The organism is Bacillus sp. MBGLi79 (genome assembly GCF_002953915.1).
Window position 1 is genome coordinate 3273001 of sequence record NZ_CP026521.1, and the last position, 57671, is coordinate 3330671.

At 44.7% G+C, this 57671-nt stretch carries 55 protein-coding genes, 1 pseudogene and 1 other annotated feature (1 of these 57 running past the window's edge); of the genes and pseudogenes, 16 read left to right on the top strand and 40 right to left on the bottom strand.

All coding sequences use genetic code 11. From position 1 onward, the window contains the following. Window positions 1–367, top strand: partial view of an NAD kinase gene (locus tag C1T29_RS16660; RefSeq protein WP_040082141.1) — the end only. The gene continues 437 nt to the left of window position 1, outside the view; the window shows 367 of its 804 coding nt (coding positions 438–804); the start codon falls outside the window, past its left edge; its stop codon occupies window positions 365–367. A gap of 31 nt (window positions 368–398) precedes the next feature. Here C1T29_RS16660 and C1T29_RS16665 read toward each other — a convergent pair whose 3' ends face one another. The 5 genes from C1T29_RS16665 to C1T29_RS16685 form a co-directional block, all read right to left on the bottom strand. Beyond that, window positions 399–1988 (bottom strand): amidohydrolase, encoded by a 1590-nt coding sequence (locus C1T29_RS16665; protein WP_103749902.1) that lies wholly within the window; start codon window positions 1986–1988, stop codon window positions 399–401. A 19-nt stretch (window positions 1989–2007) separates the two neighbouring features. Continuing rightward, window positions 2008–3597 (bottom strand): acyl-CoA synthetase MbcS, encoded by a 1590-nt coding sequence (locus C1T29_RS16670; protein ID WP_095432429.1) that lies wholly within the window; start codon window positions 3595–3597, stop codon window positions 2008–2010. 178 nt (window positions 3598–3775) lie between these two features. Then, a complete protein-coding gene (gene sspA, locus C1T29_RS16675) occupies window positions 3776–3985 on the bottom strand; it encodes an alpha type acid-soluble spore protein SspA (RefSeq protein WP_003223491.1) in 210 nt (69 codons plus the stop codon). A gap of 93 nt (window positions 3986–4078) precedes the next feature. Next, entirely contained in the window at window positions 4079–5284 is a 1206-nt protein-coding gene (gene thiI, locus C1T29_RS16680; protein ID WP_014664989.1) for a tRNA uracil 4-sulfurtransferase ThiI, read from the bottom strand. Window positions 5285–5287: 3 nt separating this feature from the next. After that, window positions 5288–6433, bottom strand: coding sequence for a cysteine desulfurase family protein (locus C1T29_RS16685; RefSeq protein WP_095432430.1), 1146 nt, complete (start codon window positions 6431–6433; stop codon window positions 5288–5290). 201 nt (window positions 6434–6634) lie between these two features. Here C1T29_RS16685 and brnQ point away from each other — a divergent pair, with 201 nt between their 5' ends. Beyond that, window positions 6635–7972, top strand: coding sequence for a branched-chain amino acid transport system II carrier protein (gene brnQ, locus C1T29_RS16690; RefSeq protein ID WP_103749901.1), 1338 nt, complete (start codon window positions 6635–6637; stop codon window positions 7970–7972). Window positions 7973–8076: 104 nt separating this feature from the next. On the opposite strand, the gene ezrA is transcribed toward brnQ, so the two are convergent. After that, window positions 8077–9780: a septation ring formation regulator EzrA gene (gene ezrA, locus C1T29_RS16695; RefSeq protein WP_069150076.1), complete on the bottom strand. Its 1704-nt coding sequence runs from the start codon at window positions 9778–9780 to the stop codon at window positions 8077–8079. Between the two features lie 196 nt (window positions 9781–9976). Here ezrA and hisJ point away from each other — a divergent pair, with 196 nt between their 5' ends. Further along, window positions 9977–10783, top strand: a complete 807-nt coding sequence (gene hisJ / locus C1T29_RS16700; RefSeq protein ID WP_103749900.1) for a histidinol-phosphatase HisJ — start codon at window positions 9977–9979, stop codon at window positions 10781–10783. Here the strand turns inward: hisJ and refZ are convergent. Then, on the bottom strand, window positions 10780–11403 hold the full coding sequence (gene refZ, locus C1T29_RS16705) for a transcriptional regulator RefZ (protein ID WP_095432433.1): 624 nt from the start codon (window positions 11401–11403) through the stop codon (window positions 10780–10782). The two genes, hisJ and refZ, sit on opposite strands and share 4 nt — an antisense overlap. 126 nt (window positions 11404–11529) lie before the next feature. Here refZ and C1T29_RS16710 point away from each other — a divergent pair, with 126 nt between their 5' ends. Continuing rightward, window positions 11530–12021, top strand: coding sequence for a GAF domain-containing protein (locus C1T29_RS16710; protein WP_095432434.1), 492 nt, complete (start codon window positions 11530–11532; stop codon window positions 12019–12021). A gap of 37 nt (window positions 12022–12058) precedes the next feature. On the opposite strand, the gene C1T29_RS16715 is transcribed toward C1T29_RS16710, so the two are convergent. Beyond that, window positions 12059–13798 carry a diguanylate cyclase domain-containing protein gene (locus tag C1T29_RS16715; protein ID WP_095432435.1) on the bottom strand — a complete coding sequence of 580 codons (1740 nt, stop codon included), beginning with the start codon at window positions 13796–13798 and terminating at the stop codon, window positions 12059–12061. Between the two features lie 294 nt (window positions 13799–14092). Between C1T29_RS16715 and rpsD the strand changes: the two genes are divergently transcribed. Next, window positions 14093–14695, top strand: coding sequence for a 30S ribosomal protein S4 (rpsD, locus tag C1T29_RS16720; RefSeq protein WP_014664997.1), 603 nt, complete (start codon window positions 14093–14095; stop codon window positions 14693–14695). 21 nt (window positions 14696–14716) lie between these two features. On the opposite strand, the gene C1T29_RS24995 is transcribed toward rpsD, so the two are convergent. The 3 genes from C1T29_RS24995 to acsA form a co-directional block, all read right to left on the bottom strand. Beyond that, the gene (locus tag C1T29_RS24995) at window positions 14717–14845 is read right to left on the bottom strand and encodes a small protein SR7P (RefSeq protein ID WP_041521401.1); all 129 of its coding nucleotides are present in this window, start codon (window positions 14843–14845) and stop codon (window positions 14717–14719) included. A gap of 131 nt (window positions 14846–14976) precedes the next feature. After that, window positions 14977–16245 carry a tyrosine--tRNA ligase gene (gene tyrS, locus C1T29_RS16725; protein ID WP_095432436.1) on the bottom strand — a complete coding sequence of 423 codons (1269 nt, stop codon included), beginning with the start codon at window positions 16243–16245 and terminating at the stop codon, window positions 14977–14979. Between the two features lie 50 nt (window positions 16246–16295). Then, window positions 16296–16533: a binding site (T-box leader), on the bottom strand. A 54-nt stretch (window positions 16534–16587) separates the two neighbouring features. Beyond that, the gene (gene acsA, locus C1T29_RS16730; protein ID WP_095432437.1) at window positions 16588–18306 is read right to left on the bottom strand and encodes an acetate--CoA ligase; all 1719 of its coding nucleotides are present in this window, start codon (window positions 18304–18306) and stop codon (window positions 16588–16590) included. Between the two features lie 159 nt (window positions 18307–18465). On the opposite strand from acsA, the gene acuA reads away from it, so the two are divergent. The 3 genes from acuA to C1T29_RS16745 are packed head-to-tail and all read left to right on the top strand — an operon-like array spanning window position 18466 to window position 20929. Continuing rightward, window positions 18466–19098, top strand: a complete 633-nt coding sequence (acuA, locus tag C1T29_RS16735; protein WP_095432438.1) for an acetoin utilization protein acetyltransferase AcuA — start codon at window positions 18466–18468, stop codon at window positions 19096–19098. A gap of 26 nt (window positions 19099–19124) precedes the next feature. Further along, window positions 19125–19769 (top strand): acetoin utilization AcuB family protein, encoded by a 645-nt coding sequence (locus C1T29_RS16740; RefSeq protein WP_014665003.1) that lies wholly within the window; start codon window positions 19125–19127, stop codon window positions 19767–19769. Then, a complete protein-coding gene (locus tag C1T29_RS16745) occupies window positions 19766–20929 on the top strand; it encodes an acetoin utilization protein AcuC (RefSeq protein WP_069150083.1) in 1164 nt (387 codons plus the stop codon). The genes C1T29_RS16740 and C1T29_RS16745 overlap by 4 nt, the downstream gene beginning before the upstream one ends. 10 nt (window positions 20930–20939) lie before the next feature. Here C1T29_RS16745 and motS read toward each other — a convergent pair whose 3' ends face one another. The 13 genes from motS to C1T29_RS16810 all read right to left on the bottom strand — a co-directional run bounded on the left by motS (window position 20940) and on the right by C1T29_RS16810 (window position 33021). Next, window positions 20940–21668: a flagellar motor protein MotS gene (gene motS, locus C1T29_RS16750; protein WP_014665005.1), complete on the bottom strand. Its 729-nt coding sequence runs from the start codon at window positions 21666–21668 to the stop codon at window positions 20940–20942. Next, window positions 21658–22476 carry a flagellar motor protein MotP gene (gene motP, locus C1T29_RS16755; RefSeq protein WP_040082125.1) on the bottom strand — a complete coding sequence of 273 codons (819 nt, stop codon included), beginning with the start codon at window positions 22474–22476 and terminating at the stop codon, window positions 21658–21660. The genes motS and motP overlap by 11 nt, the downstream gene beginning before the upstream one ends. A gap of 62 nt (window positions 22477–22538) precedes the next feature. Then, complete coding sequence (ccpA, locus tag C1T29_RS16760; protein WP_095432439.1) at window positions 22539–23543, bottom strand: catabolite control protein A; 1005 nt, start codon at window positions 23541–23543, stop codon at window positions 22539–22541. Window positions 23544–23818: 275 nt separating this feature from the next. Next, entirely contained in the window at window positions 23819–24895 is a 1077-nt protein-coding gene (locus C1T29_RS16765; RefSeq protein ID WP_040082124.1) for a bifunctional 3-deoxy-7-phosphoheptulonate synthase/chorismate mutase, read from the bottom strand. Window positions 24896–25132: 237 nt separating this feature from the next. Further along, window positions 25133–25459, bottom strand: coding sequence for a bacillithiol system redox-active protein YtxJ (gene ytxJ / locus C1T29_RS16770; RefSeq protein WP_095432440.1), 327 nt, complete (start codon window positions 25457–25459; stop codon window positions 25133–25135). Between the two features lie 23 nt (window positions 25460–25482). Further along, window positions 25483–25935 (bottom strand): YtxH domain-containing protein, encoded by a 453-nt coding sequence (locus C1T29_RS16775; RefSeq protein ID WP_040082123.1) that lies wholly within the window; start codon window positions 25933–25935, stop codon window positions 25483–25485. A 29-nt stretch (window positions 25936–25964) separates the two neighbouring features. Next, a complete protein-coding gene (locus C1T29_RS16780; protein ID WP_014665011.1) occupies window positions 25965–26387 on the bottom strand; it encodes a DUF948 domain-containing protein in 423 nt (140 codons plus the stop codon). A gap of 161 nt (window positions 26388–26548) precedes the next feature. Then, entirely contained in the window at window positions 26549–27847 is a 1299-nt protein-coding gene (gene murC, locus C1T29_RS16785) for a UDP-N-acetylmuramate--L-alanine ligase (RefSeq protein ID WP_014665012.1), read from the bottom strand. Between the two features lie 249 nt (window positions 27848–28096). Continuing rightward, window positions 28097–30937: a DNA translocase FtsK gene (locus C1T29_RS16790; RefSeq protein WP_103749899.1), complete on the bottom strand. Its 2841-nt coding sequence runs from the start codon at window positions 30935–30937 to the stop codon at window positions 28097–28099. Window positions 30938–31096: 159 nt separating this feature from the next. Beyond that, complete coding sequence (gene ytpR, locus C1T29_RS16795; protein WP_069840134.1) at window positions 31097–31702, bottom strand: YtpR family tRNA-binding protein; 606 nt, start codon at window positions 31700–31702, stop codon at window positions 31097–31099. A 15-nt stretch (window positions 31703–31717) separates the two neighbouring features. Further along, window positions 31718–32527: a DUF1444 domain-containing protein gene (locus C1T29_RS16800; RefSeq protein ID WP_080478262.1), complete on the bottom strand. Its 810-nt coding sequence runs from the start codon at window positions 32525–32527 to the stop codon at window positions 31718–31720. Window positions 32528–32541: 14 nt separating this feature from the next. Then, on the bottom strand, window positions 32542–32865 hold the full coding sequence (locus C1T29_RS16805; protein ID WP_014665016.1) for a thioredoxin family protein: 324 nt from the start codon (window positions 32863–32865) through the stop codon (window positions 32542–32544). 39 nt (window positions 32866–32904) lie between these two features. Beyond that, window positions 32905–33021 (bottom strand): hypothetical protein, encoded by a 117-nt coding sequence (locus C1T29_RS16810; protein WP_004399150.1) that lies wholly within the window; start codon window positions 33019–33021, stop codon window positions 32905–32907. A gap of 78 nt (window positions 33022–33099) precedes the next feature. Between C1T29_RS16810 and C1T29_RS16815 the strand changes: the two genes are divergently transcribed. Continuing rightward, complete coding sequence (locus tag C1T29_RS16815; protein WP_014665018.1) at window positions 33100–33546, top strand: YtoQ family protein; 447 nt, start codon at window positions 33100–33102, stop codon at window positions 33544–33546. Window positions 33547–33602: 56 nt separating this feature from the next. On the opposite strand, the gene C1T29_RS16820 is transcribed toward C1T29_RS16815, so the two are convergent. Then, a complete protein-coding gene (locus C1T29_RS16820; protein WP_014665019.1) occupies window positions 33603–34676 on the bottom strand; it encodes a M42 family metallopeptidase in 1074 nt (357 codons plus the stop codon). Between the two features lie 158 nt (window positions 34677–34834). Here C1T29_RS16820 and C1T29_RS16825 point away from each other — a divergent pair, with 158 nt between their 5' ends. Further along, a complete protein-coding gene (locus C1T29_RS16825; protein WP_014477682.1) occupies window positions 34835–35152 on the top strand; it encodes a PepSY domain-containing protein in 318 nt (105 codons plus the stop codon). A 52-nt stretch (window positions 35153–35204) separates the two neighbouring features. On the opposite strand, the gene C1T29_RS16830 is transcribed toward C1T29_RS16825, so the two are convergent. The 3 genes from C1T29_RS16830 to trmB form a co-directional block, all read right to left on the bottom strand. Next, a complete protein-coding gene (locus C1T29_RS16830) occupies window positions 35205–36905 on the bottom strand; it encodes an NAD-dependent malic enzyme (RefSeq protein ID WP_095432443.1) in 1701 nt (566 codons plus the stop codon). Between the two features lie 82 nt (window positions 36906–36987). After that, on the bottom strand, window positions 36988–37833 hold the full coding sequence (locus tag C1T29_RS16835) for a YtnP family quorum-quenching lactonase (protein WP_168781205.1): 846 nt from the start codon (window positions 37831–37833) through the stop codon (window positions 36988–36990). 69 nt (window positions 37834–37902) lie between these two features. Then, window positions 37903–38544 carry a tRNA (guanosine(46)-N7)-methyltransferase TrmB gene (gene trmB, locus C1T29_RS16840; RefSeq protein WP_103749898.1) on the bottom strand — a complete coding sequence of 214 codons (642 nt, stop codon included), beginning with the start codon at window positions 38542–38544 and terminating at the stop codon, window positions 37903–37905. Between the two features lie 206 nt (window positions 38545–38750). Here trmB and C1T29_RS16845 point away from each other — a divergent pair, with 206 nt between their 5' ends. Further along, a complete protein-coding gene (locus C1T29_RS16845) occupies window positions 38751–39029 on the top strand; it encodes a YtzH-like family protein (protein WP_003237926.1) in 279 nt (92 codons plus the stop codon). Here C1T29_RS16845 and C1T29_RS16850 read toward each other — a convergent pair whose 3' ends face one another. The 5 genes from C1T29_RS16850 to thpR all read right to left on the bottom strand — a co-directional run bounded on the left by C1T29_RS16850 (window position 39030) and on the right by thpR (window position 44658). Then, entirely contained in the window at window positions 39030–39827 is a 798-nt protein-coding gene (locus C1T29_RS16850) for a phosphotransferase family protein (RefSeq protein WP_009967993.1), read from the bottom strand. A gap of 179 nt (window positions 39828–40006) precedes the next feature. Continuing rightward, window positions 40007–42163 (bottom strand): type I pullulanase, encoded by a 2157-nt coding sequence (gene pulA / locus C1T29_RS16855; protein ID WP_103749897.1) that lies wholly within the window; start codon window positions 42161–42163, stop codon window positions 40007–40009. Window positions 42164–42188: 25 nt separating this feature from the next. After that, window positions 42189–43118 (bottom strand): YegS/Rv2252/BmrU family lipid kinase, encoded by a 930-nt coding sequence (locus tag C1T29_RS16860; protein ID WP_095432445.1) that lies wholly within the window; start codon window positions 43116–43118, stop codon window positions 42189–42191. Between the two features lie 48 nt (window positions 43119–43166). Next, window positions 43167–44081 carry a hypothetical protein gene (locus tag C1T29_RS16865; RefSeq protein ID WP_103749896.1) on the bottom strand — a complete coding sequence of 305 codons (915 nt, stop codon included), beginning with the start codon at window positions 44079–44081 and terminating at the stop codon, window positions 43167–43169. A 25-nt stretch (window positions 44082–44106) separates the two neighbouring features. Next, window positions 44107–44658 carry an RNA 2',3'-cyclic phosphodiesterase gene (thpR, locus tag C1T29_RS16870; RefSeq protein WP_103749895.1) on the bottom strand — a complete coding sequence of 184 codons (552 nt, stop codon included), beginning with the start codon at window positions 44656–44658 and terminating at the stop codon, window positions 44107–44109. 148 nt (window positions 44659–44806) lie between these two features. On the opposite strand from thpR, the gene cysK reads away from it, so the two are divergent. Beyond that, the gene (gene cysK, locus C1T29_RS16875) at window positions 44807–45742 is read left to right on the top strand and encodes a cysteine synthase A (protein ID WP_069150091.1); all 936 of its coding nucleotides are present in this window, start codon (window positions 44807–44809) and stop codon (window positions 45740–45742) included. Window positions 45743–45775: 33 nt separating this feature from the next. On the opposite strand, the gene pepV is transcribed toward cysK, so the two are convergent. Then, complete coding sequence (gene pepV / locus C1T29_RS16880; protein ID WP_069150092.1) at window positions 45776–47167, bottom strand: dipeptidase PepV; 1392 nt, start codon at window positions 47165–47167, stop codon at window positions 45776–45778. A 96-nt stretch (window positions 47168–47263) separates the two neighbouring features. On the opposite strand from pepV, the gene pbuO reads away from it, so the two are divergent. After that, the gene (gene pbuO, locus C1T29_RS16885) at window positions 47264–48562 is read left to right on the top strand and encodes a hypoxanthine/guanine permease PbuO (protein WP_095432449.1); all 1299 of its coding nucleotides are present in this window, start codon (window positions 47264–47266) and stop codon (window positions 48560–48562) included. Window positions 48563–48601: 39 nt separating this feature from the next. On the opposite strand, the pseudogene C1T29_RS16890 reads toward pbuO, so the two are convergent. Then, a pseudogene (locus tag C1T29_RS16890) lies at window positions 48602–49746 on the bottom strand (ABC transporter permease). Next, window positions 49743–50453, bottom strand: coding sequence for an ABC transporter ATP-binding protein (locus tag C1T29_RS16895; protein WP_071581130.1), 711 nt, complete (start codon window positions 50451–50453; stop codon window positions 49743–49745). Before C1T29_RS16895 ends, C1T29_RS16890 begins: the two are co-directional and overlap by 4 nt. Window positions 50454–50741: 288 nt before the next feature. Here C1T29_RS16895 and C1T29_RS16900 point away from each other — a divergent pair, with 288 nt between their 5' ends. Beyond that, on the top strand, window positions 50742–50963 hold the full coding sequence (locus C1T29_RS16900; protein WP_003152337.1) for a DeoR family transcriptional regulator: 222 nt from the start codon (window positions 50742–50744) through the stop codon (window positions 50961–50963). Between the two features lie 118 nt (window positions 50964–51081). Here the strand turns inward: C1T29_RS16900 and C1T29_RS16905 are convergent, their stop codons facing one another. After that, window positions 51082–51801: a pseudouridine synthase gene (locus C1T29_RS16905; protein ID WP_103749894.1), complete on the bottom strand. Its 720-nt coding sequence runs from the start codon at window positions 51799–51801 to the stop codon at window positions 51082–51084. A gap of 68 nt (window positions 51802–51869) precedes the next feature. Then, the gene (gene murJ / locus C1T29_RS16910) at window positions 51870–53504 is read right to left on the bottom strand and encodes a lipid II flippase MurJ (protein WP_040082102.1); all 1635 of its coding nucleotides are present in this window, start codon (window positions 53502–53504) and stop codon (window positions 51870–51872) included. A 202-nt stretch (window positions 53505–53706) separates the two neighbouring features. Here murJ and C1T29_RS16915 point away from each other — a divergent pair, with 202 nt between their 5' ends. Together C1T29_RS16915 and C1T29_RS16920 are read left to right on the top strand one after the other, a co-directional pair. After that, complete coding sequence (locus C1T29_RS16915; RefSeq protein ID WP_071581177.1) at window positions 53707–54969, top strand: BaiN/RdsA family NAD(P)/FAD-dependent oxidoreductase; 1263 nt, start codon at window positions 53707–53709, stop codon at window positions 54967–54969. Between the two features lie 189 nt (window positions 54970–55158). After that, complete coding sequence (locus C1T29_RS16920) at window positions 55159–56694, top strand: glycine betaine transporter OpuD (protein WP_014665036.1); 1536 nt, start codon at window positions 55159–55161, stop codon at window positions 56692–56694. A gap of 38 nt (window positions 56695–56732) precedes the next feature. On the opposite strand, the gene C1T29_RS16925 is transcribed toward C1T29_RS16920, so the two are convergent. Beyond that, on the bottom strand, window positions 56733–56915 hold the full coding sequence (locus C1T29_RS16925) for a sporulation protein Cse60 (protein ID WP_003223398.1): 183 nt from the start codon (window positions 56913–56915) through the stop codon (window positions 56733–56735). A 67-nt stretch (window positions 56916–56982) separates the two neighbouring features. Beyond that, on the bottom strand, window positions 56983–57651 hold the full coding sequence (locus tag C1T29_RS16930; RefSeq protein WP_071581128.1) for a YesL family protein: 669 nt from the start codon (window positions 57649–57651) through the stop codon (window positions 56983–56985). Between the last annotated feature and the right edge of the window lie 20 nt (window positions 57652–57671).

Sequence of the window (57671 nt, forward strand, 5' to 3'; positions counted from 1 at the left end):
CTTTGAAACGTTTAGAGGTGACGGGATGATTATCTCAACGCCTACAGGCAGCACCGCCTATAACAAGTCTGTTGCAGGAGCGGTTGTTGATCCGCTGCTTCCATGCATGCAGGTATCAGAGCTTGCATCCCTTAACAATAACACCTACCGGACACTCGGCTCGCCATTTGTCCTCAGCTCTGACCGAAAGCTGACCCTTCGTGTGGTGCAAGACGGCAACGAACACCCAATCATCGGCTTGGACAATGAAGCACTCAGCACGAGAAATGTGAAAACGATCGAAATCAAACTGTCTAATAAAAAAATAAAAACAGTCAAACTAAAGGACAATTCATTTTGGGAAAAAGTGAAGCGTACTTTTTTATAGAAAATAAAAGGACAGGCTGCTGCCTGTCCTTTTATGATTTCTCATATACAATCTGGCCGTTAATCACGGTTTTTTTAATATCTAAAAGATGAAGCTGTGCGGGGTCAATGGCAAACGGATCACCACTGAGAACGGTAAAATCCGCGTCATAGCCTTCCGCAATTTTTCCGCGTGACTTCTCTTTATAAATGATTCCGGCGCTTCCTTCTGTATAAAGCTTTATCGCTTGATATACAGATAAACATTCACTTTCATTATAGCTTGGCCCGTTATGCTCATGACTGCTCTTGCGAAGCACCGCCGACTGGATCCCAAGAAGCGGGTCAACAGGCTCAATCGGAGCGTCTGAACCGCCCGCGCATAAAATGCCTTTAGACATCAAGGTTTTCCAAGCAAATGATGTCTTCATCCGGTCTTTTCCGAGAAGGTCAATGACCCACGGAAAATCGCTTGCAACGAAATGCGGCTGAAGATCAAGCGCGATTGGCATGTTTGCTGCTCTCTCGATTAATTCCTTATCAAGCACTTGGGCATGGATAAGTCGATCATGCCGGCCGTTTTGGGGCGGATGCTTTTCTATTGCGTTGAGCACTTTTTCAAAAGCAAGATCGCCGATTGCATGAACAGCAACCTCCATCCCTTTTTCTCTTGCTTTTCGAATGAGGCGGCCAAGGGTTTCGTCATCATGAACCTGAACGCCATGAGTTGATGGATCATCCTGATATGGTTCTTTCAATAAAGCCGTTCTCCCGCCAAGCGCCCCATCCGCAAAGATTTTCATCGCTCCGAACTCTACATACGGGCCGAGCGGCTTCTCCAGCTGCTCCCATCGATCGACAGCCTCATGATGAACGAGCAGATGGCAGCGGAACGGATACTTTCCGCTAGCGGCAGCTTTCTCATAAGCTTTCATCGGCACCGAAACATCACCATAATAGGACAAGTCTTCCGAATGTCCGCCTGTCAGGCCTTTTGTCCAGCAGTCCTCTATTGCAGCCGTTAATGCCTCATCAACATAGTGCTGGGAGACCGGCGGGACAGCCTTTAGAATCAAATCCTGCGCCTTATCAAAAAGGAGGCCCGTCGGCTCTCCATTTGCATCTTTTACGATGACGCCGCCGTCAGGATCAGGAGTGTTTCTTGAAATTCCCGCCGCTAGAAGAGCCGCAGAATTAACGGCTATTGCATGCCTGCATACTCGCTTGAGCAAGACGGGCCTGTCTGGAAACAGGCGGTCTAGATCATGCTTATTTAAATAGTCCGGTGTCTCAAACTGATTTTCATTCCAGCCCTCTCCAATGAGCCACTCGTCTTCAGGAAGCTGCCGCTCTCTTTCCTTTGCAGCCTGTACAATCGCTTCTTTAGACGTCAGTGCGGACAGATCAAGCTGAAGCTGTTTTTCGCCGTGGCCGATCAAATGTAGATGGCTGTCAACAAAACCGGGGAACATCACTGCTCCATTCAGGCTGATTTCTTCTGTTTCCGGGGAGCCGTACTTTTCCTTCAGATGTTCATAGCTGCCGGTGCCTTTTATGACACCATCCTCAACATAAACTGCCTCTGTCCGATCGCCTTCTTCGAGCATCGTATAAATGAAACCGTCGTGCCATATCGCCTTCATTCACGTTCACTCTCTTTCTTTACGCCTTTTTATTGGCTTTGAGCTGTTCTTCACGTTTTCTTAATTCCACTCGTCTGATTTTTGCAGAAGCCGTTTTCGGCAGGCTTTCCACAAATTCAATTTCTCTTGGGTATTTGTATGGAGCGGTAATCGTCTTCACATGATTCTGCAGTATTTTGACAAGCTCATCACTTCGTTTTTCATGATTTTGCAGGACAACGTATGCCTTAACGATGGAGCCTCTGATTTCATCAGGGCTTGCGACAACAGCACACTCTTTTACTTCAGGGTGCTTAACAAGCGCGTCTTCCACCTCGAATGGCCCGATCGTGTAGCCGGAGCTGATAATGATATCGTCATTTCGGCTTTCAAACCAGAAGTAACCTTCCTCATCTTTTCTCGCTCTGTCTCCAGTTAGGAAATAATCGCCGCGAATTTGTGTTTTCATTCTTTCCGGATCTTTAAAATATTCCTTAAAGAGCGCAGGCGTGCTGAGGTGAACAGCGATATCGCCAACCTCACCAGGTTTGCAGACTTCACCGTCTTCATTAATGATTTCCACCTGATTTCCCGGTGTTGGTTTTCCCATGCTTCCCGGTTTAATAGCCGTATCTTTCAAAACACCGACTAAAAGCGTGCTTTCTGTTTGGCCGTATCCGTCCCGTACCTTAATGCCGAAATGCTTTTGGAAAACATCAATGACTTCACGGTTGAGCGGCTCGCCTGCTGAAACAGCGCTGTGAAGGGCAGAAAGATCAAAGCGGTCCAAGCCTTCGACCTTCGCCATTAAGCGGTATTCTGTCGGCGTACAGCAGAAAACATTGATTTTGTAGCGGTTTAAAAGCTCTAAATATTTTTCTGCTTTGAATCTGCCGTGGTACACAAAACCCGTTGCTCCGCTGCCTAGCACCGCTAAAAATGGACTCCACACCCACTTTTGCCAGCCAGGGGCAGCAGTCGCCCAGACGACATCCTTTTCAGAAATATCAAGCCAAGCGCCGGCAGAAGTTTTTAAATGAGCAAATGCCCATCCGTGTGTATGTACAACACCTTTCGGCTGACCTGTTGTCCCGGAAGTATAAGATAAGAAAGCCATATCATCTCTTGTTGTGTCAGCTGTTTTAAATTGGCTTCCGTCCGCTTCAATTGATAAGAGATTTTTCCAGCCGGCATCATTCTCACCAATAGACAGTGTAATCAGTTTGTCAGCCGTACTGACATCACGGAAAGCGCCGATAAATTCGGAATAGACGATGGCGCCTTTTACCTCTGCATGTTCAATTCGGTATTCAAGATCCTTCGCACGAAGCATTTCAGAGCACGGAATGACAACCATTCCAGATTTCAGGATAGCCAAATAAACTGCATAGGCTTCTAGCACCCGCGGAACCATTACAATCATCTTGTCTCCCTTTTTAAATCCAAGATCAGCTAAGACCGCTCCGATTTTATTTGTTTCTTCCATCAGCTTTTCATAAGACCATGATTCTTGCTTGCCCGACTCGTCCTCCCATAGAAGAGCGGTTTTTTGTCCAGCGGCACTGAACTTTTCCATTTCATTCACTAAATTATATTGCATAGGGGCAATTAAATCTTCACGTTTTAACACGAACAACTCCTCACTTTCTCCACCCATTATACATAAATACAGGCTCTTTCCGTAAGGATATGCCTAAAAACAACCTCTGTAAACATAGATTTTATAGGCCGCTGGTCCTTTTTTATATGTAAAAAATGAAAAGGAGTGGGGATTCCCCCACTCCAAAGCCATTATGTGAAATTGTAAATTAGAATTGTCCTCCGCCCATGTTTTGTTGAGCAAAAGATACAAGACGTTTTGTGATCTCTCCTCCAACAGAACCGTTAGCGCGAGAAGTTGTGTCTGCTCCAAGGTTTACACCGAATTCAGAAGCGATTTCTAATTTCATTTGGTCGATCGCTTGAGCAGCTCCTGGTACTAAAAGGTTGTTGCTGTTACCTGAGTTATTGTTAGCCATGTGTCTCACCTCCTTGTGAGTATAGAATGTGTTAAAACACATGGCTTCATTCACAAAAACTTTGGTAATTGTATACAGGAGCTAGAAATGGCTTTAAAAGAGTTCAGCGAATTTATCGTTAGCCTCTTGTTCGCTATACAGGGTCATTGTCTCAATGTTATCAACCGCTTCTTGAATATACGGCTCGAAATCAACAAAGCTTTCAAAGTGTTCAATTTTCTCTTTTTTAGGGCGTGTTTTCGGGCTTGGCGGCGTAAAGATCGTGCAGCAATCTTCAAACGGCTGAATACTTGTCTCATAAGTGCCGATTTCCCGTGATTTTTCGATGATTTCTGTTTTATCCATGGCGATTAACGGGCGCAAAATCGGTGTTGACGTCACCGCATTAATCGCATACATGCTTTCAAGCGTTTGGCTCGCTACCTGACCGAGGCTTTCTCCCGTAATGATGGCAAGCCCGTTTCTCTTTTCTCTGATTCTGTCGGCGATCTGGAGCATAAGGCGGCGGGTTGCCGTCATCGTGTAATTTTCAGGAATTTGTTTTTGGATGAGCTCTTGCGTTTTTGTAAATGGAACGATATGAAGCGTCATGCTTCCCCCAAAACGGGACAGGCATTTTGCCAGATCCATTACCTTTTGCTTTGCGCGCTCACTCGTGTATGGCGGGCTGAAGAAATGAACAGCTTCTACCGACAGCCCCCGTTTCATCGCATAAAAACCGGCTACAGGACTGTCAAAACCGCCTGAAAGCATGAGCATCGCTTTTCCTGCTGAACCAACCGGCAGCCCGCCTGCACCTTTTTCATCACGAATTGTCAAAAATGTTGCTTCTTCCCTGATTTCGATTCTGAGCGGGATGTCTGGGTTGCGGACATCGACCGTCAAGCCTTCTGTATTTCGCAAAATATGACCGCCGATTTCAGCGTTCATCTGGTTTGTATCTAATTCAAATTGTTTATACGCTCTCTTTGTCGCAACTTTAAACGTATCACCTGGTTTATACTGATCCTTGATAGCCTGCAAAGCAGTTGCCTTAATATCATCAAGGCGGCTGTCACACTTAATCGCCAGGCTGAAGCTTTGAATCCCAAACACCTGCTTTAAATGAGGAAAAAGAGCCTCAGGGTCCTCACCATTTAATGTAATCGTCATGCGATCCCTATTGGAAAAGTATTTCAAATTCGGATAGTCTTTCAAAACGAGTCTCACGTTTTGTTTTAAGCGCTCAATAAAGCTTTTTCTGTTTTTGCCTTTGGTCGAAATTTCCCCAAAACGAATTAATATATGATCGTAATTCATGTTCTACCTCATCATTTCCCTTAATTTTTTGATGCCAGGACGAAGCGCGTTTATAAACGGTTCTGCCACATCGCTTGTCTGGCTGTAATTTAAACTGATTCTGATGCTGCTTCCGGCAATCTGCTCTCCTTTGCCCATCTCTAAAAGAACTTTACTGGGCTTATGTTCTTTTGCTGAGCAAGCAGACGTTGTGGAGACGAATATATCTTGTTCTTCAAGCATGTGTAAAAGCACTTCTGCTTTCATCCCCGGAACAGAGAAATTAATAATGTGCGGTGCGCTATTCATTTGAGGCGTGTTGATAACGACGCCCTCAATTTCACTCAGCCTTTTCATAAACAATTCCTTTGCGGCAGTCATCGTATCAATCCGTGCAGCAAAATCAGCAGCGGCAAGATTAATGGCCTTGGCAAGCGAAACCGCACCCGCAGTATGTTCCGTTCCGGCCCGTATGCCTTTTTGCTGAGAACCTCCCGTTATGAGCGGAATAAGGCGTGTTCCTTCTTTTACAATAAGTGCGCCTGTCCCCTTTAGACCGTGAAATTTATGCCCTGATATTGAACATAGATCAATGCCGGCCTTTTCAATTGCCAAGGGCACTTTATAGATGCCCTGCACATAATCAACGTGAAACAAAATGTTCGAGTGCTCTTTCAGCACTTCTCCTGCCTCTTCAATCGGCTGCACGGAACCGACTTCATTGTTCACATGCATCATGCTGACTAGGACGGTATCGGGACGGATGGCTTTTTTTAGTTCTTCAATAGAAACAAATCCGTCTTCATTCACTGAAAGATAAGTAACATCAAACCCGAACAACTCTTTCAACTGTTCTAACGATTCCGTAACGGATGGATGTTCAATAGAAGTGGTAATGATATGTTTGCCTGTTTTTATTTTTGACAAAGCGGCTCCTTTTAAAGCTGCATTATTGGCTTCTGTGGCGCCTGACGTAAATACAATATCATATTTTTTTAGGCCTAAGGACCTTTTGATTTGATTTTTGGCTGCCTGAAGCAGCTGTTCCGTTTCGGCTCCATATCGGTGCAAAGATGAAGGATTGCCAAAATATCGGCTGCTTGTCTGTTCATACACGTTCAAGACTTCATCATAAGGCTTCGTTGTTGAACTATTGTCTAAATATAACATCATTTTACTCCTTTAATATGAAAGCGATACAAAACTAATTTTATATGTTACCATAACAAATTACTGCTGAAAAAGTAAATAAAATTACTATTGACTTCTTCATGCATTCACCTATAATTAGATTTGTTACTTTCGTCATATTATCTGACAATTAATTGACAGAATATTCTACCATAGTAAAATTAGGAGGACTTATACATTATGAAATCATCACTATCAGCCAAGGAAACGATCGCGATTGGGCTTATGCTCTTTGCACTGTTCTTTGGTGCAGGAAATATGATATTTCCGCCGGAACTTGGACAAGCAGCCGGGGAAAATGTTTGGAAAGCGATGGCTGGCTTTCTCGTGACGGGTGTCGGCCTGCCGCTTTTAGGTGTTGTAGCTGTCGCTTTAACAGGGACGGATGCCAAAGGCCTTGCTGATAAAGCACATCCGGTCTTCGGAACAATTTTTACTGTCGTTCTTTATTTAACAATCGGACCGCTGTTCGCGATTCCGCGGACAGGCACAGTCTCTTATGAGATTGCCGCTGTACCGTTTGTAAGCGGGATACCTTCTTGGGTCGCGCTGCTTGTTTTCACATTTATTTTTTTCGCTATTACGTACTATGTGGCTTTAAATCCTACAAAGCTTGTTGACCGTATTGGAAAAGTTTTAACACCTATTTTGCTTGCTGTTATTGCTATATTAGTCATCAAAAGCATCGTAACGCCGATGGGGGACATTCGGTCACCGCTTGAAGCGTATGCTTCCGGATCATTGTTTAAAGGATTTTTAGAAGGCTATAAAACAATGGATGCACTTGCTTCTATTGTGTTCGGAATTGTCGTTGTCAATGCTGTTAAGGACAGAGGCATCACCAGCCGTAAATCAGTTGCTTCTGTATGTATTAAAGCGGGACTTGTTGCAGCAGCGGGACTCGGTCTGGTTTACGTTTCACTCGCCTATTTAGGAGCAACAAGCACAGATTCTGTAGGACTCCTCGGTTCAGGAAGCAAAATTTTATCTGAATCTTCACAGCACCTGTTCGGATCATTAGGAAATATCATTTTAGGCGTCGCTATCCTATTCGCGTGCTTGACTACAAGCATTGGCCTTGTCTCTTCATGCGGAAATTATTTCTCAAAGCTGATTCCTTTTTTATCTTATAAAGCCGTTGTAACGATTGTCACTGTGTTCAGCTTTATTATTTCTAACTTTGGGCTGTCAAATATCATTTTGTTCTCAGTTCCTATTTTATCAGCTATTTATCCGTTAGCAATTGTTATCATTCTGCTTTCATTTATTGAAAAATCATTTAAAGGCAGACGTGAAGTATATATTCTTTGTTTGATCGCAACTGGTATTTTTAGCATTATCGATGGCCTGAATGCCGCAAGCATTCCGCTCGGTTCTTTAAATAAAGTTCTCAGTCAATCGCTGCCGCTTTACAGCTTAGGATTTGGTTGGGTCCTACCTGCAATCATTGGAGGCGTTGCCGGTTATCTGATTTCTCTTGTTACAGGTTCGAATAAAAAACCAGCTAATATCAACTAGCGAAAACCAAAAAGCCTTATTGGATACACATCCAATAAGGCTTTTTTATATTCTGAATACATATAAAAGGCCGAGCATGTATGCGCCGGCCTTTTATATACTCTTTATTGGTATTGATGCTCTTTTGTCTTTTGCGATTCTATTTTTCGGACAGCACCCGGTGCGGCTTTTTCAACTGCGGCTGCTGCTATTTCATACGCTTCACTGTAATCATATTCATAAAAACGTCTTTCCGCTTCTTTCAGCTGTTCAGATAAAATATGATTCTGGCTTCTGAACCGGTTTCCGAACTGAATGATTTTTTCAATGAGGATGACCTGCTCGACAAGTTCTTCTGATTCCCGGCTTGCCCTGTTGACGATATCTTCTGCTTGCTTCAAATGGGCTCCGGCTTCTTCCATATTTAATGGAAGTTCGTTTAGTTGATTGACTGTCTCTTGAATGTGATGATGCGCGTTCTCCAGCATCTCTTGAATATGGCCCGGAATGCCTGGAATGTTGCTAGTCTTCAGCAGTCTTGCTGTCTCAGAAATTGTTTTTTTCAAATTGCTGAGCGTCTCCCTCGCCTGAAGCTCTTCTTTTCTGAGCGCTTGCAGATTTTCACGATACTCGGCATGCTCTTTTTTCACTTCTTCAAGCTGCTTCTCTATTGAAGTAACTTCATCTACTAAAAGTGAGTAGGCGACATGCTCTGCATCGAGCTTATCTTTAACAGATGACAGCAGCTTGCCAATTTCATCAAGGCGCTTTTCAAAAGCCTGCTGTTTGCCGAGCTCGCCGGCTGTCAGCCTGTAGCTTTCCTTCACCAGCTCAGTTTCCGCCCTCGTATGCTCTTTCTCTTCTTTAAGCTTGTCATAAGCAATAATCAATTCAGGCATTTTGCTTAGTACAGATTGACCGGCTTCAACTTCGCCCTCCAGCTGCTGATAAACAGATTGAATATTTTCGTCAATAAGCTGCAGAATTGCGGACGCTTCATCAATATCCAGCTCAGTCATCAGGACATGCTCCGCCCGTTTTAACTGATTTGACAGATTTTCTAATTCCTTATCAAGCTGGATATGTTCAAGCTTGTACCCTTTTTCTTTCATCTCGGCATAGCCGTCCTTGAGCTTTGCAATCTGGCCTGGCACCGTCTGCTTACAATCAGCTAACAGCTTCGGCACGTCATCTATGTATGACTGAAGCCGGTCAAGATTCCGGTCCTGCTCAAGCAATACTTTTCGTGCAGTAATATAGTTTCCGCCTTCTGTTTCTTCTTCAAATTGTTTGATGCCGCTCCAAATTTCGTCCAGATCCTTTTCAAGACTGTCATAAAGGTCCCCGTAAAGGTGGCTGTATGCCAGCAGGTTTTTTCGAGATTTCGAATAGCGCTCCCTCACCTGTTCAATCTCTTCACGGCTCTTTTCCTCACTTGTGACAAGGTCGCTGATTTCCCGAAGAATCTTTTCAATGCTTGATTCCGCCGCTGTCAGCAAGTCGTCGATATGAACGAGCACTTGATTGGCCTTTTTAAACCGGTATTTGTCTGCATTTTCCTCGGCATCATAAAGGAGCTCTTCAACTTTCGGCATGTGGGCTGTGACAATCTCATCCCATTCTTCACGCCACTTCTCAAAGAACTCTTCTGTCTGACCCGTCATTTTTAAATGTTTAATTTTGGACATTTCTTCCACAATCGACCGATTCAGAATTTCAATCTTCCACGATTCCAGCCGGTCGATTTCGGCGTAGATTTTTTTCCTGAAAAAGTAGCCTGCCGCAAACAGCGCAAGCAGTACAATTAATAATCCAATGACAAACTCCATAATGAGCCCCCTTGCTGTTTACCTTAATCTGTCAGGGTGTTTTATTTATTCAGAAAGATTTCAGGATATGTATTGAGAAAAACTGTCGTTTTCATTGTTATTATGATACCATGTAACAAACATTTTTTGACCAGAAATCAAAAACTTTTTGTGCAAAATCGGCAGGATTTGACTATTTTTTCATGGGGTGACATCAATGCAAAAGCGAGACGGACATATTCACACACCATTTTGCCCTCACGGCTCCAATGACACACTCAGACAATATGCAGAAGAAGCCTTAAAAAAAGGGTTCGAATCGATTACTTTTACCGAACACGCCCCATTGCCGCCCTCTTTCACCGATCCCACCCCGCTGAAGGACAGCGCGATGGCGCAAGCTTCTTTGGAACGCTATATTCATGAAATTTCCGGATTAAAAAAAGAATACGGCGGACAGCTTTCTATCCGGACGGGGCTTGAAGTCGATTATATTGCTGGATTTGAAGATGAAATTACATTATTCCTGGATACATACGGGCCATATTTAGATGACAGCATCTTATCCGTTCATTTTTTGCGCACAGGCTCTTCCTATCTGTGCCTTGATTATGACGAGCATACCTTTAAAGAGCTGATTTCAGCCTGCGGGAGCATTGAAGCTGTATATGAACAATATTACCGGAGTATCTATTCTTCCATTGTAGCATCTCTCGGCGTCTATAAGCCAAAAAGAGTCGGTCACATCACACTCGTCCAAAAATTCATCAAGCTGTTTCCGTACAGCATGTCAGAGCATATTCGCGGTCTCGTTTCTGAGTGTCTGGATGCCATAAAAAAAAATGGAATGGAGCTCGACTTTAATACTTCCGGCTTAAGAAAAATGTACGCTGGCGGTATTTATATCGAGGATTGGATGCTGAATGAAGCGAAGCAAAAGAAGATCCCGCTTGTGTTTGGGTCTGATGCCCATCAAGCGAGAGATGTCGGATATGCGTATGAGGCGTTTTTGGAACGATGCTAATTGGTGAGCGCCACGTCTCCTGTCCGGAAGACGCTTTTGATCCAAATCTTGATCTCTTCAAAATACATTTTATAAAAATACGGCTCGTGCGGCTGCATGTAGAGCACTTCTGAAATATATTGAGGCTGGAGATAGGGCATCATCAAGAGAGATTTTAATTGGAGAATAAAATGAGGCAGCGGCAGTGTTAAATGTTCACGCTGTTTTTCTCCTTTCTCAATGATCAGCTGGAAGATATACTTTTCCTTCATTAAATATGTCGACATAATTTCCCTGATTAACGTGGAGTCAATTGTGACTTCCCGGTAGACAAAACGAGTTAATTGACGATGGTTATGCTGATAGGATAAAATATCGAAAACCAATTGGAGAAGCTGTTCCTGCGTGCTTTGAGAAGAGATATTGCTTGCCGCTGTTTCAAGCGTTTTGCTGTAGCCTTCGTAAAACTCTGAAACTAAGTGTTCCATCAAGCCTCCTTTGCCTTTAAAATAGTAGGAGATGTGCGCAACATTTACATCAGCTGACTTTGCGATTTCACGGACAGATGTGCCAGAAAATCCTTTTTGGTTAAAAAGCATGACAGCAGATTCAATAATTTTGTCTTTGGTGCTTACTTTCATACGGCTCACTCCTTCCTCTTGATATTATTCAAGCAGGAAGCTGCTGTTCCTGTAAGAACTTATCGACAAATGCCGGCAGAAAAGCCGGAACTTTGTTTTATATTATAGAATAAGTGAGGGTTTTCCATGTTCCATGTCGAAAAACAATCTGGAGATAAAGAAAAAGACTATCAGCTTCTGCTAAAACAGCTCGAAGCCATGACCGAAGACGAAACAGATCCAATAGCTAACTATGCAAATGCCTCAGCATTGCTGTATCATTCGCTCCCTGAAGTCAACTGGGCGGGTTTCTATTTTGCCAAAGAAGAGGATGGACAGCTTGTATTAGGTCCGTTCCAAGGCCTGCCGGCATGTGTTCGGATTCCTTTCGGCAGAGGGGTTTGCGGCACAGCGTACACAAACGGAAAAGTGGAGCGTGTGGAGGATGTAAACGCGTTTCCGGGACATATCGCCTGCGATGCAGCGTCTCAATCAGAAATTGTGCTTCCGATTCGTGTAGACGGCAAAATTGTCGGCGTCTTGGATATCGACAGCCCCGTGAAAAACCGTTTCGACGAAATTGATGAAAAATACTTAACTCAATTTGCCGAAAAGCTAGAAAAAGCATTAGAGCAGTAATATTAAAGCCCAAAACTGATATCGTTTTGGGCTTTTTTCATTTTATTGAGTCATGAATCATCAAGCGGTTTTTCCCGTTCCGTTTCGCGCTATAGAGCGCTTCATCAGCCTCATGCACAAGCTCTTTCAGCGACTTTCTTGTTTCTGTCGTCCAGCAGGAGATACCGCAGGAAATGGTTACCTTGGGTTTCGTATTTTTTCTGACCGCATAAACCAGCCGCTCGGTAATCCGTTTCCCCACCGCAACCGGCACATTTGGCAAATAAACCGCCAGCTCCTCGCCTCCCCAGCGGGCACCGACATCATGCTTTCGAATGTTGCTTTTAATCACTGAAGCAACTTGAATTAAAATCTCGTCCCCAGTCTGATGGCCGTACGTATCATTTACATTCTTGAAATTATCAATATCAACAAGAATAAAAACACCCTTTTGGTGGATTTTCATGCTGTATTGAATTTTTTCGTCTAAATACGCCCGTGAATACAGTTCAGTCAGCTGATCTGTTTTTACGAGATGCTCCAAACGGTCGCGAAGCATTGAATTGGTTACAGCGAGTGTCGCGTGATGAATCAGTGCCTGAAACAGCTTGTACATTTCAAATGTAAAAGCGTACAGCTCTTGTTTCAATAAAACCGCAAAGCCTAAAAGACGGTCGTTTTGAATCATCGGGGCAGCCATCAGCGAGCCGTACCCCGCCTGCCCAAAAACAGACTGGCCATTCCCGATGAAAACCCCTTTTTCACCTTCATACAGCTTTTCTTTCAGCTCATTATAAAAGTCTGATGGCTTCTGTTCTTTAAAAAATGCTGTGCTTCCTGGGAGCAATGCTAGATTTTCAAAATGGTCGATATGAAAAAATCCCACTTCTTCTGCCTGAAACGATTCTGCCATTCTCACAGCCAGATCATTCATTGTATCAGTCAGTGTCAGCCGCTGATTCAAGCGGCGTGATGTTTCATTGATCAATTCCAAATTTGCGATGCTTGCTTTGGATTGTTCGTAGAGCTGGGCATTTTCAAACGCTTTTCCCGCCGCGTTTGCTAACAGCGACATTTCATCAAGGCAGGCATCAGTAAGAAAGCTGTCACCCGTTCCCTCAGCCTTCAACACCCCGTATGTGCCCTGCTGTCCTTTGATCGGAATATAGGCGACAGATTCATTTTTCCGCAAAATGTCTCCGGACAAATACACTTTGAGCGCAAAGGAATCGGATTTTTCCCCTTCCATATACAGCTCTTTTGCAGGAACCCCTAAACATTGGTCTTGATCGTGCGATATAAATAAAGAAAACTCAAAAAGAGAAAATGTGCTTGTCAAGCTTTCTAAAAGCTGCTTCAGCACATCTGTCTGATCAAGCAGTGAATGGAACAGCTCTGTCATTTTGTATATTTTTTTTTGGTAGATCGTTTTGTTATAGAGTGTTTCTTGTTTCATCGACTGGTTTAAAAATGAAGCAACTACATCCGGAAGCCCTTCAGGAATCTCTTCATCCTGCCTGCATGCAAGATGGAAACGCCTGCCGGAGCCGTCCTCAATCAGATAAGATGAAGCGTTTATTTTTGAAACGGAAAAACGGACTTCACCATCTGCCAGTTTTGTCACAAAGTCTGATGATGACGGTGTAAGCGAAACACAAAAGGTTGAAAAATAGGTTTGAATAGCCGAAGTCAGCCATATGAAAGAGTCGGTGAATGTGACTTTTTCCGATTTGGTTAATAAAAAATCGAGCATATGATAATGAAAGGCGGATAATTGATCTTTAGTTTGTTCTACCATGTTTTTATCACCTAAAAGTTTACCACTAATTTTTGTTTATTATATCATAAACGGTGAAGCAATAATGGAGGAATGGTTGACTTCAAAACAAATAAATTATATAATGACCTTTGTGTGAAATATTGCAGCCTTTTTGTTCAGCTTCTATGTTTTCATTTTGTTCCTTATCCATAAGGTGTATCGTGTAACTCTCTGCTGCTGGAGCGAGGATACATGAAAACAAAATGTGCATGGTCGAATAGAGCAGACGGTTTTTATTTTCCACAAAAATAAAACCAAAGGAGGAGTCACATTATGGCTCGCTATACAGGTCCATCTTGGAAACTGTCCCGCCGTCTAGGAATCTCTCTTAGCGGTACAGGAAAAGAATTAGAAAAACGCCCTTACGCTCCAGGTCCACACGGCCCAGGACAACGTAAAAAATTATCAGAATACGGTTTGCAATTGCAAGAAAAGCAAAAGCTTCGTCACATGTACGGTGTAAACGAACGCCAATTCCGCACTTTGTTTGACAAAGCTGGCAAACTAGCTGGTAAACACGGTGAAAACTTCATGGTTCTTTTAGATTCTCGTCTTGATAACGTTGTGTACAAGCTAGGTTTAGCACGTACTCGCCGTCAAGCTCGCCAATTGGTTAACCACGGTCACATTCTTGTAGACGGAAGCCGCGTTGACATCCCGTCTTACCAAGTAAAGCCTGGTCAAACAATCGGTGTTCGCGAAAAATCAAGAAACCTTTCTATCATCAAAGAATCTGTTGAAGTGAACAACTTCGTTCCTGAATACCTTACTTTCGACGCTGAAAAGCTTGAAGGTACTTTCACTCGTCTTCCTGAGCGTTCTGAACTTGCTCCGGAAATTAACGAAGCGCTTATCGTTGAGTTCTACTCTCGTTAATCGTTTTAAAAACCCCTGCCGCTATGCGGTTGGGGTTTTTTTATCGTCTGTTTCGTCTTTCGCCTCTTGCTGGCCAACACTATCTTGCGCCTGCCGCTCCCAATAATCCCGCTGTATCCGTTCTTTAGCAATCGTGCACATGAGATTCACGCTTTAGCGCTCCTTTCTTTTAAAAGGTGATGTGGTTGATCGTGTTTGCCCTATCTAATATACTCTTTTCCTTTCATTCCTATGCGGTAAACAAAAAGATCCTTTGCCTTCAGTGGCAAAGGATCTTTTTCTTATTTATATGTCACAAGGAAGTATTTTTTCTTCCCGCGGCGCAGAACAGTAAATTGATTTTCGATGCGGTCTTCAGCCGATAGGGTATAATTTATTTCTGTCTGGCGTTCGCCGTTAATGTAAACAGCTCCGTTTTGGATGTCTTCACGCGCTTGACGTTTAGAAGGAGATAATTTAGATTGCACCAACACATCTACAAGTGAAAGCTCTTGGCTGCTGTCAACTTCCATAGAAGGAACATCTTTAAAGCCTACCTTTACGTCTTGAGCGGAAAGCTCTTTAATATTGCCGCTGAACAGCGCTTGGGAGATGTTGATGGCTTGCTCCAGCGCCTCGCGTCCGTGAACAAGCGATGTCACTTCTTCTGCCAGGCGTTTTTGCGCTTCACGTTTTTCCGGCGCTGTTTCTGTTTTTTCAGCGTATGCTTCAATTTCCTCTTTTGATAGGAACGTAAAGTATTTCAAGTATTTGATAACATCACGGTCATCTGTGTTGATCCAGAATTGATAGAATTCATATGGTGATGTTTTTTCCTTATCAAGCCAGATCGCGCCGCCTTCCGTTTTTCCGAACTTCGTGCCGTCTGCTTTTGTGACAAGCGGAATCGTAAGGCCGAACGCTTTTGCTCCTTCTTCTTCTGATTTTCTGATCAGTTCAAGACCCGCTGTGATGTTGCCCCACTGATCGCTACCGCCGATTTGCAGTTTACAGTTTTTGTCTCTGTAAAGATTTAAGAAATCATAAGATTGAAGAATCATGTAGCTGAATTCCGTATACGAGATGCCGGATTCGATTCTTGAGCTGACCGTGTCTTTTGCCAGCATGTAATTGATGCCGAAATTTTTACCGACATCACGAAGGAAATCGATCACATTCATTTTGCCGATCCAGTCAAAGTTGTTTGCGATGACAGCTGGGTTTTCTGCTGCGTCAAAATCTAGAAATCTGGACAGCTGGTTTTTGATTTTTTGGGACCATTCGGAAACGATGTCAGCAGTGTTTAAAGTACGCTCTGCTTTTTTTCCGCTTGGATCACCTATGAGGCCCGTAGCGCCGCCCACAAGTGCAATCGGATGATGCCCTGCAAGCTGAAAACGGCGAAGTGTTAAAATAGGCAGCAAGTGTCCGATATGCAAGCTGTCTGCTGTCGGATCAAAACCTGAGTACAAGCGGATCTTTTCTTCATTCAGCTGTTTATTTAATCCCTCTTCATCTGTCATTTGCTGAATCAATCCGCGGAAGGATAAATCTTCAAGTAAGTTTGTCATAAGATAAAGCTCCTTTTTTGATTAAAATAAAAAACGCCCCTTCGTTTACACGAAGGGACGATTGATTATCGCGGTACCACCCTACTAATAAGAGAATGCAAAACATTCGTCTTATCACTTTGCCTGATAACGGATCAGGTCCGTTCTTTCACTACTGAAAGCCTGGCCGGCTTTGTTTGCAAAAGCGGTTCATGAGTGTATTCGATATATCCGTCTGTGCTGATTTTCACCGGCCATCAGCTCTCTGGAACGTAAGGATATTCTACTTGTCTCAATCTTTACCTTTTCATATGAAGCTATATCATTTTTAACATAAATAAAATCCCGTGTCAACGCCGCCTTTTAATCCTCCATCGTTGACAGATCACCGGCTGGGAGATTAAGCTCCCATGCCTTCAGCACGCGTCTCATGATCTTTCCGCTTCGGGTTTTCGGAAGCTTATCTTTAAATTCAATCTCACGCGGAGCCGCATGGGCTGCAAGACCCTGCTTTACAAATAGGCGGATCTCTTCTTTCAGTTTGTCAGACGGCTCAAATCCTTCCCTGAGTGCAATAAAGGCTTTAATGATTTCTCCCCGTACCGGATCAGGCTTTCCGATTACACCTGCTTCTGCAATAGCCGGGTGTTCGACAAGCTTGCTCTCCACTTCAAATGGGCCTACGCGCTCACCGGAGGTCATGATGACGTCATCTACTCTGCCTTGGAACCAGAAGTATCCTTCTTCATCCATGTAAGCAGAATCACCAGACACATACCAGCCGCCCGGCATGAAATACGATTCATACTTTTCAGGGTTATTCCAAATGGTATGCATCATGGAAGGCCAGCCCTTTTTGATAGCGAGATTGCCCATTCGGTATGGCGGAAGCTCATTTCCTTGATTGTCAACGATCGCAGCCTCCACTCCCGGAATCGGCTTACCCATCGAACCGGGTTTAATATCCATGCAAGGATAATTGCAGATGAGCTGACTGCCCGTTTCGGTCATCCACCATGTATCATGGATTCGTTTGTTAAAAACTTTGTGTCCCCATCTGATGACCTCCGGATTTAGCGGCTCACCAACACTGAGTACATGCCGGAGTGAGGTTAGATCATATTTCGCAGCCATTTCATCTCCCGCTCCCATCAGCATCCGAAAAGCGGTCGGCGCGCTGTACCAGACATTGACGCCAAGCTGTTCAATCGTTCCATACCAGCTTTCCGGGCTGAAACGTCCGCCGACGATGACATTTGTCACCCCGTTCAGCCACGGTGCAAAAATGCCGTATACCGTACCTGTCACCCAGCCTGGATCAGCTGTGCACCAATAAATGTCTTCTTCCTTTAAATCAAGGACCCACTTTCCTGTTTGGTATTGCTGAATCATCGCTTCATGGACATGCAGTACGCCCTTTGGCGTTCCAGTGGAACCTGATGTATAGTGAAGCAGAAAACCATCTTTTTTATCCATCCATTCGATATCCAGTCTTGTGCTCTCCTGTTTCGCTGCTTCATCATAATTGATGAGGTTTGTGCCGTTCTCAGCCTCTCCGCCGACTACGAATATATGCTGCAAGTGAGGCAGTTTGTCTGCCGGTATCCTCTCCAGCAGCTCAGGCGTTGTGACAACAACCTTTGCCTCACTGTTTTCAAGCCGGTCCTTCACCGCTCCCTCCATAAATGCTTCGAACAGCGGCCCGGCGATGGCGCCAATTTTGATAGCGCCAAGCATAATAAAATAAAGCTCGGGTGATCTCGGCATAAAAATAAAAACGCGGTCCCCTTTTTCCACATTTCCATACCGTCTCAGCACATTCCCGGCTCTGTTTGATTCTTCCTTCATTTCTTTAAATGTGTATTTTTCATCCCGTTTTGCGTCTTTATAATAAAGTGCTACTTTGTTTTTTCGAAACGATTCGGCATGGCGGTCAATCGCTTCATACGCCGCATTCAGTTTCCCTGTCTCATGCCAAGAGAAATGTTTCTCTGCCTCGGCCCAATCAAAATGCCGGTACGTTTCTTCATAGTTTTTTAAGTTATGATCCCCCTCTATTGCTGGTAACGCTTTCAAATTCATGCCCAAACATCCCCCTTTGCTGAAGTTGTCACAATTATTATAGTATAAATTCATATTCTTCTCAATTTTTAAAATATAAACCATGTTGAAAACGCTTTATATTTTGGTATTCTTAAAGAAGGCATGTATTTTTATAAGAATTGATGGGACGGTGAATTAGTGGAACATCATAAAACATACCATTCAGCAAACATCAAAACAGCAACCGGCTCTTTACAGATAGAAGGGCCTGTCTCTCCAGAGGATTTGGCAGGTTATGAGTTTCATAAAGATTTAACCGCATTTCGCCCGCCTCGCGAGCAGCATGAAGCGCTAGTCGATATTGCAGGCCTTCCAGAAGGGCGCATTATTATTGCCAGAGACGGCCGAACCATTGTCGGCTATGTCACGTATTTATATCCTGACCCGCTCGAAAGATGGTCTGAAGGAAATATGGAGGATTTGCTTGAGCTCGGAGCCATCGAAGTAGCGCCGGACTATCGGGGATGCGCTGTCGGAAAGACCCTTCTGGCCGTCAGCATGATGGATGAACAAATGGAAAACTATATTGTGATGACAACAGAATATTACTGGCATTGGGATTTGAAAGGGATGAAAAAAGATGTGTGGGAATACAGAAAGATCATGGAAAAGATGATGAATGCAGGCGGATTGGTCTGGTTTGCAACGGATGAGCCGGAGATCAGCTCCCACCCTGCAAACTGTCTGATGGCCCGCATCGGAAAAAACGTCAGCCAAGAATCAATTGAACAATTTGACAGGCTCCGTTTTTATCATCGTTATATGTATTAACTGACACTGACAAAGGGGAAAAAATAATGATTGTTGAGCAAATCATGAAAAGAGATGTCATTACATTAACGAAGACGGATACGCTTGAAACAGCAATATGCAAACTGAAGGAATTCCATATCAGGCATCTGCCTGTTGTAGATGAAGAACGACACGTGATCGGCATGATTACAGACAGAGACATGAAACAGGCGAGCCCCAGTATTTTTGAAGAAAACAAACGAAGCCTATTTCTCACACGAAGCGTAGATTCAATTATGAAAAAAGAGGTCGTCTGCGCCCACCCGTTAGATTTTGTCGAAGAAATATCTGCGGTGTTCTACGAGCATGGCATCGGCTGCCTTCCAGTCGTACAGCATCAAAAATTAGTAGGCATTTTGACAAAAACCGATTTGCTGCGGACGTTTGTCAAATTGACAGGCGCTGACCAGCCGGGCTCGCAAATTGAAATAAAAGTAAACGACATCACCAAAAGCCTCGCTGAGATCAGCAGCCTTTGCCAAGACCTTCAAGTGAAAATATTAAGCGTGCTTGTTTATCCGCATGACGATCCCGGTGTAAAAGTGCTCGTCTTCCGTGTAAAAACGATGAATCCGCTGCCGTTTTTGCAGGAACTGCAAAGAAATGGGCACCACGTCGTATGGCCGTCAGAGCAAAGGGATCTGCTATGAGAGACAGTGTATTTATCTATTCTCCATCCTATCAAACCTACATGTTTCATCAAGAGCATCCCTTTAATCAGCAGCGGGTTCTGTTAACATATGATTTGCTTCAGACGATCAATGCCTTTGATGATGGAGACATTGTCAGTCCCAGACTCGCCTCAGAAGAGGAGCTAGCCCTTGTCCACACGGATGATTACATTCAGGCCGTAAAGCTTGCGGGCGCCGGAAAGCTTCCCGCTGAAGAAGGAGAAAGCTACGGGCTCGGCACTGAAGATACACCCGTCTTTGCCGGCATGCACGAAGCGGCATCACTCTTGGTCGGCGGCACTTTAACGGCCGCAGACTGGGTCATGTCAGGACAAGCCCTGCATGCGGCAAACCTTGGTGGAGGGCTTCATCATGGCTTTCGCGGGAGAGCCTCAGGGTTTTGCATATACAACGACAGCGCTGTGGCGATTCAATATATCCAGAAAAAATACAGCGCCAGAGTGCTTTATATTGATACAGACGCCCACCACGGGGACGGTGTGCAATTTACATTTTACGATAATCCTGACGTATGCACGCTGTCCATTCATGAAACAGGAAGGTATTTATTCCCCGGAACCGGCCAGATCCAGGAAAAAGGCAGCGGAAAAGGATATGGCTATTCCTTTAATATCCCGCTTGACGCTTTTACAGAGGATGATTCTTTTCTTGAAGCTTACCGGACAGCAGTTTCAGAAGTCGCCGCGTATTTCGAGCCCGATGTCATTATCAGCCAAAACGGCGCCGATGCCCATTACTACGACCCGCTGACGCATTTATCAGCAACAATCAATATATACGAAGAAATTCCCCGGCTTGCACATACTTTGGCTCACCAATATTGCGGAGGGAAATGGATTGCAGTCGGAGGCGGCGGATATGATATTTGGCGAGTTGTCCCCCGCGCCTGGGCCAGAATATGGCTTGAAATGAAGGGGATTGATCCGGGACACGAGATCCCGCCGGAATGGATCGCTAAATGGCAAAAACAATGCCCCGTCGCCCTGCCGTCCAGCTGGAGCGATCCGGCTGATTTATATCCTCCGATTCCCCGCAAACCTGAAATTACAGAAAAAAATGCCCAAACCGTCAGCAAAGCATTATATGCGATACGGTCCGAGCAACAACGAACAAAGTAAAAAACGACCTTCACGAAGAGGTCGTTTTTGATTTTTTGATGACGATTTCCACACGTCGGTTTTCTTTCATGTGTTCGTTTGTCTTATTGTCCTTTACAGGCTTTGTATCCGCATAACCGACAGCAATAAAGCGCTTCGAAGGAAGTTTTTCTTTTGATGTGAAGTATTGAATCACTCCGCTTGCCCGTGCTGCTGATAGCTCCCAGTTCGACGGATATCGGTATGTCGAAATGTTTCGGCTGTCTGTATGGCCTTCGACTTGAATGTCATTTGGAATGGTTTGAAGAAGTACGGCGATTTGGTGAAGAAGTGTTTCAGCATTTTTCAGCACCTTTGCCTCACCTGTATCAAACAGCACCGCCTCCTGCAGAACGAGCACGACACCGCGTTCATCCCGTTTGGCTGTCATTTGGGCCTTCAAGTGATTGTCTTTTATATATGTATTTACTTTCTTGAGAAGCTGATCCTGCTGATCCGCTTGCTTCTTCGCATCGGATGGAGGTGTTTTCTTTTTTTCTATGGACGTTTGGTCCGGCTGAAGCCCGCCGCCATCCTTCTGAATCGAATCGACTGCCGCTTTAAATTTTTGAAGATCGATTTGGGACATTGAAAAAAGCAAAATAAAGAACACAAGGACCAGGGTGATCAAATCTGTAAAGGTAACCATCCAGCTGGATGAAGATTGACTGTTTTTCCCGTTTCCATTCCTTCTTTCAAAACGTTCTCTTCTAAGCTTCATGTATAGATCCCTTTTTTGTTTTTACTTGATTCGGCTGTTTCTGCCATTCTTCCCGTGAACTGAAAACGACCAGCTGGCTTTCAAGGTTGCGCGGGTTTTTTCCGGATTGAACACCGATAATCCCTTCCACCATTACCTGTTTGATGAAAATTTCACTTTCTGTTTTCTCTTCAAGCTTTGCCGCGATTGGGTTGAAGACCATATTGGCCAGTAATGAACCATATAAAGTCGTCAGAAGCGCAACTGCCATATTCGGTCCGAGCATATGCGGATCATTTAAGTTTTTGAGCATCAGCACGAGCCCGACGAGTGTTCCGATCATTCCCCACGCCGGAGCAAATTCTCCCGCTTTTTCAAAAACACGCCGTCCTTTGCGGTGCCGTTCCTCCATTGCTGCGATTTCTGAATCCATGACAAGCCGAATCGTTTCTTCATCCCAGCCGTCAATTGCTAAAAGCAGCCCTTTTTTCAAGAATGGATCTTTGATTCCCCGAGCCTGATCATCCAATGATAAAAGCCCATGTTTACGCGCGTGATCGGAAAGGGAGACAAAGGTTTTCACAAGATCTTTCACATTGTCTTCCTGGCGGATGAATGCCTGCTTTAATACAGAGGGCGCTTTTTTCAGCTCTCTTGGCGGAAAACTGATAAAAACAGCGGCGCATAGTCCCCCTGTTACGATGAAGAAAGAGGTTAGATCAAGAAAAGAGCGGAAACCGCTTACTCCCGATCCCGAAATAATCCCGATAACAATAATAATCGTTCCTAACACAAATCCAACAGGTGTAAGATAATCAAAACGTTTCATCATTTCTCCCCATGAAAAAAGCAAGAATTCACCATGAAGGTGAAGCTTGCTCTTTGTTTTTCTTATGACTTGGTTGACTTTCTTAGTTCGATACGGTGCGGCAGTTCGACGATATGCTCTTCAACCGGCTCTTTATTCATGAGCTTCGTCAGCAGTCTCATCGCAACGGCGCCAATATCATATGTCGGCTGAACAACTGTTGAAAGCTGCGGACGAACCATGAGGCTTAATCTTGTATTATCAAAGCCGATAATGTCAAGATCCTCCGGAATGGATAAGCCCTGATCCTGAGCGGCATGGATAATGCCGAGTGCCATTTCATCAGTTGCAGAAAGAATGGCTGTCGGTTTTTTATCCAGGCTCATCAGATGCTGCAGTGCTTCGAGTCCGGAATCATATGTGTAATCCCCTTCAGCTACAAATTGTTCATTAAACGGGAGGTTCGCTTCTTCAAGCGCACGTTTGTAGCCTTGGAGTTTTTTCGAACGGTTGATCGGTTCTGTCATTGGTCCGGAAACGAACGCGATGTCTGTATGTCCTTTATCAACCAAAAGCTTCACGGCATCATAAATCGCCTGTTCGTAATCGATAGCGACTGACGGTGTTTCCTCCTGCTCTTCTACAGAAGCGGCAAGTACAATCGGCACTGGGGAACGCTTAAATTCCGCCACATGCTCGTCCGTAATGTTTCCGCCCATAAACACGATGCCGTCCACTTGTTTGCCGAGCATTGTGTTTAACAAGTGCAGCTCTTTCTCCATGTTTTGGTCAGAGTTGCTCAAAATAATATTGTATTTATACATTGTCGCGATATCTTCAATTCCGCGCGCAAGCTCTGAATAGAAAATGCTTGAGATATCGGGAATGATGACACCTACAGTTGTTGTCTTTTTGCTTGCCAGCCCTCTTGCCACCGCGTTTGGACGGTAACCGAGACGGTCAATGGCTTCCAATACTTTTTTCCGTGTTGTCGGTTTTACATTTGGGTTGCCGTTCACGACACGGGAAACGGTTGCCATGCTTACATTAGCTTCTCTCGCTACGTCGTAGATCGTAATATTGCTCATCCTAAAACCACTCCTTTTACTGGATACACTTATCCTTATCTATAGCATAAACACTTTATGTAGAGAAATGTCATAATGTCCGAATTTATGTCGTTTATGATTTGTAAGCGTAAGTCAGTAGTGTACATTATTTTTCATTATTCATCAAATTTAATTACTTCTCATGAAATTATACACGTTTTTATAGATGATGAAAACGTATACTTGGATTTTATAACTAAATAAACGAGAAAGCATAAAAAAAGGCCGCAGGCGCGGCCTTTTGGATTGTTCAATTAAGCGTTGACTTTCACCATTGGCTTCAGTTCATTCAGCCATTTTTCGAATTCAGGAATCGCCATTTGCTGAGCAGAGTCAGAAAGCGCGACTGACGGATCAGGGTGAACCTCAGCCATGACACCGTCTGCACCGATCGCTAAAGCAGCTTTAGCTGTCGGAAGCAAGAGGTCACGGCGGCCTGTTGAATGCGTAACATCAACAAAGACCGGCAAATGCGTTTCTTGTTTCAAAATCGGCACAGCTGAAATATCAAGCGTGTTTCTCGTTGCTGTTTCGTATGTTCTGATTCCTCGCTCACAAAGGATAATTTGGTCATTTCCTTGTGACATGATGTATTCAGCAGCATTGATGAATTCAGAGATCGTTGCTGCAAGGCCGCGCTTCAGAAGCACTGGTTTTTTCACTGCACCGGCAGCTTTCAGCAATTCGAAGTTTTGCATGTTGCGCGCTCCGATTTGAATGACATCAATGTAGTCAAGCGCTTCTTCGATATGAGCCGGCGTTACGATTTCACTGATAACCGCCAGATCATATTCATCCGCTACACGTTTTAAAATTTGAAGGCCTTCTACGCCAAGCCCTTGGAAATCGTATGGGCTCGTACGAGGCTTAAAGGCTCCACCGCGCAAAATTTTAATGCCTTGTTTTTTCGCAGCTGCAGCCACTTCAGCTACTTGCTCATAGCTCTCTACCGCACATGGGCCGACAATGAATCTTTGCTGGCCGTCTCCGATTTTTTCGCCTTTGATATCAACAATTGTATCTTCAGGTTTTTTCTTGCGGGAGACAAGCAGCGCTTTGCTGTGATCTTCTTCTTGAAGCTCTAAACCGGCTTTGAATATCTCTTTAAAAATGTGCTGGATGGTTGAATTTTCGAACGGACCGTCATTGTTTTCAATGATATTGTTTAACATAGTGCGTTCTCTGACAGGGTCAAATCGGTTGACACCCTGTGCTTCCTTCGCTTTACCGATCTCTTTTACAACATTTCCGCGTTCGTTGATTAATTTTAAAATTTGTAGGTTTAATTCGTCTGCTTTCTGCCTTAAAAGCTCTAACTCTGTGTTGCTCATTTTTTTCATCCTTTCCCTGCACATTCATTTTTTATTTTGTAGTTATCATGCATCTTACTATAAGTAATTCCAAATGGAAATACTGAAATACAAAAAATTTTATAAAAACTCTACTTTATTACCCAAACGCTTTTAAGTGATAAAGTAATCTATGAAGCTATCCTACATGATGTGAGGGCAATGTTCAAGGGTTTTTTACAAAAAAAAAAGCGCCAGATAATATCTGGACGCTTTTTGCTATGACAAATGCTGCTCAATGGCAGCCTCTGTAATTTGTGAATGTGAGGTATGCCATTTCACTTCACCGTTCTGAATGATGAATACTTGAGGGCTTTCATGCTTTACCCCATATGTTTCTGCGATGAAATTTGACAGCGGCCGGGCTTCTTGTACTTGAAGATAGTAAGCCGGCACATCCTCATGCTGCTTTGCAAAGGCATCAAACTCATGAAATGCTGCCTGGCTGATCGGGCATGTGGTGCTGTGTTTAAAGAAGACAAAAGCGCCTTCCTGTTCTGCAATCCGTTTAAATTCTTCTTCAGATTGAATAAGCTGTTTAGCCATGATTCAAGCTCTTCCTTCCCTGCTCAGCGATTCATATGCTCAGCCTGTTTTTGTGCATCTTTCAGTTCGTCTTTTACATCTTCTTTCGCCTGGAGGACTTGATCTTTTGTTTCGCCGGCTGCCTGCATCGCTTCTTCCTTCATATCTTGCATTGTTGATGAATCCGTTTTGTCAGATTTGGAACGGTCTCTTAAATCCTTTACCTTGTTCATGATCTGCCCAGACTGATCCGCTACAAGCTGTGTGATGTTGGAAGTTTTGTCTTTTGCGATGCTGACATATTGCGTGCCTTTTTCCTTCGCATCAGCCGTCATTTTATCTGTTTTGTCCCGTAATGCAACCGCTTGGCTGCCGAGATCGTCGCGAAGTTCTTTGCCTGATTTAGGCGCTAGAAAAAGAGCTGTAGTGGCACCGATGATTCCCCCGATTAAAGTTCCGATTAAAAAATCTTTACTATTAATTCCATCTTTGCTCATCATTATTCCTCCTCTAGGTATTTTTTCTCTTACAGAGCTGATTTTTTCTTTTGCTTCCATTTCTCCCAAATTTCCATTGCTGCTTGGCTCCATGTGACAACTTGATTGATCTTGTCTTGATTTTCTCTAACTGATGCCGATACAGACCCTGCCGCCTGTTTCATGGATGTATTGAACTGCTGTACAGAAGTTCCCACCCCTTGAACAGCATGAACGACCGTGTTCAGCTTTTCTGATTTTTCCTGAATATCTTCAGCCAGGCGGTTAGTCTTATGTAAAAGCTCGGCTGTTTCAGTTGTGATGCCCTTCATTTGTCCCTCCAGCCCTTCAAGAGTGGATGCGACGTGTTTTAGTGTCAGCTGCAGTGACTTCAATGTTTTAGACAAGTAGATCACTAATACGAGAAATGCAATTGCAATGAGTGCAACGCTCAAATAAAGAATAATAATCATCTCAAACCTCCTTGCTGCAGGATATACTGCTGTTTACCCGTTTTCTTCAATCATAAACATGTGTACTGGGCTGTATACATACTATTCTCCGTTATGTAAGAAAATCCTTTAATAAGCTTTCTCATCAGATAAATAAAAAGCAGTGAGATCACTGCTTTTTATTATGCCATGACGTTTTCGTAGGCTCTCATATACTTTTGGATATCTCCTGCCCCCATGAAGATGAGAACGGCTTTATCATGAGCTTTTAAAACAGAAGTGTCATCTTCTTCAATCAGCTTGGCATTATGAATTTTCCCCTGCAGATCGCCGATCGTCAGCTTTCCAGCATTCTCACGGGCTGAGCCGAAAATATCGCATAAATACACACAGTCAGCGCCGCTCAGGCTTTCTGCAAATTCGTCAAGGAATTGCTGCGTTCGCGTAAATGTATGAGGCTGAAATACCGCAACAATTTCACGATCAGGATATTTCTGTCTTGCCGCCTCAATTGTCACTTTTATTTCTGTCGGGTGATGAGCATAGTCATCAATCAGCACTTGATCCCCTAGCTGCTTCTCATTGAATCTGCGTTTGACGCCCCCAAAGGATTTGAGAGCATGCTTAATGATGCTGGAATCAATTTCTTCGTAATGACATAACGCAATGACCGCCAATGAGTTTAATACATTGTGGTGGCCGTACGCAGGAATATAAAACGTATCATAGAACGTATTGCGGACAAAGACATCGAAAGTTGTCCCTTCCGTGCTTTTTACGATGTTTCTGGCTTGAAAATCATTTTCTTCCCCTGTGCCGTAATACACAACCGGGACGTTCGCATGGATTTTCGGCAGATGCTCATCGTCTCCGCAGGCGATAATGCCTTTGTTGACTTGAAGAGCCATCTCTTGAAAAGCGTCAAATACATCGTCAATGCTTGAGAAGTAATCAGGGTGATCAAAATCAATATTCGTCATGATCGCGTAGTCTGGCTGATAGCTTAAGAAATGGCGGCGGTATTCACACGCTTCAAACACAAAGTATTCGCTGTTTTCATTTCCCTGGCCTGTTCCGTCTCCAATTAAGAAAGACGTCGGTTTTGCATTTTGGATCACGTGAGCCAGCAAACCCGTAGTCGACGTTTTGCCATGTGCACCTGTAACGGCAACACTTGTGAACTTTTTCATGTAGTCGCCTAAAAACTTATGATAACGTATCACCGGAATTCCGTCAGACATCGCTTTTTCTATTTCTGGATGCGTGTCTGGGAATGCATTTCCGGCGATAACTGTCATGCCGGGCTTAATATTTTCCGCGCTAAAAGGAAGAATCGTAATATTTCTTTTTTCAAGCGCTGTTTGCGTAAAAATAAATTTTTCGATATCCGATCCTTGGACAGTATATCCATTATCATGAAGTATTTGGGCAAGCGGACTCATACCTGTCCCTTTTATTCCAACAAAATGATAAACAGTCATAATTGTACCTCCAACAAACGTCTATCTGTTCCCCAGTATATGACGCTCATTTCAATTTGCGACCGCGGCGGGTGAAAAGCCTCCCTTAGCGGCGTATTTTATATGTTTTGTTATGTTCAGTATCCGGTTATTTCTTTCCGATTAAACCTAGATATCAAGATTTGTCTATGCGCAGCTGCTGTAAAGCGACATAGCTGTTAAATGCTCTAAACACTATCATACCATGTTTGGTGTGAAAATGAACCCATATTATTCGTTTATTAAATCACTTGCCGTGATCAGCACCTCGCGGGGTTTGCTTCCTTTTGCCTCTGAGATCATGCCTTCCGCTTCCATCATATCGATCAGCCTTGCCGCCCGGTTGTAACCGATTCTGAATCTTCTCTGCAGGCTTGAAGTGCTTGCACTGTTTTGCTCTACAACAAACTCACACGCTTCGTAAAACAGTTCATCCTCTTCTTTCAGGGCTGATCCTTGTCTTACGAGCTCTTCTTGTTCAAATAAATAGGTTGGCGGCATTTGGTTTCTGACGTGAGAAACAACGCGGTCGATTTCACGATCCGACACAAAGTTACCTTGCAGACGGACCGGTTTTCCCGAGCCGTTTTCCAAAAAGAGCATATCCCCTTTTCCGAGAAGCTTTTCTGCACCGGCGATGTCAATAATTGTTCGGGAATCAACCTGGCTAGAAACAGAAAAGGCGATTCTCGTCGGGATATTCGCCTTAATCAGGCCTGTAATGACATCTACTGACGGACGCTGAGTGGCGACGAGAAGATGGATACCGCATGCTCTTGCTTTTTGGGCGATCCGCGCTATGCTTTCTTCCACATCGTTTGGCGCCACCATCATCAGATCTGCAAGCTCATCAATAATGACAACTAAATACGGCAGTTTCTCACCCATTTGGTGTTCTCCGGTTAATTGATTAAAGCGGTCAATGTCACGGACACCTGAATGGGCGAACAGCTCATAGCGGCGCTCCATTTCCTCAACGACCCATTTCAAAGCAGCTGTAGCCGCTTTAGCATCAGTAATGACAGGGCTGACGAGGTGAGGAATTTTATTGTAAGGAGCCAGCTCGACCATTTTTGGATCAATCAGCAGCACCTTTACCTCACTCGGATCAGCTTTATAAAGCAGGCTGACTAATATTGTATTGATGCATACGCTTTTTCCCGAGCCTGTGGCGCCGGCAATCAAGCCATGCGGCATTTTCTTCAAGTCGATAACGACAGGATTTCCCGAAATATCTAATCCCAGCGCAGCCGTAAGCGGTGACTTGCTTGTCCTGAAAGCTGAGCTGCGAATCATTTGGCGCAAATCAACCACCTTGCTCGTGCGGTTCGGCACTTCAATCCCGATCGTGTTTTTCCCCGGAATCGGCGCTTCAATCCGAATATCTCTTGCTGAGAGACTGAGTTTAATATCATCAGACAAGTTGGTGATTTTATTCACCTTTACACCTGGTTCAGGATGCACTTCGAATCTCGTGACAGACGGACCCTGGGTTACATGGACGACATTGGCGCGGACATTGAAATTTTTCAAGGTCAAATCAAGAAGCTGACGCTGTTCTTCGATCCACGCAGTATCATCTTGGACCTGCGCTGGCGGGACATCTAGCAGTGCAACATTCGGAAATACATAGCTGCCGCGGCGTTCCTCTGCTTTTTGCTGTTTATGCGTATCTCTTTTCAGCATCATGACATTAAAAGGAACGGATGGCCCTTTTTGAGAAGGTGCGTTTTGTTCGGACCTGTTCTCTTGCACACCAGGCCTTGGTTTCGGCTCTTTTGAAGCTTCGTGAGGTTTGTCTGCCCGGATTTCCTGCCGGTTTTCATGGGTTGCAGAAAACGGTTTGGAAGCTTGGTCCATCCGATCAGTTTCCTCAAGCTCTGTATGGCTGTCTGGCTGAACATCTATCTTCGTTTCCTTAGATTCTGCCGGAATGTCATACTGATTATTTATTATGCTTTCTGATGGCTCTTCTGATTCTTCCGCCTCAGTTTCTGTTTGATCCAGAGCTCCAGATGAATGCTCGTGATCAGTAAATAATGAAGGTTCTTCCTGATAAAATTCCATTTGTTCTTCTTGAACGAACGGAGACTCAGCACCTTCTGCCGCGTTTTCGTGATGATTGTATACTGTGCTGTCTGACGGCTCTTCTGATTTTTCCTCCTCAGATGTTGCCTCTGCCAGAGATTCAGGAGCTGTTGGCTGTTCATCAAGTTCAGCGGAGAAAACAGGCTCTTCAAATTGCTCTGCCTGCTCTTCCCTTTGTTCTTCCTCAGCCGATGCAGGCATGATGTCTTCGCGGCTTACTTCACTGCCTGAAAGGCCTTCATTCGCCGTATCTGTGAGTATCTCAGGCATTGGCCCTTCGGCATGTTCAGCTGGGAAGAAAGACTCCTCTTTTTGCGGCTGTTGAAGGCCTGATTCAAATGGCACTTCATTACCTGGCGCCTCATCATGCTCTGTATCCTTTCTGTTTAAAACGCCAGAAGGCTGTTTTTCAAATTGGATATCCGGAAAGAAAGGATTTTCTTTTTTGGAGTGCGCCTGTGTGTCTGAAGCAGGATAGCCGCGTTCACGTTCGATCTCTTCTGACAGCAATGTTACCTTCTCTTTTACCGGTTTATCCGGTTCGTTCAATGTTTCAGAAGGCTTTTTCGGCACATCCTTTTTAACGGATGGTTTTTGATTGAATCCATAGATTGGCGAAGGGATATTTGTCGGTTTAAACGGTTTCTTCGCCGGCTCTGATGCTTGATATGTATGCTGCTCTTTTTCATTGCTGGGACGCTCTCTGTAAGGTGCAGCGCTTGGACGAGGCGCGGATTTCGGTTCGACCGATGGTTCGCGGCGCCTTCTCAGGTCATGATTTTTGTATCCATCAGGCACGACTGGAAAACGGAACTTGCCTTTTGGATATTCATAATATATTTTAGGATCTTCCAATCTTTTTAATTGTCCTTCAGGATGATGCACCTCTTGTTGCTGCGGAATTTGAGCGGGTTTTGTCTCCCGTTCAGCATCCTCTTCGCTCTCGCCTAAAAACAAATCAAAAAATTTATGAAGCCAACTCATAATTTATCTCTAACTCCCTTATAGTTTTCTGGGACGGTTTTTAGTATACCACTGCTGGTCGGCCCAGAAAAGATTAAGCTATCAGCAGAAACAAAGCCGCTAAACAGGGGCTTAGCGGCTTTTCACATGATTCGTTTTTTTGGGCGGATTTATGGGAGTCTAAAACTGAAATGCCTCTCCCGCCTCATAATCTCCTTCTAACACAAGGATGCCTTTTTCAGCAGGGGCGTCAGGCAAATCAAGCTCTTTCGCTGAGCAGATCATTCCGCTTGACGGAACGCCGCGAAGCTCTGCATCCTTAATGACAAGTCCGCTAGGCATCACAGCGCCGACTTTGGCAACGACAACGTTTTGTCCTTGGTCAACGTTAGGCGCGCCGCAGACGATTTGAAGCGTTTCTTCTCCTACATTGACTTTACATACGCTTAATTTATCGGCATTCGGATGTTTTTCTTTTGATTCTACATAACCCACAACAAACTTCGGAGATAAATCAACGACTAATGTTTCTTCAACGCCGTTTCTGTTTAAAATCTCATTCACATCTTGCACGAATGTTTCTGAGAGCGCAACAGGGCCGTTTTCATCAATGGTCAAGTAAGTAGACGCATTGAAAATGTTGAAGCCCGTTGTTTCTTTTGTTTCGTTATTGAAAATTTTGACGACGTCGCCGTGTTTTTCATAGCCTAATTGTTCACGTGTCACATCTTGAAGAGAGATCAGGAGCGTGTCTCCCACACCTTCTTTATTATAAAAAGCGTTCATAAGTAAAAATCCTTTCTAATCCTTTTTCGGACGGCTTTTCGCCAGGATAAACACCGGTTCCAGCTTTCCTTCATTGTACAAAAATGAAAGAGCGGTAATCGGAACGGTGCCGCCTGCAAAGAAGCTCATCGACATTTGTCCTAGAATATCATACCCTGATTCATTCCGGATGTCAGCAAGAATCAGAACGTCCTGATGCGGAACAGAGATCGCCAGCTCCCCTTCTGCACGCTGCTTGTACTCATTTAAAATCGCTTCGTTCAGAATCCGGCTGGCGTCGTATCCATCGTTTGCCCTGAAGAAATAGAAGTAATTGCCGGCAACCGTATCCTCTTTGACAACCGTCGGCAGAGAACGGAGATTAAATGCGGCCGTCTCTCTGATCCGCTCTTTTGTCCAGTTTTCTTTCTCAAGCATGCGCTGGTCAATTAAACGGTATGTTTTCCCGAGATCGAGCGCGTAATAAATTCTTGTCTCTGCAGTATGATCATCATAAATGAGCGGGATATCTTCGCTTGACTTGTCCGGGAAGGAAGTCGAGCGGATGACCGGATAAATGCGAGTTTCTTTCCCGGTCATTTCCTGAGCCTTCCCTTCCATTGCCGTCATTGCTTCGGAAACATAGTACACGATCTCATCAATGGCTTCGTCTTTTTTCAGTTCCCATTTCGCAATAATCGGCGGCAAATCGAGCGTAATCCCTTTTTTTGTCGTTTGATCCTCAACACGGAGAGTGTCTTTTTCTCTGTCAAACAGAAAGGAGCGATTCTCGTGCTGAAGGCGCTGTTTCAGTATATCTGACAGCTTCCTTGAGGTCATTTTCAAACCGATGTCCTCCTTTACGCTTTAGCGAGAGAATCTGTTAAAAACTGTTCGATTTCTTCTTTTGTTTTGCGGTCTTTGCTTACAAAACGATTTACTTCTTTTCCTTCATTAAAAACAACAAAGCTTGGGATTCCGTAAATTTCCCACTCTGCACATGTATCAATGAATTTGTCACGGTCTACGTAGTAGTAAGTGAATTCAGGAAAATCCGCTTCCAGTTCAGGCAGGAAAGGCTCTACAAAACGGCAATCCGGGCACCAGTCGGCAGAAAACATAAATACAGCCCAGTCATCCTGTACCGCTTTTTCCAGCTCTTGAGTTGATTCAATTTTTTTCATTTCATATCCCTCCAGTTGTTTATGTTCTTACATGTTTGTTTATCGATACTCGTCCATTTGGATCATACCAAACTGCTTGAGGCAAAACCACTTATATGCAACGAATGAATATGTAAGATTGGCTTTCCCATTATCATTATCATATTTTATTTGCATTATCAAGCTCGTTTCGTTTAACATCGTGTACATGAGGGTAAAATTTACAGCTGGACATACATAAGGAGGGATTTTAGTATGGAGTTTATCGTCTATTTAGCAGGAGAAATCCACAGCAATTGGCGCGAGGAAATCAAAGAGAAAACAAAATCGCTGAAGCTGCCGATTACGTTTGTCGGCCCGATGGAGAATCATGACCGCTCAGACAATATTGGTGAAGACATTATGGGCGTACAGCCAAATGCCGTTTTGAAGGATGACAAAGCCTCTGACATCAACAACTTCAGAACCGCCGTCCTGATGAATAAAGCAGACTTTGTGATCGCCCTGTTTGGCGAAAAATACAAACAGTGGAACACGGCAATGGATGCATCATATGCGATCGCAAAAGGAAAACCCCTGATTATCATTCGGCCGGAATCACTCCACCATCCATTAAAAGAGCTTTCCAATAAAGCGAATATTACGGTGGAAACCGTCAACCAAGCCATCAAGGCCCTTTCCTATCTATTTGAAACAGAATAAGAAAAAAGCTTGTCGAATCGGGCTCACTGCTCGTTCAACAAGCTTTTATATAACTTCTACATATTCTTCTTAATTGCATCTACCGTCTGTCTATCGCAGGCTGTTACAAGTTTGATGAGCATTTCCTTAGCAGCAGCATAATCATCAATATGAATGATAGAAGCGTTTGTATGAATGTAGCGGGAACAAATTCCGATAACCGCTGACGGAACGCCGCTGTTCGAAATATGAACCTTGCCTGCATCTGTTCCCCCGCCGGATACAAAATATTGATATGGAATATCATGCGTTTCAGCCATATCAAGAACAAATTCCCTCATTCCGCGATGCATGACTGTCGTTCTGTCAAGAATACGCAGCAAAAAGCCTTTTCCAAGCTGGCCAAATTCATTTTTGTCTCCGCTCATATCGTTTGCCGGGCTGGCATCAAGGGCGAAAAATAAGTCCGGTTTAATCATGTGAGAAGCCGTCTGTGCCCCCCTTAGCCCGACTTCTTCCTGAACCGTTGCACCCGCATAGAGCGTGTTCGGAAGCTCTTTACCTTGTAATTCCTTCAAAAGTTCAATGCTCAAACCGCATCCGTACCGGTTATCCCAAGCTTTTGACAAAATTTTCTTTTCATTCGCCATCGTCGTAAACGGACAGACAGGCACGATCTGCTGTCCCGGTTTTATGCCGATTTTGATGGCGTCTTCCTTATCGTCCGCTCCAATATCGATCATCATGTTTTTGATATCCATCGGGCGGTTTCGCTGCGCATCTGTCAATAAATGCGGCGGTATGCTTGAAATCACACCCGGAACCGGCCCGTTATCTGTTTGAACTTCAACCCGCTGCGCAAGCAAAACCTGACTCCACCAGCCTCCGAGCGTCTGGAATCTGAGCAGCCCGTTGTCTGTAATGGATGTCACCATGAAGCCGACTTCGTCCATGTGCCCGGCTACCATAATTCTCGGTGCGCCCTCTGCTCCTTGTCTGACTCCGAAAACACTTCCCAGTCTGTCCTGAACGATGTCATCGGCATATTTGGCTAGCTCCTGCTTCATAAAAGCACGAACCTGATGCTCGTTGCCCGGCGCGCCGGGAAGCTGCGTCAGTGTTTGGAAAAGCGCTTTCGTTTCTTGATTCATGTTTTCCCCTCATTTCTATGTAGTCCTTTTATTTTATTAGAAACAATCAAGTTTTCCAAGCACCCTGACCGAATCTGCTCAATCAGCCGCGTATTGCTTAACAGGTTTTGGCTGTTTCTGTATAATGAAAAGTACGATCAACCAGGAGGTGCTTTATTTTGAAATTGCGTCATCTTCTTTTAGGAGCAGGACTTGGAATTTGTACGGCTGTCGTTGTGAAACAATATGTGATGAAGCCTTATATTTCTTCAGAAAAAGCGCTTCGAATTGTAAAATCCGCTTTTAAGCAGCGGGGCCCGATTGACGGATCATGGATTTACACCCAGCCGGAGCCTTACAATATTAACGGAGAAACGGTACAGGTATACAAAACCGGCATTACACGATCAGCTTTCGGAGAATTAGAACAGTATGAAGTCATGGTGGATGCGAAAACGGGGGAAATTGTAGATGTCATTGATACAATCGCTTCTTAACACCGGACAAGCATAAAATAGAAGCCGCTGCCTACGCAGCGGCTCTTTTTTATTATATCGCGCGAATCGGTTTGTATACCGGATACCACATCGCATCCTGCACAGCCTGTATAATGTCTTCAGGCTCTTCTGTCGCGATGCCTTCCTTCATTGCGGTTTTTGCAACTTCAACCGCAACGGTTGCCGATACAGTCCGCAAATCCTCTACTTTCGGAAGCATCGGCGCGCCAGGCACCCCAACATTGACCATACTTGCGATCGCCCGGGCGCATGCTTCAAACATGCTGTCTGTAATTAATTTTGATTTGGTGACAATCGTTCCAAGACCAAGCCCCGGGAAGACAAGCGCGTTGTTCGCTTGGCCGATATGATACGTTATGCCATTATACTCCACTGGCGGGAACGGGCTTCCTGTCGTGATCAGCGCACGGCCTTCTGTCCATTCGATTAAATCCTCCGGCTTTGCTTCAGAAAGAGTTGTCGGATTTGACATTGGCAAAATCGCCGGCCGTTTCACATGTGACGCCATTTCTTTGACAATTTCTTCAGTAAAAGCACCCGAAACTGTTGACGTCCCGATCAGGATTGTCGGTTTCGCCTGACGGACCACTTCAAGGAGATCAATGCCTCCGCCATCTCCATTCCGCTGATAATCCTTCACTTCATCAGCCGAACGGGCATACGGCTTTTGGAAATCAAGAAGCTGATCCATATCATCTGTCAACAGTCCGTTTCTGTCTATGCACCAGAAGCGCTGATATGATTCTTCCTCACTCAGCCCCTCACGCACCAATGCTTCCCGCAGCTGTTCGGCAATTCCGATTCCAGCCGTTCCTGCTCCGAATATAACAACTCTGTGATCCCTCAGCGGAACTTTAGACGCTTTTGCACAGGATAAGACTGCCGCCAAAGAAACAGCGCCTGTCCCTTGGATATCATCATTAAACGTACAAACTTTATCTTTATAGCGTTTCAAAATGCTTCGCGCGTTTTTCGCTCCGAAATCCTCCCAATGCAGCAATGCATTCGGAAATGTTTCTCTCGCCAGCGCAACGTAGTCGTCAATAAATTGGTCATAGCGTTCCCCGCGCACTCTGGAATGCTGGTTGCCGACATAAAGCGGATCGTTCAGGAGGCTCTCCTGATTTGTCCCCGCATCTAAAACAACAGCAAGCACTCTGCTCGGATCAATGCCCGCAGCCGCCGTATAAACCGCCAGCTTGCCGATAGAAATCGCGATTCCTCCGACGCCCCAGTCACCGATTCCTAAAATTCCTTCCGCATCAGTTGCAACTATTAAATCGATCGTATCGCTTTGATCTTTATACTGTTTAAAGGCTTCTCTCATACCGTCCGGGTCATCGATTGACAGATAGAGCCCTCGTGGTTTTCTATATTCATGGCTGTATCTCTGGATGGCCGTTCCGACTGTCGGTGTGTAGACAATCGGAAGCATTTCCCCTAAATGGTCATTTAACAGGCGGTAAAACAGCGTTTCATTCCGATCGTGCAGCGCCGTTAAATAAACATTTTTGCTCAAATCGTCTGGCTGTGCGGAATATTGCTCATACGCTCTTTTCGCCTGATCATCAATTGTTAATACCTTAGGCGGCAGAAAGCCTTTTAAACCAAGTTCTTTTCTTTCTTCCTCAGTAAAAGCGACACCTTTGTTCAAAAAAGGAACAGAGAGCACTTCAAGGCCTCTTAATGTTGTTTGAATGTCTCCTTCGTTTGTTACTTTGAATTGTTTCACCCTGCCTCTTCCTTTCTGAGCATAATTAGTACTAGGTTTGCATTATTAGCCGGAAAACATGCAGGGTAAACATAAAAATATGCTATTGCTTCATTCGCTTGACTGACTCTTTGATCCTTCCGTCCTCCTCCCATTGAAGGGCGCGATACTCGGCATCATGATAAAAGATAAACCAAGCGTCTTTTTCTGCTGCGAACGCCTGCCATTTCTGCTTTTGCGGAATAGAGGTCATCGGGTAATCATCATAAGCCAGAACCCAAAGCGGATTGCGGTGGGCATGCGTTGGCATTAGATCTGCCATATGTACAGCAGTTTCACCCGCATCCTCGCATATCAGGACACTGTGCCCGTCGCTATGGCCTCCGGTGTGATGCATGGTAATCCCCTCTGTGATGGTTAAAGAATCCTCAAAGGTTTTGACTTGGCCGGCTACAGCCTCCCAATTTTCCTTCCAATACGTATTTTTCGACCGGATATTCGGATGGCGCATTTCATCCCATTCGACAGCTGATGTATAAATCACCGCATTCGGAAAGACAGAGACGAGCCGTTCACCTTCATATTCCGTTAAACCGCATGCATGATCAAAATGAAGGTGTGTCATTGCGATCACATCTATATCGGCAACCGTTAACCCGAGTGCAGCTAATGATGGTTTCACATTCGACTCTTGTGTCACGCCATAGTTCCGTTTTTGTTTATCAGTCAGCTTGCCTGATCCAATTCCGGCGTCAACGATGATATTAAGCCCATCTTTTTGAATCAAAATGGGGTCTGTCCTTAGTTCAATCTGGTTTTTTTCATTGACTGGGTATTTTTTAGACCAAAGCGGCTTTGGAACGACGCCGAACATCGCCCCTCCATCCATATGCGTCACGCCTCCGTCAAGCCAGGTCAACGTGATGTTTCCAATTTTCATTGTTTCCATTTTCATCCCCCCTGTCATCATGGTAGCAAACGGGCCATAAAAAAAACAGACTCCTGCCAGAGTCTGTCTTTACGTTCTCCATTCAACCTCAGCCCGATAGATCGGCTGGCCGAGTGCAGAGAATTTTTCTTCATATTCTGTCATAATATTGCCTTCCAGGTTGCTGTTATGCAAATCGAGACTGACGTATGTCAGCAGCAGGCCGTACTCAGAGAAGCTCTTCAAAGAGTACTCAAACAAACCGCGGTTGTCGGTTTTAAAATGAATCGCTCCGCCTTTTCCCATTACTTCTTCATATTTTTTGAGAAAGTGGGAGTATGTCAGACGGCGTTTTTCATGCCGTTTCTTCGGCCAAGGATCAGAAAAGTTCAAGTAGACCCGTTTCACTTCACCCGGCTCAAACACATCCGTCAGCGTGTCCGCATCTATATTCAGAAGCCTTACATTCTGCGCTTCGCTGTCTTTTACTTTTTGGACGGCTGTCACGATGACGCTTTTAAATAACTCAATACCAATATAATTGATGTCGGGATTTTGTTTGGCCATCCCACAAATAAATTGACCTTTTCCTGTACCAACCTCGATATGGATCGGATTGTCGTTGCCAAACACTGTGTTCCATTTCCCTTTATAATCAGCAGGGTTGCTGATGGCAATATCTGCGTTTTCAGCCAAAAAGTCATCAGCCCAAGGCTTGTGGCGCATTCTCATATGATTGACACCTCTATCTATTATTTCGACTAACAACATACCATGAATTAAAAAGACCCGCAAGCTCGTTTTTCCAGTGTATCTCTCTTAAGGCCGAGTGCATAAAAAAAGAGGGTCCCGTCTGCTGGAACACTCCTTTCACATGTATAAAAACGCTCTGTTTTGAACAATTTAACCCGTATGATACTGAAGGGATGTGTACCGATATGGGTTTACATTATGAGCATCAAGTTCATTTATTGAAGGATATCTTGACTGACCATCAATTGGACTGCTGCGGAACAGTCGCAGAGTACGAGCAGCTTGAGCGTGTGATTAAATCACTGATGGCAAACACCGAGCTTGATTCAAATTTTAAAAACGTGCTTGAGGATGTTTACCGCTACAGCCAATCAGGAATATCGTCCAAATCCATCGACTCACACATACAAGAGCATCAGAACAGCCTGTCTCAATGGGTAGAGCAAATGGATTCGTATTCCTGATTAGTCAACAATTCGTTTCATGAGGATATGCAGTTCTTCCATTGCATCATGAAATTCCTTGTCATTGCCTTTTGCTTTATGCCAGGCAATGAAAGTGATTGTTTCAGATAACACATACCAAGCCATTCGCAATCGAAGGCTTTCTGTCAACTCTATGCCGTACATGCTCAGCCAGCTCTCCCAAGCTGGCTTTTCGACGTAGTGGTACAGCAAAGGTCCGAGGTCCATCGCCGGATCAGCGATCATGGCGCCGTCCCAGTCAATTAAATACAGCTGGTTGTCTTCAGACAATAGCCAGTTATTATGATTGACATCACAATGGCAAACGACTTTCTCACCGAAATGCACTTCATGCAGGTGTTCTTCCAAATACTTGATCCCTTCTTGAATCAGCGGCGAAGATTGCTGCACAGCAAATACAGCCTGCTTCAGCTGAGACAAAAGAGCCCCCGGGTTCAGCGGTTCTTTACCAAGTCTCTTCAGCATGTCCAGCAAGGCTTTTGATGTGTGTATTTTACGAAGCAATTCAGCAACGGGCCGTCCGCTCATGTCTTTAGGCTTCAGCTCTCTGCCGGTCATCCAGTGCTGGGCCGTAATGACGTCCCCATTTTCCATCCGTTTTGTCCAAACCAGCTTCGGAACAATGCCTTCGGCGGATAAAACAGCTAAAAAAGGTGAGCTATTACGTTTTAAAAAAAGCTGCTGCCCGTTATGTTTCGCATAATATGCATCTCCTGTAGCTCCTCCGGCGGGGAAGATCTCCCAATCGCTACCTAGTAATTGTCCCAACCAGTTCATATCAATGTTCAACCCATCATTTCTTAAAATATTTTAGAATAAAGGCGAATCGTCTCTAGTCTATCCAGCGAGCGCCTTTTTCGTACGAATCGTATGAAAATAAAAAAGACAGCTATTGAGAGTCTCATATGCTAATCAATAGCCGTCCTTTAAATTTTAGCGCTATAGCACAAACTTCGTCAAGCAAAACTCTTAAGATCTGATGCTAAATATAAGATAACTGTTCCGATGCCGTTTACTGCAACCGTTTTCTTAATTTCTGCGGGGTCTTGCTGAAATCCTGATGGATCACATAAAAGCCGATATGGTTTATCGTTTGGCAGCCTCCACTCGACAAAGTCCGGACTCGCATGATGGATAACAATGATATCTTTCCATTCGTCAACCTTGTCGAGATCATAAAGCCTGTATGCGATAAAGTGTTCTTTTAGCGTCAAACATTCAAGATGGCGCCGGATGTCTGCAGCGGACCTGAGACGGAATGCGGGATGCGCTTTTCTCAGCGAGATCAGCCTGCGGATATAGTCAACATCTTCTTTGAACGTTTCACGCCGATCCCAGTCCAACTCGTTGATGCTGTCACTGGATTGATAGCTGTTTTCCACTCCCTGCTTCGTCCGGAAAAATTCCTGGCCGCTGTGAATAAACGGCACCCCTTGGGCTAGCAAAATAATTGCGGCTGCAAGCCTTTGCCTGCTTCGCTTTCGGCTGTCATTTTCTTGAGGAAGCGCGAAGCTCATTTTATCCCAAAAGGTGTGATTGTCATGTGATTCAACATAATTGATGGACTGGCTTGGTTCCGGAACAATCGGTGCCAATGCCTTCCATCCGGAAGAGCCGGCAATCCCGTGCATAACAGCTTGCGTTGATTCACCGCTGCCGAGTGCAAACCCTGCTGCCATGAGGTGAAAGGTGTTCCCTTTTACAGCGTCACGAAACATATCATTAAAAAAACCGATACCGGGCATTCTTGGTGCGTTCGCCAAAGCAGCTTTCTGTTCATGCGGCAGCGGTGTAGCCAGATCCCATCCTTCTCCAAAAAGCAGGATTCCGGGCTTTGCCTTAATTGCTTTCTCTTTCATATAAAGCACGGTGTCAATATCTAAAATGCCGAGCAGATCAAAACGGAAGCCGTCGGCATTGTATTCTTCAAGCCAATAGACCACGCAATCCGCAATGAACTTTCTCGCCATCCTTCTTTCTGATGCAATATCATTGCCAACGCCAGTGCCGTTTGACGGCATCCCAAATTCGTCGTGCCGGAAAAAATAACCTGGCACTGTTTTTTCAAAGGGTGAATTCTCGCGATGATACACATGGTTAAAAACAACATCCAGAATGACTCGCAGACCGTGCTGATGCAGGGTATTGATCATTTGTTTCAGCTCTGTTTTTCTCGTTTGAGGATCATGAGGGTTTGAGGCATAGCTTCCCTCCGGGGCAAAGAAATGAAGCGGGTTATATCCCCAATTATAAGCATCAAGCGGCTTCTCTTCATCAACTCCGGCAAAATCGTTCACCGGCAGTAGCTCGACGTGTGTAACACCAAGCTCTTTTATATACGCCAGTCCAGAAGAACTGCCAATTGCGGTTTGTGTATCAGTTTCCGTTAATGCTAAGTATTTTCCCTTGTTGATCATGCCGCTGTTTTCATGGATGGAGAAGTCGCGAAGGTGCGTCTCATAGATGACGGCATCCACAGGGTTTGAGAATGGCTTAAGCGGAGCAGTCCATTTCATTTGATCCGGGCGCAAGACGACGCCCTTCTCTCCATTTACTGTCACGGCCTTTGCATACGGGTCAACGGTTTCCGCCCACTCTGAATTGTTGCAGATGCAGAACACATACTCGTACCCGTGGAGGTCACCCATGACCGTAACAGCATAGACGCCCTTTTCCAAGCGAGTCATTTGGAATGTGCGCCCGCCTTTATTGGGGTGTGAAAGCTTGACAGCAGCTGAGGTTGCAGCAGGCGCCCATACTTTAAATACGGTATGATCCGCAGTATAAACGGCGCCGAGCTCTCCGTCATAATAAAATTCGTCATCAAATGCAGCCGTCCGGATGACCGCGCCAATTTGGAGATCGGTTTTGTGGCCGCTGGATGCACTGACGAAATGGATTTTTCCAAATGTCACAGGATGGTCGGATACGCAGATGTACTTGTATTTCGCTTCAAGGGAGTATTCCTCCCTGACAGCCAGAGGAAAATCTGTTGTTTCTGTCTCAAGCCGAAACGGCGGTGTCATGATTTCTTTTTGTTCAGCAGGAATCAGGACGGTAATGATATTCATGTCATCGACATACGCTTCGAAGCTGCGGCGGATGCTGACCATCGGAAGCTCTCTCCTCCAAACACGTTTATGTTTTGATCCTGAGGGGTGCAGGACTAGATGCCAGACGAAACGGGGTAGTGCCCATGATTTCTCCGTCAGCATGAAACGGGATTTTGTCCTTCGTGTAAAACGTAATGTCTTTTGCTTTAAACATCGTAACGCCATCCATCTTTGTATGTTTTCCAAATGCCATCAGACATAAAAGCCAATATTTTTTCAAAAACGGCTGGTTTTCAACGATTACGATGTCAAATGTCTTCTCGCGGGGATTTGCTAGCGGCGCCGCCTTCATGCCTCCCCCGTAAAACGGATGGTTGGATACAACCGCAAACCAGACATCATGAAATTCATGCGTCTCGCCTTCCGTTGTACAAGCTAACGTAAACGGCTTAAAGGTTGCTGAGGCGTGCAAATGAGAAAGCGGATACACTAGAAATCGAAGGCGGAGAAAAAGAAAAACCCGTCTCAACGGAAATTCCATCACCTTTTTATTGACATATGCGTCAAAACCAATCCCGATATGATTCATAAAATAGAGAATTTGTGATTTATCCTGAAGGAAATTGACGCTCCCTAAATGAAAGGTTCTTGTTAGCGGACGCTTTACCTTCTTAATTTCCTGTATCAGGTCGATTTTTTTAATAGAAAATCCCCGTGAGAAATCATTATACGCGCCCGCTGGCACAAAGCTCAATTCAATATCGTCTACATCCTTCAGGCCGTTGACAACTTCATGCATGGTTCCGTCTCCGCCAATGACGATCAGGCGCTTCAGCTTATATTCCTGTATCGTTGAAATCTGTCTGGCGAGCACCTCGGCGTGTCCCGGATGTTCAGTTAAAAACGAACGGTGCTCAACCTTTCGTTTGATTAATTCCTTTTGAATGGACTTCCAAACACGCAGGCCGTTTCGATGTCCTGCTGTCGGATTAATAATAAAAAACCAATGGCTCATCTTTCTCACCTGCTTATGTTATGAGAAAACCGCTCAAATCGTTCTCTTTTACTCCAGCCACTCTTGTCTGCGATAGGAGTCAGACATGCAGTAAGACAATAGAGCCTTCGCAGCCTTTACCTGATGGTGTTTGATCGGAGCAGTGTTTTTCTTCTGCCGCTCAATCCATTCTTCCGCGCTCCGCTTATCCGCAATTTCTAAGCCGTATGGCGGCTCAGGGTAATCGATGTACGACGTTCTGCTCAGAAGCAATTTCCGAACCGGAATCTCGGCCTGTTTTTCCTTTACGATCTTTGACACAACAGAGTCCGTGCGAAACAGGCTCAGCCCTGGATTTAACACTGATGCAGTCTGAGAGGCTGTTTTCTTGTCCCAAAAACGATTTTTAGACCCTATGTAGACACTGTCTTCCTCGCCCTCTAAAATAGAAACGCAATAAATTTCCAGAGGAGAAATAATCACAATGCTTAATTCAACCGCCGCCTGCTGAATTCTCAGCACAGGCTTATACATAATGAAATAAGAATCGGGCAGCTGTTGGGTCAGATAACGCAAAATGCGGTCCTGCTTCACCTGGTTTGAGAGTTGAGATATTTCTGAAAGAGTAGAGCTTGCCCATTTGAGCTGAAAATCATATAAATGTCTTTTATAAAAAGAAGCAAGCGCCATCCTGCTCTTTGGGAGCCTTACATGAATATCTTCTTCATCCTCAAACCATTGGTGTCTCTCTTCTTGTATATCGGCTTTTATCTCTTCTTTTCTTCTTTTCAATGAAAATTTTTTTCGTTTTTGCACCGGTTCCGGTTCTTCAGCGCTGGCTTGCCTTTCTTCTTGCTGGCGTTCCGCCGCTTCTACCAGTGAAAGCCAGCGCTCTTTTTTCAGCCGTACAAACTGGTTGATATAATGGTACGGATCAAGCTCATATCTCGATATATAATCATGAATTTTGATGATTTGTGCCATGTTTGTTTCTCCACTCCGCAATGAATTAAGATAAATGAAATTTGAATATTTCCTCGTATTTTGGTGATTGGTTCAAGTGTATTTGAAAGAGCGAAAACCGCTCAGCCCTCATCGAAACCTCGCCGCTTTCAAACGGAACATGAGCCGGAAATCCTTCTTCGCCTGTCCATTTTCTCGCCAGCGTCATATGAGGATGATACGGTCTTTTTTCCACTTGAAAACCAGCCTGAAGCACAGCCTGCTTTGTATGTTCCCTCAGTCTTTCTAGCGTTTTGTTTTTCTTTGGCTCCAGGTGTAAAACGCGCGGCCTTTTGCGGTCGCCGAATACATCTATCTTGCCAAACTCAATTGAAAATGGATCGGTTTCTGAAGCAATCTCGGCTAGCGAACCTTCAAGCTTCTTTATTTGTGTCTCATCCGCCGCTCCGAGAAAAATTAACGTGATATGATAGTCAAGCGGGTGCACCCATTTTTGAAACGTCAATACCGGCTCGTTTTTCGCAGCCTGGTAAATCGGGTTTGCAATTCCCTCAGGTATGGGAACGCCGATGAAATAATGAGGCCGTATATCTGGCATCCGTCTGACACTCCCTTCTTTAACAGCTATTATTTTATCAATAAAGAGGCTGTGCGGATAGAGGAACAGTGTATGAAAACACTCTCGCACAAACGTTTATTATGTTAGGATATTATATGACACTTGTTTTATTCAGAAAGGAATGACAATGTTGAAAATCGTTGAAAACACAGCTGATCTGATAGGAGATACACCGCTAGTGAGATTGAACCGGCTTCAGCCGGAAAATGCGGCACAAGTCTATTTAAAGCTTGAATTTTTCAATCCGAGCGGCAGTGTGAAAGACAGAGCAGCTTATCAAATGATCATAGAAGCTGAACAAAACGGTTTGCTCAAGCCGGGATCAGTTATTATAGAGCCGACAAGCGGAAATACCGGAATCGGGCTCGCTATGAATGCGGCAGCACGCGGATATAAAGCAATCTTAGTCATGCCTGATACGATGACGAAGGAACGGATCAACCTGCTTAAAGCTTACGGCGCAGAGGTTGTATTAACTCCCGGAGAGGAAAGAATGCCGGGCAGCATTAAAAAAGCGAAGGAGCTTGCCGAACAAATTCCGAACAGCTATATTCCAATGCAGTTCGATAACACTGCCAATCCTGATGCGCACCGGAAAACAACGGCGCCTGAAATTGCCCGGGCAATAGAGGAAATCGGAAAACCGCTCGGCGCTTTTGTAGCCTCCTCTGGAACGGGCGGAACCATTACCGGAACAGGTGAGGCGCTCAAAGAGCTTTTTCCGGATATCACGGTTCATGTTGTTGAGCCAGCGGGTTCGCCTGTATTATCCGGCGGAAAACCCGGCGCGCATAAACTTGTAGGAACAAGCCCAGGCTTTATACCGCCGATTTTAAATGAAAACGTTTATGATGAAATTATCAAAATCTCAGATGAAGACGCATATACAACGACAAGACGGCTTGCTGCTGAAGAAGGAATTCTTGTCGGCCCTTCATCAGGAGCAGCCTGCTTCGCGGCAATCGAAACAGCGAAACGCCTCTCTCCTGACAAAGTTGTCGTCTGCATGACAGCCGATACAGGAGAACGGTACTTATCAACTGATTTATGGTCATTTATTTAAAAAAAGGACTGGCTTCAGCAGAAGCCGGTCCTTTTATTTTGCAAGCTCGTAAATGGCCTGCGCATACAATGCTGTCGATCTAAGAAGGTCATCAATTTCAATATATTCATCCTTTTGATGTGCGCTGTCAGGGCGTCCAGGAAACAGCGGGCCGAAGGCGACACCGGCTTTTAGCGATCTGGCATACGTCCCTCCGCCGATTGAGATTAAGTCAGCTTTTTTACCCAGCTGGCCTTCATAAACCTTTTGCAGGGTTTTGACTAGCGGATGATCTGCTGACACATGATGCGGCTTGCTGTCTTTGAATTCGCCCAGCTCAAATTCAGTTGCGCTTTCGAATGCATCCCGGATCGCTTTGCTTTCTGCTGTCACAGGATAGCGGATATTGATCCCGAGCTCGCCTCCTTGCCCTTCTTTATAGCGCAGTGTTCCGACGTTTAATGTCAGCTCACCGCTGATTTCATCCTCACAGTCGATGTTCAGTTTCTTTCCTCTTGTATCACCTGAGAATTTGTCTGTCACCACTTGCACAAACCGCAGTCCTGCATCGTCAAGCTCAGTCTGCTGCAGAAATTCGCACAATAAAATGCCGGCATTGATCCCATTGTTCGGTTCCATCGCATGGCAGGAAAGCCCGTACATACGCAAAATGAGCTGTCCGTTCTCTATTTCAGCTTCTCCTTTTTGATCCGTCGTGCGGAGCATGTCTTTAAATGAAGACAGAATCTCTTCTTTTTTCGGCCCTTCAATGACGGCTTCAGCAGCGTCAGGCACCATGTTCAAACGAAGGCCTGACTGAAACGAGACAAGCACTGCCTTTGGCTCGGCTTGGTTTGAGACATGCGGGATAAGTAAAGAAGCATCGATAATCCCTTTTTCCGCGTTAATAATCGGAAAATCGGCGTCAGGCGCAAAGCCAAGTGTTGGCATTTCTTCATGCTTGAAGTAATGCTCTACGCATCTCCAATCGCTTTCTTCATCTGTTCCGATAATCATTCTGACTCGCTTGGACAGCGGCAAATTCATGTCTTTTACGATTTTCAGCGCGTAGAATGCTGCCATTGTCGGGCCTTTATCATCAATGGCCCCTCTTGCATAAATCCGCCCATTACGGATTTCAGCTGAAAACGGATCACTCGTCCATCCGTCTCCCGGCGGCACGACGTCAACATGGCAAAGTACGCCGACAATGTCATCGCCCTCGCCCCATTCAATATGACCTGCGAAGCCATCAAGATTTTTTGTTGTAAAGCCTTCTTTTTCTCCAAGCTCCAGCAGTGAAGTCAGGCTGGCGTTTACCCCTTCTCCAAACGGTTTGCCCGGTCCGGCGGTTGTTTCGTCCATGACACTGTTGATTCTCAAAAATTCCTGCGTATCACGAATTAAATCCTCTTTTCTTCTGATCACTTCAACTTCCCAGTTCATAATGATCCCCTTTCCGCAAGAAATGACTTGCAAAAACCAAATAAAACGAATAATATTAATGGTGTTTTGTTAAAATGTTCGTAATTGGAGGATACTATGTTTCATCTAAAAGAGCAGCAAACATCCATTAAGCAAGAAATCATAGCAGGGCTGACGACCTTTTTCACAATGGTCTATATCGTCGTGGTCAATCCGGTCATTTTGGCTAACGCCGGTGTTCCTTTCGACCAGGTTTTCACCGCAACGATCATTGCCTCCATTGTCGGAACGCTGTGGATGGCCCTGGCAGCAAATTATCCGATTGCTATTGCGCCCGGCATGGGCTTGAACGCATATTTAGCCTTTCATGTCGTAAGCGCAAGCGATGGCGGCATCACATACGCAACAGCTTTCAGTGCAGTATTTACAGCAGGGGTTCTCTTCATTATTTTATCGTTAACGCCTTTAAGAAAACAACTTATAGAAGCGATTCCAAACAATTTAAAATACGGGATCACAACAGGGATCGGGCTGTTTATTGCTTTTATCGGTTTGCGTCAAGCGGGAATTGTGGCAGCTGATGAATCAAACCTGGTTACTCTCGGCAATCTGCATTCACCGGGTGTCATTTTAACACTCGTCGGCCTTTTGATCAGCGTGGTCCTGATGGTGCTGAATGTAAGAGGCGCTTTATTTATTGGAATGGCAGCTACCGCTTTGATCGCCTTTTTTACCGGACAGCTTCATTTTTCAAAGGGATTTATGTCGTTTCCTCATTTGCCGGAAGGATTGATGATCTCAAATCCATTTACCGCTTTTGGCGACGTCATTCATCACGGCCTGTACGCTGTCGTCTTTTCTTTTCTATTGGTCACCATTTTTGATACGACAGGCACAATGATCGGAGTAGCAGAGCAAGCAGGGCTCATGAAAAACAATAAGCTGCCGAACGTGCGAAAAGCGCTGCTTGCTGATTCAACCGCGACAACAGTAGGAGCTGTGTTCGGCACAAGCCCGACGACGGCATTTATCGAATCTTCCGCAGGCGTCGCAGCCGGGGGAAGAACGGGGCTTACAGCTTTGACTGTGGCGGTGATGTTTGCGGCTTCAATGTTTTTCAGTCCGCTTGTCAGCGCCTTGTCCGGCATAGCTGCCATCACCTCGCCTGCTTTGATTATTGTAGGCAGTCTGATGATGGGCTCAGTTTCCAATATGAACTGGAAAGAGATGGATGAAGCATTCCCAGCGTTTCTCGTCATTTTGGCTATGCCTTTGACATCGAGCATTTCTACAGGAATCGCGCTTGGCTTTATTTCGTATCCGATTGTAAAAGCGGCACGGGGAAAATGGAGAGAGATTCATCCGCTCGTTATCGTTTTCGCCATACTGTTTTTCATCCAGCTGTTTATTTTATAACACATAAAGAAAACCCAAACGCTCAGTCGTTTGGGTTTTTTATGTGAATAATAAAGAGACGGCGGCCGCAAAAAAACAGCAGGCGGCAAACGCATAGTGCAGAGTGTTGATACAGCTTTTTCTGGCCCGGTAATATTCATCACTTTCCATATCAGTTCCAATTAAAAAAGGGGCATCCATGACCTTGTCAAAAATAAGCGTCAGGATATAACGGCAAACACCTGTATAAACCAGAAGCGCTATCACCTTCAGCCAAATCGGGGAGACAAAAATCAAAATCGTAAAGGCCGACAAAAGCATGTACATTTCCCTCATATACTCGCCATTCCTCAGCATGACTTTAAAAAACAATTCCTTATAGCCAGTGCAGATCGTTCGCCTTTTAAATATCCTTTTTGAATTGCGGTATAATAACGGTTTTCTTCTCATCCTGTCTTTTACTTTTGGCATTCCCGCCTCCTGGCTCATCATCATCACAAGTCCTGCAAGGGCAAGCCTTCTTTTTTTCTCTTCAGTCACCTCAGCTTCAAAACTGTCTTTTTCAAACTGCGGACGGCTGAGAAAAGCAAAAATAAAATGCCAAAAAGCGCAAGCAAGTGCCACTCAGTCAAAACAATCAAGATAGCAGAACCAGCAAAAAGAATAGCTCTTGCAGAGATATCGCCAATCCATCTCGAAATGGAGCGCGGCTTTCTGATCCTGTCTTGCTTTAAGGATAAAAAGAACATATGAAGGCCAAATAAGTAACATATTAGAAGCGCGCTTTCTGCGAATGTGATGTGAACAGAATGACGGATTAAAGGAAAAACAACGAAAAAGAGCAGCAGCCATTTGGCCAGCGTGACCAAAAAAGAATACAAAAGCGCATACCGTTTTAACTGATAGATTATTTCTTTCTTTTGCAGCAAAAACACTTTGTCCGCTTTCATTAAAAATGTGCGAATCGAGCCTGTAAACATGATCAGCACACACACAGCATACAGCCATCTCCATTCCGCCACTTCAGACCACTCATAAAGAAGGCCTCTTCCGTCCATCAAATCAATATACTGATAGACGACAAAAGCAAGCGCCGGCAAAACGATATAGAGAGCGACTGTCCAGTCAATGACCGCATGCAATACCTTAAACTGATACCTGTAATAGTCAAACAGCCTCCGAAAAAAGAGCGTACGCCCGTTCATGGCCGATCACCTTGAACTGCCTTATAAAAACAGTCAAGCAATGACTGCCCCTCTAATCCGGTCTTGTCCTGAATATCTTTTAACGTGCCTTGGAGAAATAAAGAACCTTTCTCAATCATGTAAAACCGGTCACAGATCTTTTCCGCGGTATCGAGCACGTGTGTACACATGAGAATGCCGGCTCCCCGTTCTTTTTCAGCTTTAAGCATGTCCACAAAACGTTTCGTCGATATCGGATCAAGCCCGATAAACGGTTCATCAATCACATAGATATCAGGCTTAGAGAGAAAAGCCTGGATAAGCATCAGTTTTTGCTGCATGCCTTTTGAAAAGGTGACAGGCAGCTCATGCCTGACATGATCAAGCGAAAACGTCTGCAGCAGGCTTTGGGCCCGTTGTGCAAATTCACTCTCTTCAATGCCGTGGAGTGTGCTGATCAGATCCAAATGCTCCCACAGCGTCAGTTCTTCGTAGAAGGACGGATGCTCCGGAATATATGCAAATGAACAGCCGTTCCAGGCAATTTGCCCTTTAAAATCTTCTGAGAGGCCGAGTATCGCCTTCATTGCGGTGCTTTTTCCGGCGCCGTTAGCTCCGATCAGCCCGACCAGCTCCCCTTTTCCGACTTCCAGAAAAACATCGGTGAGCACTTTTTTACGGCTTGTATACCCCGCCTGTTCTATTGAAGCTTCAAGTAAATTTGTCAAACTCACCCACCTCCAAAATTTACTACGAAACAGAATAAAAAAAGTTTCTTTAAGCATAATAATATTGAGCCGGAATACATAGTAATCCAACAAGGATGGCTGCCCAACGAGAATTGGAAAAAATTAATAGGAGTTATCCCTAGATTCATTACTGCAATATCGTGTATAATGAGGGCGAATTATTTTAACAATTACAGATGTCTGCCTTTGTTGCTATTTCGTACGCAGTTGATAGTCGTGAGTTGTGGTTAGTCAAGTCCATCCGATCTTATGATAGGGAGTGGTTTTTTGAAACCTTCAACAAACCGTATGCTAACTCGAATCAAATCAGTTTACATGTTTATCCAAGAAAAAGGTCTTGTGACAACGCAGGAACTGGTTGACGAATTCGGCATTACACCTAGAACGATTCAAAGAGACTTAAATGTGTTGGCATATAATGATCTTGTTCATAGTCCAAGCCGTGGCAAGTGGGAGACAACGAGAAAGAAAGTAAAGATTACCTCATAAATTGAAAAATTACATAGGGCCGCCTGTGAGCGGCCTGATAGATACAGGGCGAAGAAACTTCCGAGCCTTGTTTTTGTGCGCTTATAAATAAAACCCCGCATTCGTATGCGGGGTTTTTTCATGCTTGCGGTTCATTGAGCCAATGAAGTTCTTCCTCCGTAAGCTCCCGGTATTCTCCGGGTGCCAGAGCGGGATCCAGGGAAACGCGCCCCATCGAAAGCCGCTTCAGATAAGCCACTTCATTGCCTACAGCCTTTGCCATCTGCTTGACCTGATGGTATTTTCCTTCGGTAATTGTCAGATATATCACAGTATTGCCATTGTCGTTTGTTTTGATTTCCGCTTTTGCCGGCTTTGTTTTATAGCCGCCTTCTATGTAGACACCCGTTTCCAAATCGGAAATGTCTTCCGGTGAAATCTGTGATTTTAAATGGACTTCATACGTTTTTGGAACATGCTTTTTAGGAGAAAGGAGCCGATGTGCGAGCTGGCCATCATTTGTGAGCAGCAAAAAGCCCTCTGTATCTTTATCAAGCCTGCCGGCGGGAAATGGCTCAAATCTCATCTCCTCCGGCGTCAGCAGATCGATCACCGTTTGCTGCCGGCTGTCCTCGGTCGCCGACAGCACGCCTTGCGGTTTATTCATCATAAGATAAATGAACTCGCGGTAATCAACCGGTTCCCCGTATACGGTAACCTCCTGTGTATCAGGATCAACGTGCGCCTTTACATCTTTGGCCGGTTTGCCGTCGATCATAACGGCTCCCGCCTTCACAACGGCTTTGACTTCTTTTCTGGAACCATACCCGCTGTTGGCAAGCAGCTTATCAAGTCTCATTCCTCATCTCTCCTTTATAAAAGAAAGCCCGCAGCATGCGAGCCCTCTGTTTCATCATATCTTGTTCATCAGCCCGCATGTCTGCCTTTCTTTAAGAAACCCGGCAAACGGCGACCTAAAATTTTCTGCAAAAATCCTAACCGGTAGCCGCAATACAGGTAAACAGCACCGCCAACAGCGGCCGCAATTACCACAACAATCGCAGCTTGCAGCTGGCCATCCTGATAGGAAATAAAGAAGCTTAATACCCACTGTACGATTTTCACGGCAATACCCATAATAGCTGATAAGACCAGCATCAAAACAGTTCGTTTAACCAGTATCTTATACGAATAGCCTGCATGGCGCTTAATCATGATAAATCCATATAAAAGGGAAGCGATATATCCAAGAGCCGTCGCTAAAATCGCACCGTCAGCCTGCATCAGCTTGATTAGCGGAACATTCAGCACAAGCTTGATCACGACACCGATCACAAGGCTGACAACCGCAAATTTTTGTTTATTGATGCCCTGTAGAATGGCTGCATTGACCGTAAACAAAGAGAACAAAATCGCGACTGGGGAGTACCAAAGCAGAATGTTTGCTCCCAGTTCAGGATGAAGGCTCTCTGACCCGTAAAAGAACGTATACGTCGGTCCTGACAATAGAGAGATCCCGACAACAGCCGGAATAATTAAAAACAGGATCGTCTGCATCGTTTGGTTAATCTGCTGATTTAACAGCTTATAGTTTGCGCTTGTAAACGATTCAGTAATCGTTGGAATTAATGTCAGTCCGAAAGCTGTTGCAAGGGAAACCGGGATCATCACGAGCTTCTGCACATACAGCGTTAGAATCGCCAGCATGTCCTGGCTGATGGCTTGATGCCCGGCTTCAATCATCGCTTTGTTAAACGTATTTGTATCAATATAGTTATACAAAGGGATGGCTAGTCCGACAAAAACGTACGGAGCAGCATAGCTGAACAGCTCGAAAAACATTTTCTTGTAGCTTAAGTTTGCTGTCGGTCCCGTATTCGGCATCATCGCCAGCAGGCTGCCCTTCCGTTTGTTCCAATAAATATACAGCACGACCAGCCCTCCGAAGGCACCGATCAGCGCTGCGAAGGTCGCATAGCCGACAGCGATGACAAGGCCGCCGTTGAAAACCTTCAAAATCAGGTATGTCGCACTCAATAGAAAGATGATGCGGACAATCTGTTCAACGACTTGGGATACAGCTGTAGGACCCATCATTTGGTGCCCTTGGAAGAATCCGCGGACAAGACTCATAATCGGTACGACCAAAAGCGCTAAGCTGACCATGCGAATGACATAAACAACATGATCAATTGTCAGGCCGTTATTATCCTTGCCTCCCAGCGATATTTCCGCAAACATCGGAGCGGATAGATACAGAATGAAAAAGGCAATCATTCCAGTGACGAGCATAACCGACATGCCCGCCTTGAGCATTTTTCTGCTTGTCTCATAATCCCCTTTGGAATTATATTTGGACACAAATTTAGAAACAGCCGCCGGAAAACCCATCGTAGCAATATTCAAAAATAAAGTGTATTGGTTGTATCCGTATTGAAATAATGCACCGCCTGTCGCCCCGACCATAATGCTGAAGGGAATTAAATAGACCATTCCCAGAATTCGCGATATATATGTACCGAGCGTTAACACAAACGTTCCTCTTAACAGTTTGCTTGACATGTTTCTTCATCACCATTTTCTACGAAGATTCAACTTTTCTATTTTACCACAACTGGGCATTTAGACGGTAATAAATACAAAAGCAATCCTGTGAACATTCTTATCCGCTGCAAAAGACGTTTAAGGAGCGGCTTTCTTTCGCTATAATAGTACTGCGGACGGGATGTCCGCATACGAAACGAAAAGAAAGTTGATGATAAAGATGAAACAATATGACGTAATCGTAATCGGCGGTGGCCCTTCAGGCTTGATGGCTGCGATTGCAGCAGGGGAGCAGGGCGCTGGCGTTTTGCTGATAGATAAAGGAAATAAATTAGGGCGGAAACTCGCGATTTCCGGGGGCGGCCGCTGCAATGTGACAAACCGCCTTCCTGTGGAAGAAATTATTAAGCACATCCCCGGAAACGGGCGTTTTTTATACAGCGCGTTTTCTGAATTTAATAATGAAGATATTATCAAGTTTTTTGAAAACCTTGGCATTCAATTAAAGGAAGAGGATCACGGCAGAATGTTTCCTGTGACCGACAAAGCCCAAAGTGTTGTTGACGCGCTGTTAAACAGGCTGAAGCAGCTCCGTGTAACAATCAGAACGAACGAGAAAATTAAATCTGTTATATATAAAGATGGACAGGCGGCAGGGATTGTGACGAATAATGGCGAAATGATCCATAGCCAGGCTGTCATTATCGCTGTCGGCGGCAAAAGTGTGCCTCATACCGGAAGCACGGGAGACGGCTATGAATGGGCTGAAGCCGCAGGCCATACCATAACAGAGCTGTTTCCGACAGAGGTACCCGTCACTTCTGGCGAACCGTTCATTAAGCAAAAAACACTTCAGGGCTTATCACTAAGAGATGTAGCCGTCAGTGTGTTAAATAAAAAAGGCAAACCAATCATCACACATAAAATGGACATGCTGTTTACCCATTTCGGCCTCTCAGGTCCTGCCATTCTCAGATGCAGCCAATTTGTCGTGAAAGAGCTGAAAAAACAGCCCCAAGTTCCAATCAGAATTGACTTATATCCGGATATCAATGAAGAAACGCTTTTCCAAAAGATGTTTAAAGAATTGAAGGAAGCACCGAAAAAAGCCATTAAAAACGTGCTGAAGCCCTGGATGCAGGAGCGCTACCTCCTATTCCTGCTTGAAAAAAACGGCATCTCTCCGAACGTATCGTTTTCTGAACTGCCAAGGGACCCTTTCAGACAATTTGTAAAGGACTGCAAGCAGTTTACTGTTCTCGCAAATGGCACACTGTCGCTTGATAAGGCATTTGTCACGGGAGGCGGGGTATCTGTAAAAGAAATCGACCCGAAAAAGATGGCCTCTAAAAAAATGGAGGGGCTTTACTTTTGCGGAGAAATTCTGGATATCCACGGCTACACAGGAGGATACAATATCACCTCCGCCCTAGTAACAGGAAGGCTTGCGGGGCTCAATGCCGGTCGCTTTGCCCGCTCCTGACCAGCCTTTTCAATTTTTTACAAAACGCTGAACATTTGAAAATTCTCCGCATTCATGGTAGGGTGAGACTTGTTTTGTTTCACCTGATTGCGGGGTAATTTTAAGAGAGGAATGATCTGCCAGCGTACGACCATACTAAGCCTGCGAGCAGATATAGGCGTACACAAAAAATTTAGAGGGTGAGAATATTTGAAAAATATATCTAGTGTATTTTGGATTGTGATTGTGATCACAGCTGCTGCTGTATTATGGGGCGTTGTTTCTCCAGACAGCCTGCAAAACGTATCCCAATCCGCACAAGCATTTATCACCAATACGTTTGGTTGGTATTATCTTTTAGTTGTCTCATTGTTTGTCGGGTTCTGTCTCTTTTTAATTTTCAGCCCGATCGGCAAAATTAAACTCGGAAGACCCGATGAAAAACCGGAATTCGGGTTATTATCATGGTTCGCCATGCTGTTCAGCGCAGGCATGGGAATCGGCTTGGTATTCTACGGTGCGGCTGAACCGATCAGCCATTACGCAATTAGCTCTCCATCAGGTGAAACAGAAACCCCCCAAGCCTTTAGAGATGCACTCCGCTATACATTTTTCCACTGGGGTCTGCACGCTTGGGCCATTTATGCCGTCGTGGCATTATGCATTGCCTATTTCCAATTCCGAAAAGGCGCTCCAGGATTAATCAGCAGCACGCTGTCACCGATTCTAGGCGATAAAGTTAACGGTCCGATCGGCAAATTAATTGACTGTATTGCTGTTTTTGCCACAGTCGTCGGAGTAGCCACAAGCCTTGGTATCGGGGCGACTCAAATTAACGGCGGATTGAGTTACTTATTTGGCATCCCAAATAACTTTCTCGTTCAATTTATTTTGATTGCCATTGTTACTGTGCTTTTCTTGATTTCTGCGTGGAGCGGACTCGGAAAAGGCATTAAGTATTTGAGCAACACCAATATGGTATTAGCTGGACTGTTAATGCTGTTTGTGCTGTTTGTCGGGCCTACCGTACTGATTATGAACTCATTTACAGATTCTATCGGACAGTATATTCAAAACATCGTGCAAATGAGCTTCAGACTGACACCGTACGATCCTGAAAAACGCGAATGGATTAACGGCTGGACGATTTTCTATTGGGCATGGTGGATTTCCTGGTCTCCATTTGTCGGCATTTTCATCGCCCGGGTATCCAGGGGACGGACGATCCGTGAATTTTTGATCGGTGTCTTGGTAACACCATGTATTCTCGCGTTCCTATGGTTCTCTATCTTTGGCGTATCGGCTATGGATCTTCAGCAGAACGGCACATTCAATGTAGCGAAGCTGTCAACGGAAACAATGCTGTTTGGAACACTTGACCATTATCCGCTGGCGATGGTGACATCTATTTTGTCACTGATCCTGATCGCTGTATTCTTTATTACGTCTGCTGACTCTGCAACTTTTGTGCTAGGCATGCAGACGACCTACGGCTCATTGAACCCAGCCAATTCAGTAAAATTCAGCTGGGGCATCATTCAATCTGCCATGGCTGCTGTCCTCTTGTATTCCGGCGGTCTTTCCGCTTTGCAAAACACAGCCATTCTGGCAGCGCTGCCGTTTTCTATCGTCATCCTGCTGATGATTGCCGCTCTCTATAAATCGCTCTCAAAAGAACGAAGAGAGATCAAAAGAGCGGAGAAAATCGACAAACCGAGAAGTCCAAGAGTGAAAAAGGCATATTAACAAAAAAGATCTTTCCGCACACGCGGGAAGATCTTTTTTTATTTGCGGTATAGAATAAGGGCGGAAAAACAGTAAAGCTGCTCACCGTCCGGGTCGCACGCCGCCGAAACCGTATATTTGATATCAATCAACTGCTCCTCTGATATCCCTTTTAAAAATGAATTGATTTCCGTCTGTAAGTCTTTTTCATGTTCTTCATCAAATACTGCCACCTTCAGCATCTTATCCGCTCTCCTTTCTCTATCAATCTATTCCGTTTGGAACAGCGTTATGATAGAGAAATAATGATCACCTCATCTCCGGATAAAAAGCTTCCTTTGTATGGTGTTTCTTCTGCGGCACACTGTCTTGGTTCTCCACTTTCAACAGTACGGCATAAGCCATTCGCATATGGCAGTAGCTGATCAGGCTGACGCTGAAAAAAGGGACAATGCCGGGCAGGTACGCAAGCAAGAAAAAGAGAGCCACAGTCAACGCAAGCATCGCAAGCGTATATTGCAAATACGCTACACTGAGCAAGAGCGAAAACTTCACATACAGACGTTTTTTCCAGTCAAAATGGACAAGCAGCGGAAACACATAAAAAAGCATGGATACGAACAAAAAGCCAAATATCATAATGGCGAAGCGCAGAACATGCAGAAGGAAATGGCTCGGATAAATAAAGGCCAAATCGATATAAATGATCATTCCGATGATCGCCAATACTGCGCCAATCAGATTTGAACGAAAAAACTCAGCCTTGTATTCCCGCCAAAACGTTTTGAGCACCGAAACGTTGTCCTGCCCTTGAACCCACTTCCGCATGACAGCGAATAAAGCCGCGGTCGCGGGCATGATGCCAAACACACCGAGACCGAGCAATACAAACAACAGCCACAGCAAGTTTGTATACGCGAATCTCATGATCCATTCGCAAAAGCGCAGCATCCGCCCCAGTGAACGATCATGTTCCATGGCGTCCCCCCCTTTTTGCA

Coding starts and splice junctions, on each gene's coding strand:
- C1T29_RS16665 (WP_103749902.1), bottom strand. CDS start 1,988: ATGAAGGCGATATGGCACGACGGTTTCATTTATACGATGCTCGAAGAA.
- sspA (WP_003223491.1), bottom strand. CDS start 3,985: ATGGCTAACAATAACTCAGGTAACAGCAACAACCTTTTAGTACCAGGA.
- thiI (WP_014664989.1), bottom strand. CDS start 5,284: ATGAATTACGATCATATATTAATTCGTTTTGGGGAAATTTCGACCAAA.
- C1T29_RS16685 (WP_095432430.1), bottom strand. CDS start 6,433: ATGTTATATTTAGACAATAGTTCAACAACGAAGCCTTATGATGAAGTC.
- brnQ (WP_103749901.1), top strand. CDS start 6,635: ATGAAATCATCACTATCAGCCAAGGAAACGATCGCGATTGGGCTTATG.
- ezrA (WP_069150076.1), bottom strand. CDS start 9,780: ATGGAGTTTGTCATTGGATTATTAATTGTACTGCTTGCGCTGTTTGCG.
- hisJ (WP_103749900.1), top strand. CDS start 9,977: ATGCAAAAGCGAGACGGACATATTCACACACCATTTTGCCCTCACGGC.
- refZ (WP_095432433.1), bottom strand. CDS start 11,403: ATGAAAGTAAGCACCAAAGACAAAATTATTGAATCTGCTGTCATGCTT.
- C1T29_RS16710 (WP_095432434.1), top strand. CDS start 11,530: ATGTTCCATGTCGAAAAACAATCTGGAGATAAAGAAAAAGACTATCAG.
- C1T29_RS16715 (WP_095432435.1), bottom strand. CDS start 13,798: ATGGTAGAACAAACTAAAGATCAATTATCCGCCTTTCATTATCATATG.
- rpsD (WP_014664997.1), top strand. CDS start 14,093: ATGGCTCGCTATACAGGTCCATCTTGGAAACTGTCCCGCCGTCTAGGA.
- tyrS (WP_095432436.1), bottom strand. CDS start 16,245: ATGACAAACTTACTTGAAGATTTATCCTTCCGCGGATTGATTCAGCAA.
- acsA (WP_095432437.1), bottom strand. CDS start 18,306: ATGAATTTGAAAGCGTTACCAGCAATAGAGGGGGATCATAACTTAAAA.
- C1T29_RS16740 (WP_014665003.1), top strand. CDS start 19,125: ATGATTGTTGAGCAAATCATGAAAAGAGATGTCATTACATTAACGAAG.
- C1T29_RS16745 (WP_069150083.1), top strand. CDS start 19,766: ATGAGAGACAGTGTATTTATCTATTCTCCATCCTATCAAACCTACATG.
- motS (WP_014665005.1), bottom strand. CDS start 21,668: ATGAAGCTTAGAAGAGAACGTTTTGAAAGAAGGAATGGAAACGGGAAA.
- motP (WP_040082125.1), bottom strand. CDS start 22,476: ATGAAACGTTTTGATTATCTTACACCTGTTGGATTTGTGTTAGGAACG.
- ccpA (WP_095432439.1), bottom strand. CDS start 23,543: ATGAGCAATATTACGATCTACGACGTAGCGAGAGAAGCTAATGTAAGC.
- C1T29_RS16765 (WP_040082124.1), bottom strand. CDS start 24,895: ATGAGCAACACAGAGTTAGAGCTTTTAAGGCAGAAAGCAGACGAATTA.
- ytxJ (WP_095432440.1), bottom strand. CDS start 25,459: ATGGCTAAACAGCTTATTCAATCTGAAGAAGAATTTAAACGGATTGCA.
- C1T29_RS16775 (WP_040082123.1), bottom strand. CDS start 25,935: ATGAGCAAAGATGGAATTAATAGTAAAGATTTTTTAATCGGAACTTTA.
- C1T29_RS16780 (WP_014665011.1), bottom strand. CDS start 26,387: ATGATTATTATTCTTTATTTGAGCGTTGCACTCATTGCAATTGCATTT.
- murC (WP_014665012.1), bottom strand. CDS start 27,847: ATGACTGTTTATCATTTTGTTGGAATAAAAGGGACAGGTATGAGTCCG.
- C1T29_RS16790 (WP_103749899.1), bottom strand. CDS start 30,937: ATGAGTTGGCTTCATAAATTTTTTGATTTGTTTTTAGGCGAGAGCGAA.
- ytpR (WP_069840134.1), bottom strand. CDS start 31,702: ATGAACGCTTTTTATAATAAAGAAGGTGTGGGAGACACGCTCCTGATC.
- C1T29_RS16805 (WP_014665016.1), bottom strand. CDS start 32,865: ATGAAAAAAATTGAATCAACTCAAGAGCTGGAAAAAGCGGTACAGGAT.
- C1T29_RS16810 (WP_004399150.1), bottom strand. CDS start 33,021: ATGCAAATAAAATATGATAATGATAATGGGAAAGCCAATCTTACATAT.
- C1T29_RS16815 (WP_014665018.1), top strand. CDS start 33,100: ATGGAGTTTATCGTCTATTTAGCAGGAGAAATCCACAGCAATTGGCGC.
- C1T29_RS16820 (WP_014665019.1), bottom strand. CDS start 34,676: ATGAATCAAGAAACGAAAGCGCTTTTCCAAACACTGACGCAGCTTCCC.
- C1T29_RS16835 (WP_168781205.1), bottom strand. CDS start 37,833: ATGGAAACAATGAAAATTGGAAACATCACGTTGACCTGGCTTGACGGA.
- trmB (WP_103749898.1), bottom strand. CDS start 38,544: ATGAGAATGCGCCACAAGCCTTGGGCTGATGACTTTTTGGCTGAAAAC.
- C1T29_RS16845 (WP_003237926.1), top strand. CDS start 38,751: ATGGGTTTACATTATGAGCATCAAGTTCATTTATTGAAGGATATCTTG.
- C1T29_RS16850 (WP_009967993.1), bottom strand. CDS start 39,827: ATGAACTGGTTGGGACAATTACTAGGTAGCGATTGGGAGATCTTCCCC.
- pulA (WP_103749897.1), bottom strand. CDS start 42,163: ATGGTCAGCATCCGCCGCAGCTTCGAAGCGTATGTCGATGACATGAAT.
- C1T29_RS16860 (WP_095432445.1), bottom strand. CDS start 43,118: ATGAGCCATTGGTTTTTTATTATTAATCCGACAGCAGGACATCGAAAC.
- C1T29_RS16865 (WP_103749896.1), bottom strand. CDS start 44,081: ATGGCACAAATCATCAAAATTCATGATTATATATCGAGATATGAGCTT.
- thpR (WP_103749895.1), bottom strand. CDS start 44,658: ATGCCAGATATACGGCCTCATTATTTCATCGGCGTTCCCATACCTGAG.
- cysK (WP_069150091.1), top strand. CDS start 44,807: ATGTTGAAAATCGTTGAAAACACAGCTGATCTGATAGGAGATACACCG.
- pepV (WP_069150092.1), bottom strand. CDS start 47,167: ATGAACTGGGAAGTTGAAGTGATCAGAAGAAAAGAGGATTTAATTCGT.
- pbuO (WP_095432449.1), top strand. CDS start 47,264: ATGTTTCATCTAAAAGAGCAGCAAACATCCATTAAGCAAGAAATCATA.
- C1T29_RS16905 (WP_103749894.1), bottom strand. CDS start 51,801: ATGAGACTTGATAAGCTGCTTGCCAACAGCGGGTATGGTTCCAGAAAA.
- murJ (WP_040082102.1), bottom strand. CDS start 53,504: ATGTCAAGCAAACTGTTAAGAGGAACGTTTGTGTTAACGCTCGGTACA.
- C1T29_RS16915 (WP_071581177.1), top strand. CDS start 53,707: ATGAAACAATATGACGTAATCGTAATCGGCGGTGGCCCTTCAGGCTTG.
- C1T29_RS16925 (WP_003223398.1), bottom strand. CDS start 56,915: ATGCTGAAGGTGGCAGTATTTGATGAAGAACATGAAAAAGACTTACAG.
- C1T29_RS16930 (WP_071581128.1), bottom strand. CDS start 57,651: ATGGAACATGATCGTTCACTGGGGCGGATGCTGCGCTTTTGCGAATGG.